Genomic DNA, 51,185 nt, shown 5'->3' on the forward strand with positions numbered 1-51,185 from the left:
AGGCGGCGCTGGACAGGTCTTTGATCAGATTGGCGGGGTCTGGGGCGGAGCCCCAGAAAGCAACCGGCACACCAGCACGCAACCCGACCACCTACGGACAACAAACCGGCACCCGCCAACGAAACAGGGAGACGGCCCACCAAACCGGCGCGACGACCCCAGACGAAACCAGCAAGACCCAGGTGCGGACCGTCACGCCCGCTCCGCACAGTTGGCTGATGCCATACCCACACCCAATCTGGCACGCTAGGTGACGTGCTGAGGCTGGCCGGAGCGCGCGTACTCGACGAGCGCGACCTGATCGACGTGCGCGGGGTGTTCGACAACGACCCCGTAGCCGCGTGCATGGTCGCGGCAAGGGTGGAAGTGGCCGGCCTGGATCCGTGGCGCCTGGGCGGCGAGATGTGGGGTTCGGACAACCGCCCCATCAGAGGCCGGGTGGACGGCCTTTGCTTCTCAGGCCCGAACCTGATCCCGCTCAAAGGCGGCACCACAGCCATGCGGATGTTCGCGGACCGAGCAAGGCGCAGGGGCCGGATGTGTTCCAGCCTCGTGGGCCCGGCCGAGCAGGTCTTAACCCTCTGGGACGAACTCCAGCCGGACTGGGGCCCAGCGAGGGAGGTCCGCGGCGACCAGCCCCTGATGGCGATCTCCAGCACCCCCAAGGTCACCCCGGACCCACTGGTGAGACAGGTCCGCCCGAGCGAGCTGAACCGCTACCTCCCCGCCGCCATCTCGATGTTCATCGAAGAGGTAGGCATCGACCCGTGCGCCGAGGACGGAGGCGCGGCCTATCGGGCACGGGTGTCGGAGTTGATCGCCGCAGGCAGGGCGTTCGCGAGGTTCGAACACGGCGAGGTCGTGTTCAAGGCCGAGATCGGCGCCATGTCGTCGAGGGTCGGCCAGATCCAGGGCGTGTGGGTCCGCCCGGACCGCCGCGGAGGCGGCATCGGCACGGCGGGCACCGCCGCCGTGGCGGACAGGCTCGTGCGCGTTCTCAACCGCACGGCGAGCCTCTACGTGAACGGGTACAACCACGTCGCACAGGCCGCGTACCGCCGAATCGGCTTCGAACAGGTCGGCCAATACGCGACTGTCCTGTTCTGAACCGGCATACTCGCGCGGGTGCGCCTTCTCGCGACGATCACGGTAGTGCTGGTGACGGTGAGCGGCTGTGGGCTGTTCAAGTCGGAACCGGGGGCACCGGAGATCACCAACGACTTCCTGGCGAAGCTCGCGTCCGGTGACGTGCAGGGTGCCGCCGGGCTGACCGACAACCCCAACGAGGCCAAGGACACCCTGGAGAAGTTCAGGGGCGCGCTGAAGCCGGAGGGGCTGACCAGCAAGGTCGACCAGATCCGCAAGAACGGGGAGACGGCGTCCGAAGCGAGCGTCAGCCTCGACTGGGACCTCGGCAAGAACCGGCACTGGACGTACTCCACCAAGTTCGACGTGCGCCAGGAGGGCGACACCTGGAAGGTGCACTGGGCGTCGTCCGTGGCGCACCCGAAGCTCGCCGCGCAGCAGTCCATCCGGCTCACCGAGCTCAAACCGGACCCGGCTCCGGTGCTGGACCGCGACGGAACGCCGTTGCTGGCCCCTGAACGCGTCGTGTCGGTGCTGCTCGTCGCGAAGGAGGCCGGTGACGTCGCGGCCGTCTCGAAGGCGTCGCGGACGCGCTGAACCCGCTCGACAAGGCCATCACGCAGCAGACGATCACCGAGGGCGTCGGCAAGACCCCTGAGGGTCAGGCCTACCAGGTGGCGGCGCTGCGTGACCCCGACTACCAGTCGGTGAAGCCGAAGATCTACGAACTGCCGGGCGTGCGGTTCAGCTCGCAGACGTCGTTGCTGGCGCCGAGCCGCAACTTCGGCAACCAGGTGCTGCCCGCGGTGCGCAAGCTGGTCGAGAACGACATCGCAGGCAACGCGGGCTTCCGCGTCGCCACCGTCGACGCGCAGGGCACCGAGATCGACGAGCTGCACTCGAAGGCGCCCGAGCCGGCCAAGGCCGTGAACGTCGCGCTGTCCCGCGCGATCCAGGCCGCCGCCGAGGACGCCGTCGAGCCCGTCGGGCAACCCACGATGCTGGTGGCGATCCAGCCGTCGACCGGCGACATCCTGGCCGTCGCGCAGAACGACCCCGCCGACGCCCAGGGCGCCATCTCGCTGACGGGCCGCTTCCCTCCAGGTTCGACGATGAAGGCGGTGAGCGCGCTCGCCGCGCTCCAGTCCGGCAAGGTCAACGCGGAGTCCCCGCTGCCGTGTCCCGGCAAGACCACCATCGACGGGCGGCGGATCGTGCCGAACTCCAGCGAGTTCGACAAGGGCACCATCCCGCTGCGGTCGGCGTTCGCGTTCTCCTGCAACACGACGTTCGCGCAGCTCGCCGTCGACATGCCGCCGGACTTGCTGACGAACTCCGCGCAGTCGCTGGGGCTGGGCGTCGACTTCGACGTTCCCGGACTGACGACGATCACCGGTTCCGTGCCGCCCGCGACCGACGTCGTGGAACGGGCGGAGGACGCGTTCGGCCAGGGCAAGGTGCTGGCGTCGCCGTTCGGCATGGCTCTGGTCTCGGCGTCCATCGCCAAGGGTTCGATGCCGGTGCCGCAACTGGTGCGCGGCAAGGAGAGCAAAGCGGACAAACAGCCCACCGCACCGCCGGCCGCCGCGCTCGACCCCGTGCGGCAGATGATGCGCGAGGTCGTCGACTACGGCACTGCACCACAGCTCAAGCCGTACGGAGATGTGAGGGGCAAGACAGGCACGGCGCAGTTCGGCGACGGCGTGCACTCACACGGCTGGTTCATGGGGTACCGAGGCGATCTCGCCTTCGCGACGCTGGTTCTCAGCGGCGAGACCTCGACACCGGCCCTGGAGGTGGCGGCGAGGTTCCTCAAGGCGGTGCCGTGATGAGCTGGTCGCGCGACCATGTGATACATTGTGAAACATGGAGCCCGAACTGGTTGGCCTTCGCGAGCTTCGGCACCACGCCGCCGACTATGTGCGGCGGGCTGAGGCGGGCGAGCGCATTGCGATCACGGACAGGGGTCGCGTCGTTGCAGAGATGGGGCCACCCAGTGATCCCGCGAACGTGCGGCTGATGCTGGCTGCCAACGGGCATCTCGTCCGTGGTCGAGGTCGGAGGCTTCCACGGCCGCTGCCGCCGCGCGATGGCGTCCAGCTGTCGGAGAAGGTCCAGCAGATGCGCGACGAGGAGCGCTGGTGATCTATCTCGACACCTCGGCGCTCGTGAAACTGGTGAGGGCTGAGGCGGAGACGGACGACCTCGTCGCGTGGCTCGGTGAGCGCGCTGACCTCGTCACGAGCTCACTGGCAAGAGTGGAACTCATGCGGGCTCTCCGAGAGGAAGGCGAGGCGGAGAAGCGGCAGGCCGCCACGATTCTCGTCGACATCGATCAGGTGCCGATGACGTTCGACCTGCTGGACGCCGCAGGCGCGCTGCCGCAACCGGTTCGTTCTCTGGACGCGATCCACCTGGCATCGGCGATCCGCCTGCGTGACGTGCTGGAGGCGTTCGTCGCCTACGACAAGCGCCTGCTCGCCGCCGCCGACGAGGTAGGACTCCTGACCGTGGCACCAGGTGCGGACGGCTAATGTGGAGAGCATGGCTGTTCGTGCTCCGCTGCAACCAGGTGTGCAATCTCCGCGTCGCCAGGTGCCCTCGCGCATCGTGCGTCCCGAGTACGTGGACAAGCCCGCGCCGCAGCGCGGCACCGACCCGTGGGTGCAGACGCCGGAGATCATCGACGCCATGCGGATCGCCGGCCGGCTGGCCGCGCAGGCGCTGCAGGAGGCCGGCAAGGTCGTCGTTCCCGGCGTCACGACGGACGAGATCGACGCGGTGGCGCACGAGTTCCTGTGCGACAACGGCGCGTACCCGTCCACGCTCGGCTACCGCGGCTTCCCGAAGTCGTGCTGCACCTCGCTGAACGAGGTCATCTGCCACGGCATCCCGGACAGCACGGTCGTCGAGGACGGCGACATCGTGAACATCGACGTCACCGCGTTCATCGGTGGCGTGCACGGCGACACGAACGCCACGTTCCTCGCGGGCAACGTCGCGGAGGAGAACCGGCTGCTGGTCGAGCGCACGCACGAGGCGACCATGCGCGCGATCAAGGCCGTGAAGCCCGGCCGTGAGATCAACGTCATCGGCCGCGTGATCGAGGCGTACGCGAACCGCTTCGGCTACGGCGTCGTGCGCGACTTCACCGGCCACGGCATCGGCCGCTCGTTCCACAGCGGGCTCGTGATCCTGCACTACGACGAGCCGTCGGTGAAGACGGTGCTCGAGCCGGGCATGACCTTCACGATCGAGCCGATGATCACGCTCGGCGAGTACGAGGGCGACATGTGGGACGACGGCTGGACCGTCACGACGAAGGACAAGAGCTGGACCGCTCAGTTCGAGCACACCATCGTCGTCACCGACACGGGCTCGGAGATCCTCACAGTCTGCTGACCACTGCTTTCAGCGCGGCCGCGACCGCCGAAGGCGACGTCGCGGCCGCCAGGTGGTGCGATTCGACGCGCTCGACGGCCCAGCCCAGCTTCTCGGCCTTGGCCGCCGCGTCCTCGTAGAACGACGACAGCAGCACGTACCCGCACGGCCCGGACCACTCGACGACCGGGCGCTGCTCCTTCAGGAACTCCCACGGCACCTCGGGTGCCTCGTCGCGCATCTCCTCGCGCAGCCCGGCGGGCACGAGCCGCAGGGGGTCGGAGTCGAACCACCGGTCCCAGCGCGGCAGCCTGCCGTCCCGCACCGACGCCTTGACCTGGCTGACCAGACCGGGGTCCACGGTGTCGCGCCACGATCTGCCCGGTGTCGGCAGGTCGGAGTCGAGGAACACCAGCCCGGCCACGTCCATTTCGAGAGCGTCGGCGAAGCCCGGCAGCAACGGCCCCGCGCCGCTGTGACCCACCAGAACCAGCGGCCCCGAGACACCGGAGTCGTCCACGGCGTCGGCGAAAGCGCCCATCAGCCGCTGGTGCACAGGGGCTTCGTTGACGGTCATCTGCAGGTCGACCAGCAGGACGGCCACCCCGTCGGAGGCGAGTTCGTCGGCGAGCGGGCGCATGCTCGACGGGCCGAGGAACGGGCTGTGCATGAGCACGACGGTGACCATGCTGGTGATGATGGCAGCATTGGCGTCCATGCGGGGCGCGATGTTGATCTGTGGGACGACCTCGGACGCGGGCAAGAGCGTCCTGGTCGCCGGTCTTTGCCGCTTTCTGGCACGCCAGGGCGTTGACGTCGTGCCGTTCAAGGCGCAGAACATGTCGAACAACTCGTTCGTCACGCTCGACGGCGGCGAGATCGGACGGGCCCAGGCGCTGCAGGCGCGGGCGGCTCGCAAGGAGCCCAGCGTCAGGTTCAACCCGGTGCTGCTGAAGCCGGGCAGCGACCGCACGTCCCAGGTCGTCGTGCTCGGCAAGGCGGTCGGTGAGGTCTCCGCCTTGAGCTACCGCGAACGCAAGCAGCACCTGCTCGACACCGTTCTGTCCACTTTGGATGGACTCAGGCGCGACCACGAGGTCGTCATCTGCGAGGGTGCTGGCTCACCGGCCGAAATCAACCTGCGCCCCAACGACATCGCGAACATGGGCCTGGCGACGCGCGCCGGCCTGCCGGTGCTCGTCATCGGTGACATCGACCGCGGTGGTGTGTTCGCCCACCTCTTCGGCACCGTGGCCGTGCTGGACGCGGCCGACCAGGCGTTGGTCTCGGGCTTCGTCATCAACAAGTTCCGCGGCGATGAGCGCCTGCTCGAACCGGGTCTGCACCAGCTTCGGGCGCTGACCGGACGACCCGTGCTCGGCGTGCTGCCGTGGCGCGAGGAACTCTGGCTCGACGCCGAGGACTCGTTGTCCTACAACGCGGACGGTGTGATCGGAAGGCCGCAGCCGCCGTTGAAGGACTGGCTGCGGGTCGCCGTGATCCGGTTGCCGCGCATCTCGAACGCCACCGACGCGGAGGCTCTGGCCTGCGAGCCCGGCGTCTCCGTGCGGTTCGTGACAGAGCCGTCACGGCTGGCGGACGCGGACCTGGTCGTGCTGCCCGGCTCCAAGGTCACCGTCTCCGATCTCGCCTGGTTGCGCGAAACCGGTCTGGCTCAAGCGATTCAGCGCTTCGATGGCCCGGTAGCCGGCATCTGCGGCGGCTTCCAGATGCTGTCGAAGCGCATTGAGGACGACGTGGAGTCCCAGTACGGGACGGTCGACGGGCTCGGCCTGCTCGACGTCGACATCCGCTTCCAGCCTCGGAAAACCCTTGCCACGCCATCAGGTACGGCGTGGGGCGAGCCCGTCATCGGCTATGAGATCCATCACGGTCAGGTCGTCCGCAGCACCGAACAGCCGTTGATCGGTGAGGAAGGTGCTCAGACCGAACGAGTTCTCGGCACCCACTGGCACGGCCTGCTGGAGAACGACACGTTCCGCCGCAAGTTCCTGCGCTGGGCCGCCGACCGCGCCGGCCGCGACTTCGAACCCGGCGAGGTGAGCTTCCAGGCCGCCCGCGAGGCCCAGCTGGACCTGCTGGGCGACCTGGTCGCGGACCACCTCGACACCAAGGCCGTCATCGACCTGCTGGAACGAGGGGCTCCCGCTGGGCTTCCGTTCGTGCCGCCCGGCGCCCCACCAGCTGCGGAATAGCGAGCCCCAGCAGCACGACCCCGCCGGCCGCCGCCCGCAGCACGGTCAAGTCCTCGCCGAGGAACGCCCACGCCGAGAACATCCCGAACACGGGCACCAGCAACGAGAACGGCGCCACCACCGACGACTCGTACCGGCGCAGCAGGAACCCCCACACACCGAAGCCGAGCAGCGTCGAGATCCACGCGACGTACCCGACCGCGCCCGCACCGGCCCAGCTCAGCCTGCCCAGCGCCGACATGTCCTCGGTCAGGAAGGCCAGCAGGAACAACGGCAGCACCGCCACCGCGCTCACCCACACCATGAAACGCAACGTGTCCGCCGGTCGCGCGTACCGCATCAGCACGTTCGACACGCCCCAGCACGCCGCCGCCGCGATCACCAGCAGGAACCCGAGCAGCGGCGACGAAAGCCCGTAGTCCCAGGCGATCAACCCGATTCCCGCGACGGCGAGCACGATTCCGGCGATCTGCACGGGCTTCGGCCGCTCGCGCAGGACGACGGTGGCGAACACCGCCGTGAAGATCACCTGGCTCTGCAGCACCAGCGAGCTGAGCCCTCCCGGCATGCCCGCGTCGAGGCCGATGAACAGGAAGCTGAACTTCGCGACTCCCAGCACCAGCCCGACCGAGATGACCCAGCGCCACGCCACCGACGGCCGTCCCACGAAGAAGATCGCGGGCACCGCCGCAGCGAGGAACCGCAGGGCCGAGAACAGGATCGGCGGGAACTCGTCGAGGCCCACCTTGAGGATGACGAAGTTGAAGCCCCAGATGGCGGCGACCAGCACGGCGAGCAGGACGTGGCGGGGACTCATGCAATCAATCTTGCAGGCGCCGACTATTAAGTACCAGTTCCGATTACTTAGGTTATGGGTTTAGCATCGCTACATGCTCGACCTGGGAAGACTGAAGGCTTTGCACGCCATCGCCACGCACGGCACGGTCGGCGCGGCGGCAGAGGTGCTCGGCTACACACCGTCCGCGGTCTCGCAGCAGATCGCCAAGCTGGAACGCGAAACCCGCACCACGCTGCTGGAACGCCGCGGCCGGGGCGTCCGGCTCACCGACGCGGCCTGGCTGCTGGCCGACACCGCGGGCCAGGTCCTGAAGCTCGTCGAAGAGGCCGAGGTGGCGTTGGAGGAACAACGCGGCGCCGCGATCGGCCGCCTCTGCATCGGCTCGTTCGCCACGGCCGCGCGAGGCCTTCTGCCGGACGTCCTGGCGAGGCTGGCCGAGCAGCACCCGGCTCTCGACGTGCGGCTGACGGAGATCGACCCGCCACAGGCGACCGAGGCCGTGGCACGCGGTGAGCTCGACATGGCGATCGTGCACGACTGGCAGAACACCCCGCTGCCGGTGCCGGATTCGCTGTCCCGCGTGGCGGTCTGCGACGACGTCGCCGAGGTGCTGATCCCCGTCACGAATCCCTTGTCGCGAAAGGACTTCCTCGAACCCGCTGATCTGGCCGGGCAGCGGTGGATGAGCCAGCCGGAGGGGTCGATCTGCTTCGACTGGCTCGTGCGGACGTTCCGAGGGGCGGGGATCGAGCCCGAGCTGGCCTACCGGGTCAACGAGTACCGGACGCAGATCGCGTTGCTGGACAAGGGGATCGGGGTCGCGCTGATCCCGAGGCTGGGCAGGGGAGAGGTGCCGGGCACCGTCAAGGCCGTGCCGTTGCGCCCGAACCCCACCCGGCGGCTGTACGCGGTGTGGCGGACGCAGGCCACGCGCCGGCCCGCCATCACCGCGGCTCTCGAAGTGATCAAGCAGGTCGCGGTCTAAGGGGCGGCGACCACGTGGGCCTTCTTCGGTGCGATCACCTTGAGCGCCGCCTTGGCCTCGCGGACCACTCCGCCCATGTCCTTCATCGTGGTCTTGAAGTACGGCTCGATCGTGAGCGTCGCGGTGTCCTTGGTCTCCACCACGTTCCAGGTGCCGCGCAGGAACCCGTCCACGAGGAACGTCGGCGGGAACACGCCGTTGCGCACGGCACCCCACCGCGACCGCGCGTCCTCGCTCATGATCCGCGTCCGGTCCGCGTGCCCCAGCAACACGTTGTCGAACGAGGGCAGCAACCGTGCGGGCGCGGGGGTGTCCTCCGGCACGATCACGCCGTCCGGCACGTCCAGCAGCACCTTGCCTGCCTCGTTCCGGTACTCCACGAGCTCCAAGCCGGCCGCGTGCGCTTTCAGCCCGGTCAACCGCGACCAGGCCTGCACGTCCGCGAGCGTCGCCGGTCCGAACGCGCGCAGGTACCGCGTGATCAGCTCGCCCACCGCGGCCTGCTCGGGGAGGTCGCGGCCGAGCCACGTGGCCATCGCGACGTTCTGCGGAATGCCGCCCACGCCCCAGATCCCGCGCGGCGGCACCTGCACCATGGGCACCAGCATCTGCGCCTGAGTCGACAGCTCGCGCGCCCTCGCCTCGGGGAAGTGCTCCTCCAGGTGCGCGCCGATCTCCGCGACCGTGCGCGGTTCGGTGTCGACGTACTCGCGCGTGATCCGCGCCAGCTTGTCCAGGTCGATCTCGACCCTGGTGGCAGGCGGCATCGCGGTGCGCGCCCACTTGTTCAGCTGCGGCTGCAACGCCGTGCGCATCAGGTACACGTCGTCGGCCGAGATCAGGTGCAACGTGCCGCGCCACAACGTCATGCGCACCAGCGACCGGTCGATGATCAGCTTGCTCAGCGCGTCGAACTCGAACGGCGTGAGCCGCGTCCACAGCGCGAGATAGGGCGGCGCCGGCGCCTGGGCCTGGAGGCCGCCGAGGTGCTCGACGGCCTCCACTATCGGCGTGGTGGTCCGCTCCAGGAGCATCTGCCGCGCCAGGAGCGTGCGGTTGAGAGTGCGGTTCGACAGAGTGATCACAGCGACCCGAAGAACTTCTTGATGTCCTGGACCAGCAGGTCCGGCTCCTCCATCGCGGCGAAGTGGCCGCCGCGGTCCAACTCCGTCCAGTGGACGATCGTCGGAATCATCTTGTCCGCCAACGATCGCACCGGTGCGCCGATGTCGTGCGGGAACACCGCGACGCCCGTCGGCACCGTGGTGGGTTGCTGCTGGCCCCACGATGCCGACTGCTCCTTGTAGAGCTGCGCCGAGGAGCCTGCCGTGGCGGTGAACCAGTACACGGACACGTTGGTCAGCATGTGGTCGCGGTCCACCGCGTCCTCGGGCACGCCCTCGTTGTCCGTCCAGTCGTGGAACTTCTCCACGATCCACGCCAACTGGCCGACCGGCGAGTCCGTCAGCCCGTACCCGAGCGTGCGCGGCCGGGTGCGCTGGATGTGCATGTAGCCGGAGAGCTCTTTCTGGTAGAGGTCCAGCGACTCCAGCGCCTTGAGCTCCTCCGGAGTCAGGTCGTTGACCCCCTGCGGCCGGAACGTCAGCAGCATGTTCACGTGCACGCCGACGACCTGTTCGGGGAACACCCGGCCGATCTCCTGCGCTATGCCCGAACCCCAGTCGCCGCCCTGCGTGCCGTAACGGTCGTAGCCGAGACCATCCATCAGCTTCGCGAACGCCCATGCGACGCGCAGCACGTTCCAGCCGGTCTTCTTCACCGGACCCGAGAAGCCGAAGCCGGGGATTGAGGGGATGACCAGGTGGAAGTCCTCGGACAGCGGCCCGATCACGTTCAGGAACTCGACGAACGAGCCGGGCCAGCCGTGGATCAGCAGCAGCGGCAGCGCGTCGGGATTCTTCGACCGCACGTGCAGGAAGTGGATGCGCTGACCGCTGATCTCGGTCGTGAACTGCGGGTAGGAGTTGAGCCGCGCCTCCTGCGCGCGCCAGTCGAACCCGGTGCCCCAGTACTCGGCGAGCGGGCGCAGGTAGCTCAGCGGGATGCCGTAGGACCAGCCGACGCCCGGCAGGTCCTCCTCCGGCCACCGCGCGTTGCCCAGGCGTGAGTGGAGATCGTCGACCTCGGCCTGCGGGATCTCGATGCGGAACGGCGTGATCTCCATGGCCCCCACGCTATGAGCTCATGCGGACGGTTTCCGTCCGCGTTCGATCAGCTTGCTAGCAGAACTTCTCGATCAGCTCCTCGAAGAACCCGCCCGCCTCGATCGCCGCCTTCTCCTGGTCTCCGTCACGGACCGCGTGCAACAGCCCGGTGTGCGAGACCTGGTCACGTCCAGGCTGGCTGGTGTCGACAGATGCCGCCACCGAAGCTTTGACCGCCTCGGTCAAGCCCTGGTAGAGCTCTGCCAGCAGGGTGTTGTGCGAGCACTGCACGAGCAGCACGTGGAACGCGGTGTCGTGCTCGATCACCTCGGCCCACTGCTCGGCCTCCATCGCCGCGTCGCGCTTGCGCAGCAGCTCGGTGAGGCGCGCCAGTTCGGCGTCGGTGCGGTGCTTGGCGGCCAGGCGCGCGCCCTCCATCTCGAGGGTGCGACGGACCTGGAGCACCTCCTTCAGCTCCGTTCCGCACATGCGGCGGACCGCGCCGGAGATCTCGCTGGTCGCGCGGACGAACGTGCCGTCGCCCTGCCGCACCTCCAGCAGGCCGGCGTGCGAGAGCGCCCGCACGGCCTCGCGAACCGTGTTCCGACCCACCCCGAGCGCGGTGACCAGCTCGGGCTCGGGCGGGATGCGCTGCCCGACGGGCCATTCGCCGGTGGTGATCGCGCCCCTCATCTGCTCGATCACCTGGTCGACGAGGCCCGCCCGTCGGGTAGTGGCCAACGGCACAGCGTCATCCTTTCATCCGAACATCCTACGTCTGCGATAGTGTGCGCGTGACGATTCAGCAGACGACCATTGCCGGACAGACTGCCACCGATCGAGGTCGCAGGGTCGCGGTCGTCAAGAATCGTCACGTTCCGCTGGTCGGATCCACGCTGCTCGCGATCGGGGTCGCCCTCGCGGCGGCGAATCTCCGCCCAGCGGTGACCAGTCTGGCCTCGGTGCTCGTCGATGTCCGCGCCGCCCTGGGGGTTTCGGCCGCTTGGACCAGTGCGCTGACCGCCGTTCCGGCGCTCTGCTTCGGCTTCGCGGCGTTCGCGGCGCCATGGCTCGGCCGCCGCCTCGGCATGGCCCGTGCGATCGGACTGTCATTGGGGGTGCTCACGCTCGGCCTGGTCCTGCGCGTGATCGACGGTCCGTGGGTCGTGCTGGGCGGCACCTTCATCGCGTGTGCCGGCATCGCCGTGTCCAACGTGCTGATCCCGGTGGTGGTGAAGGCTTCCTTCCCCACCAAGGTCGGTCTGATCACCGGTGTCTACACGGGAACGCTCGCGGCGGGTGCCGCGCTGGCCGCCGCTCTCACGCCTCCGCTGGAGGACTTCCTCGGCTCGTGGCGTCTCGCCGTCGGTGCGTGGGCGCTGCTGTCGGCCGGTGCGGTGATCGTGTGGTTCGCCGGTGCGCGGCACGGGGCCGAGTCGACCGTCGTCCGCTCGGCTGCCCCGGTGGCGAAGCGTTCGTTGCTGCGCAGCCCGCTCGCGTGGGTCATCACGGTGTTCTTCGGCCTGCAGTCGCTGTTCGCATACACCGTCATGGGCTGGCTGCCCGCGATGCTCGTCGACGCCGGTGTGGACCGGAACACCGCCGGCATGCTGCTCGCCGTCTCGATGCTGCTCGGCGTTCCGGTGAGCCTCTTCGTGCCGCCGATCGCGGCCCGGTTCTCCAGCCAGGGCCCGATGGTGCTGGCGCTCGGCCTGCTGTCGTTCGCCGGCATCTTCGGAATGCTCGTGGCGCCTGCCGCCGCTCCCGGCCTGTGGGTGGTGCTGATCGGGTTCGGCATGGGCATGTTCCCGCTGGCGCTGCTGGTCATGTCGCTGCGCACGAAGTCCACTTCGGACACCGCGAGGCTGTCCGCGATGGCGCAGAGCATCGGCTACCTGATCGCCGCCACCGGCCCGTTCGCGTTCGGCCTGCTGCGCGACACCACCGGCTCGTGGACGACGTCGCTCGTGCTGCAGCTGGTGCTGCTCGCCGCGTTGACCGCTTTGGGCATGATCGCCGGTCGTCCGCGCTACGTCTAGCCGGTCAGGAATCGAGAAGCGCGGCGTTCGCGCTGGTCCTAGCGTTGTCGCCATGGACATCAACATTCATGCGACGTTCCTCCCGCACACCGACCCCGACGCCTCGCTCGCGTTCTACCGCGACCTGCTCGGCTGGGAGGTTCGCGCCGACGTCGGCAAGGGCACGATGCGCTGGATCACGGTCGCTCCCGTGGGGTCGAGTTCTGCTGTCGTGCTGGAACCGCCGGCGATGGCCGAGGGCCTCACGGACGCGCAGAAGACCGCCATCGCCGAGATGATCGAGGGCGGCTCGTACGGGTACATCCAGCTGTCCACGCCTGACCTGGAGGGCGTGTTCGACAAGCTGCAGGCGGGTGGCGGCGACGTCGTGCAGGAGCCGACCGATCAGCCGTGGGGTGCGCGTGACTGCGTGTTCCGCGACCCGGCCGGCAACAACGTCCGCATCATCAAGGCCTAGTTGCTCTCGAACCCGCGGTGCAGCACCGTGAGCTGGTCGGCGAGGTAGCGGGCCCATGCCTTCGCCCGGTCCCAGTCCGGTGCCGCACCGCCGAAGCTGACCGGCCCGACGGCCCCGAGCTTCCGCACCATGCGCGCGACGTCGTTCGGCACGGGCGGAATGCCGCGGTGGAACAACCACATGGGCGTGTGTTTGAGGTAAACCTTGTGCCGTCGCACAAACCGATGCGCGTCACGCGTCGCGGCGTCACCCATGATCACGGCACCGAACCCATGCAGCGTTTCGGCCGCGGCCACCGAGAGCACCGTGACTCTCAGCCCGCAGCCGGCGAGCTCGGTGCCGATGATCTCGGCGATCTCGTCCGTGGCGGCGATTTTCGAGGTGTACGCGACAAGAACCCTGTCAGCCATCGCCGCATTGTTACCCGTTGTTCCGCTTTGCGGCAGCGGCGGAAGTCCCTGTCGTTCGGGGCCTTCAGTCCAACGGCAGGTTGAGAAGCGCGTTCTCGACCAGCTCGGGCATCGCAGGATGGATCCAGTACTGCCCATGTGCCATGGACTTCGCGTCCAGCCCGAAGCTCATCGCCTGGATCAGCGGCTGGATCACCGTCGACGCCTGCGGCCCGATGATGTGCGCGCCGATCAACTGGCCGGTGGCGGGGTCGGCGATCAGCTTCGCGAAGCCGGTCGTGTCCTCCATGGCCCAGCCGTACGCGATGGACGCGTAGGCCTGGCTCGCGGTGACGTACCGGATTCCCTTCGCCGTGGCCTCTTCCTCGGTGAGACCGACGCTCGCGATCTGCGGGCTGGAGAACACCGCGGCGGGCACGAAGCGGTGGTCGCTCTTGATCTGGTCGTCCGGGTTCAGCAGGTTGTGCTGCACGACGCGCGCCTCGTGGTTGGCGACGTGCTTGAGCTGGTAGTCAGAGCTGATGTCGCCCAGCGCGAGGATGTGCTGCTGGCTCGTGCGCTGGTACTCGTCGACCTTGATGCGGCCGTCCGCGTGGGTCTCGATGCCGGCCTTCTCCGCCTGGAGCAGATCCGTGTTCGGCTGGCGGCCGACGGCGACGAGGAGTTGGGCCGCCTCAACGGTTTCCTCGCCGTCGGGGCCTTCCAGGTGCAGACGGACGCCCGTTGCGGTCTTTTCGGCGCGGGTGGTCTTCCTCTGCAGGCGGACGTCCCACTTCGACTTCGCGATCTCGGTGAAGCGCTCGGCGATCTCCAGGTCCTCGTGGCGGAGCAGGAGGTTCGAGCGGGCGATCAAGGTGACCTTGACGCCGAAGCTGCTGAAGACGTGGGCGAACTCGGAGGCGATGAAGCCGCTGCCGACGATGATCAGGCTCTCGGGGAGTTCGTCGAGGCGCATGATGCTGTCGCTGGTGTGGAAGCCGGTGGTCTCGATGTCCGCGATGTCGGGGATCGTCGGCCGGCTGCCCGCCGCGATGACGATCCGGTCGGCGGTGATCGTCTCGCCGGTGCCCGTGTCGATGGTGTGGGCGTCCACGAACGTCGAGGTGCCCTCGTAGACGGTGACGTTGGCGTTCTCGTTGGCGCGCCAGTTCCGTCCGCCCTCGGCGATCGGGTCGATCCTGCCGAAGATGCGGTCCCTGATCTCGGGCCAGTGGACCGCGTCCAGGTGGGCGTCCACGCCCAGCTTCTTGGCGTTCGCCGGTGCGGCGGCCTGGTCCGCGGTGTGGACGAACATCTTGGTGGGGATGCAGCCCACGTTCAGGCAGGTGCCGCCGAAGGTCCCCTTTTCGAGGATGGCGATCTGCCAGCCCGCCATCGCCTCGTTCGGGATGGAGTTGCCGGAGCCGGTGCCGATGATGACCAGGTCGAAGTGCCTCACGTGTCGATCCAACCATTTCGGGGGAGGTGCTGTTCCCGGGTTGGGTGTTACGTGGGCCTTACGCGTCGGGGTTTGGTGGGCGTTGGCGTTGGTGGTCGGCTTTGGTGGTTGGGTTCCTGTTTCAAGCTTCGGGGCTCCGCCCCGGACCCCGCCAATCTGATCAAAGACCTGTCCAGCGCCGCGCGCGGGTTGATGGCACGCCTGTTGCTTTTGGCGGCTTGCTGCTGCGTAGGTGGTTGCGGTTGGTGTGGGGTGGTCCCGTCACGAGTCGCACTCGAAGGCAGCCACACCCGAGGAGGGGTGTCAAACGGACGAAAAGCGTGTCCGTTTGACACCCCTCCTCGGGCGCGGCAAAGGCATCGGCACGACTCGTGACGGGACCACCCCACCAGCGTTGTGTGTGAAAAGCGGTCGGCTCGGCTCCGCCTTCGCGTCGGCTCGCCTTCGGCCTCGCGGGAGTCGCGTCGCCTGTTGGTCAGTGCTGGTAGGTCGGGGTGATGATCGCTCGCGCCAGGGTGTGGAAGGCCAGGTTGAAGCTCACCACGGCCGGTGAGGCGTCGGCGTCCACGTCTAGCTTGTCCACGTCCACCGCGTGGACCACGAAGTAGTAGCGGTGCGGGTGGTCGCCCTTGGGTGGGGCGGCGCCGCCGAAGGCTCGGGTGCTGTAGTCGGAGCGCACGTGGAAGGCGTCACCCGGAAGTGTGGCGTCGGAGGCTCCTGCGCCGGTGTCCAATGAAGTGGTGGTGGCGGGGAGGTTCACGGCCACCCAGTGCCAGAAGCCGGAGGGGGTGGGGGCGTCGGGGTCGTAGCAGGTGACCACGAAACTGCGGGTCTCGGCCGGGAAGCCGGACCACGAGAGCTGGGGTGAGGTGTTGCCGCCTTCGAAGACCTGGGCGTCGGGGAGCTGTTCGCCGTCGCGCACGTCTGTCGAGGTGACGTTGAAGGTGCCGACCTGCGGGAGCAACTGGTAGGGGTCGGGAGCGACTGGACGCTCGAGGCTCATCGGAACTCCTCCTTCTTGTGATCAGTTCGAGCCTATCCCCGTGCAACCATGGAGGCCTGCGCGGCGTCTTCCGCGTGGAGGGGGATTTTCGATGTCCAGGTTGCGGCTGATTGCTGCATTTGCGCTGGTTGCCGGGCTCATTTCATGTGGACAGACGCCCGATGAGCAACCCAGTGGCCCCGTTCTCACGACGGCGCCCACCACGACGAGCACGCCTGAAGAGCCGAAGCGGATGTTCGAGCCGCCGTATCCGTACGGCACGGTGCAGGCGAAGGCTCCGGCGGTCGCGGACGGGATGGTGCCGGTCGTCACGCACATCCCGACTGACAAGCCGTACGTGTTCATCACGATCGACGACGGTGCTGTGCAGCATCCGAAGGCGCGCGAGCTGATGATCAACGCCGGCGTGTGGCCGTCGGTGTTCCTCAACACGAAGTACGCCGAGGGGCACAAGGACTACTTCAAGGAACTGCCCGCCACGGTCCACAGCCACACGACCAGCCACCCGAACCTGCTCGGCAAGCCGTTCGAGTTCCAGAAGAACGAGATCTGCGGCAACGCGGACTTCCTGACCACCGACTACGGCAAGCGGCCGACGTTGTTCCGGCCGCCGTTCGGCAACTACGACGCGACTACCCGGCATGCCGCCGCCAGCTGCGGGTTCAAGGCGCTGGTCAACTGGACCGCGGCGGTCAACGACGGACGTGTGCAGTTCCAGCAGGGCGACAAGCTCAAGCCAGGTGACATCGTGCTCATGCACTTCCGGACGACGTTCGTCGAGGACTTCACCGCGTTCCTGAACCGGGCGAAGCAGGACGGGCTGACTCCGGTGCCGCTGGAGGACTTTCTGGGGTGACCGACGTCTGAAAGAGGGGGAAAGAATGAAGCGAATCGCAGCAGCGCTCATCGCCGTGGGGATGGCGTTGAGCATCGTCCCGGCGGCGTCCGCGGCCGAGTACGCGCAGCTGACCGACGTCCGGACCGGCCATCACGCGACGTTCGACCGTGTGGTGTTCGACCTGACCGGCGGGCAGCCGCAGGACAGCGTCAGTTCGATCGCGGAGCCGGTGAGCTGCGGCTCCGGCAAGCCGATCTCGGCGCTGGGCAAGGAGTTCCTCGAGGTGCGGCTGCAGCCGGCTGACGCGCACTCCTACACCGGGTCGCGCAACATCACCACGGGCCTGGGGACCGCGCAGAGCGTCGTGTTCACGTGCGACTTCGAGGCGGACCTGTCGATCGCGATCGGCGTGGACCACGCGAACCCGACCTACCGGGCCTACTTCCTGACCAACCCGCTCCGGTACGTCGTCGACATCAACCACAGCTGATCTTTGCAGGGGGAGAAGACAAATGAAGAAGCGTCTGACCGCGGTGCTGCTCGCAGTGCTCGCGGTGTTCACGTTCGTCCCGGTGGCGTCGGCGAGTGGTCCGGCCCAGCTCAACGACATCCGGACCGGCAAGCACGACCGCTTCGAGCGGATCGTGCTCGACATGACCGGCCTGCCGAGCAACTTCCAGTCCCGCGAGGCCACCGAGGTGACGAACTGCGGTTCTGGTAACCCCGTCGCCGTGCCGGGCGCGGAGATCCTCGAGTCGGTGTTCCACTACGCCGCCACGTACGACGAGAACTTCAACCCGACGTACACCGGACCGCGGAACTTCGTGCCGCAGGGCCTGGTCAACGTGAAGGGCATCGCCATCACGTGCGACTTCGAGGCGACGCTCGGTATCGCGGTCGGGTACAACGACCCGAACTCGTGGCACAAGGTGTTCACGCTGACGAACCCCGACCGGGTCGTTATCGACGTCTACTCGTCCTGAGGCAACTGTGGCTCGAGTCACACGTCTTCAAGGCATCGAGAAAGCCCTGAGAGGGGGCCGAAGATGAACAGACGTCTTGCCGCGCTGGTGCTGGCGGCGACCACGGTCTTCACGTTCGTCCCGATGGCGTCGGCGCAGAGCACGCCCACGCTGTCGAACATCCGGACCGGGCAGCACGCCGGGTTCAACAGGGTGGTGCTCGACATGTCCGGCCTGCCGGCGGAGCACCGGGTCCGCGAGGTCGCCGGAGTCGCGAACTGCGGGTCGGGCGACCCGATCTCCATGCCCGGCAGCACCGAGATCCTCGAAGTCGTCCTGATCGGCGCCGCCGCGCACGACGACAACGGGAACCCGACCTACACCGGGTCGCGCAACCTCGCGCCGCCCGGCCTCGACAACGTCCGCAGGGTCGCCTTCACGTGCGATTTCGAAGCCACGCTCGGCATTGCGGTGGGCTACGGCAACGCCAGCTCGTGGCATCGGGTGTTCACGCTGACGAACCCGAACCGGGTCGTCATCGACATCGGTCAGTAGCAAGGGAAAAGCCTCGTGGGGGCAGTAGTCGCCGCTACTGCCCCCACGAGGGGTCCTAACCAGAAACCGTTACGCCGCAACGGTGGCGGCGGCCTCCTTCGACAACGCGTGCTCCAGCACCTCGGACACGTCCGAAACCAGGTGCACGGTCAGCTGCTCCCGCACCGACTCCGGGACGTCGTCCAGGTCCGGCTCGTTGCGCTGGGGCAGCAGCACGGTCGTGATGCCCGCACGGTGAGCGGCGAGCAGCTTCTGCTTCACGCCACCGATCGGCAACACCCGGCCGGTCAACGAGATCTCGCCCGTCATCGCCACGTCCGAGCGCACAGCGCGGCCGGACAGCAGCGACGCCAGCGCCGTCGTCATCGTGACACCCGCGGACGGCCCGTCCTTCGGCACCGCGCCCGCCGGGACGTGGATGTGCACACCCCGGTCGGCCAGCGCCGCGGCCTTGTCGTCGTGCGAACGCAGGTACGACAACGCGATCTGCGCGGACTCCTTCATCACGTCGCCCAGCTGGCCGGTCAGCGTGACCCCGGCCGAGCCCGTGTCCTTGGGCGCCAGCGAGGCCTCGATGAACAGCACGTCGCCACCGACGCCCGTGACGGCCAGACCCGTTGCCACGCCGGGAACTGACGTGCGCTCCGCCGACTCGGGCGTGTTCTTCGGGCTGCCGAGGTACGACTTCAGCGACGGCTGGTCGACCGTGATCGGCAGTTCCGAGTCACCCAGGGCCACCTTCGCGGTCACCTTGCGCAGGATCCGCGCGAGGGCCCGTTCCAGTTGCCGCACACCGGCTTCCCGCGTGTACTCGGTCGCCAGCTGGTGCAGCGCGGGCTTGGCGAACGTGACGTCCTCAGGCTCGAGGCCTGCGCGTTCGATCTGGCGCGGCAGCAGGTGGTCACTGGCGATCGTGACCTTCTCGTCCTCGGTGTAGCCGTCGAGCTGCACGAGCTCCATGCGGTCGAGCAACGGCGCAGGGATCGACTCCAGCACGTTCGCGGTCGCGAGGAACACCACGTCCGAGAGGTCCAGCTCAACCTCCAGGTAGTGGTCGCGGAACGTGTGGTTCTGCGCCGGGTCCAGCACCTCGAGCAACGCCGCCGTGGGGTCGCCGCGGTAGTCGGAGCCGACCTTGTCGATCTCGTCGAGCAGCACGACCGGGTTCATCGAACCGGCCTCGCTGATCGCGCGGACGATCCGGCCCGGCAGCGCGCCGACGTACGTGCGGCGGTGACCGCGGATCTCGGCCTCGTCGCGCACGCCACCCAAGGCCACGCGAACGAACTTGCGACCCATCGCACGTGCCACGGACTCGCCGAGCGACGTCTTGCCAACGCCGGGAGGGCCGACCAGGGCGAGCACAGCGCCAGAACGACGTCCACCAACAACACCCATGCCACGGTCAGCACGACGCTTGCGCACGGCCAGGTACTCGGTGATGCGCTGCTTCACGTCGTCCAAGCCGGCGTGGTCGGCGTCGAGAACCTCACGCGCGGCCTTGAGGTCGTACGACTCCTCGGTCCGCTCGTTCCACGGCATCTCCAGGACGGTGTCGAGCCACGTCCGGATCCAGCCCACCTCGGGTGACTGCTCGGAGGTGCGCTCCAGCTTGTCGACCTCGGTCAGTGCGGCCTTGAGGACCTTCTCCGGCAGCTCCGCCGCCTCGACGCGCGCCCGGTAGTCCTCCTCCTCGCTGGCCGGCTTGCCGTCGAGCTCGGCCAGCTCCTTGCGGATCGCGGCCATCTGCTGGCGCAGCAGGAACTCCCGCTGCTGCTTCTCGACGCCTTCCTTGACGTCCTTGGCGATCGTCTCGTTCACGTCCAGCTCGGTCAGGTGTGCCTTGCCCCACTCGACCAGCTTTTCCAGCCGCGTGGTGACGTCCGAGGTCTCCAGCAGCCAGATCTTCTGCTTCTCGTCGAGGTACGAGGCGTAGCCAGCGAGGTCGGCCAGCGCCGACGGGTCGCTGATCTGCTGGATCGAGTCGACCATCTGCCACGCACCGCGCGTCTGCAGGATGTTCGTCACGAGCGCGCGGTACTCCCTCGCGAGCTCCCGCGTCCGTTCGGTGATCGGCGACTCGTCCGCGACAGTGGCCTCGACCCACAGTGCCGCGCCCGGTCCCGTGGTGCCCGTGCCGATGCGAACGCGCTTCGTGCCGCGCACGACGGCGGCGCGCTCGCCGCCAGGCAGACGGCCCACCTGCTCGATCTCGGCGAGCGTGCCGACCGAGGCGTACTTCCCGTCCAGACGTGGAACGAGCAGCACTTGATGATTCGCTGCGGTCGTCGCGGCGTCGACGGCCGCGCGGGCCTCGGCGCTGGCGTCCGCACCGGAGATGCGGATCGGCACCACCATGCCGGGCAGCACCACAACGTCGTCGAGCGGCAGCACCGGCAGGGCCAACGTCTCGCCCATCACATCACCCTCCAAAGTTGAGTCTGTACCGCTCAACCAACTGGAGCGGGGTGGTGTTCCCTCCGGATGTTCGCTGTCAGCGAGCGGTCCCGACGTCCTGACGCGATCGTGGATCGCGCGGGTGGCGGTGGACACCCGTGTGGCGCACGGCAAGGATGCGCGCGTGATGGAAGAGCTGAAGTGGGTTCCGTCCACGGTCGACGTCACACGCCCGAGCGTGGCTCGGATGTACGACTACTACCTGGGCGGCTCGCACAACTTCGAAGCCGACCGCGCCGCCGCCAAGCAGGTGGAGCAGATCTACCCCGGCATCGTCCAGAGCGCGCAGGCGAACCGCTCGTTCCTGCGCAGGGTCGTCCGCCACCTCGTCGCCGAGGGCGTCGACCAGTTCCTCGACCTGGGCTCCGGCATCCCGACCGTGGGCAACGTCCACGAGATCGCCCAGCAGAACAACCCGTCCGCCCGCGTGCTCTACGTCGACTTCGAGCCGGTCGCCGTCTCGCACAGCAACGCCCTGCTGGCCGAGAACCCCAACGCCACGGCGCTGCTGGCCGACCTGCGCGCGACCTCGACGGTGCTGGCAGGCGTCCGCGAGACGCTCGACTTCTCCCGCCCGGTCGGCGTGCTGATCATCGCGGCGCTGCACTTCATCCCGGACTCCGACAACCCGTACGACACCGTCGCCGAGTACATGTCGGCTCTTCCTTCCGGCTCGTACCTGGCCATCACCCACGCCACCTGGGACAGCCTCACCGAGGAGGAGGGCGCGGAAGCCCGCAAGGTCGCGAAGATCTACAGCAACTCCGACAACACGCTCACCGTTCGCACTCACGCCGAGGTGACCAGGTTCTTCGACGGGCTCGAGCTGCTGGAGCCGGGCGTCGTCGCGGTGAACGACTGGCGCCCGGACTCCTACGAGGATCACACTGGCATCTACGGCGCCGTGGCTCGCAAGCCGTAGAGCAGCCGGTCCCGCATCTCGTTCGTCTCGCTGTCGGTGAGGGTGCGTTCCGGTGCCCTCATCGTCACGCGGAGGAGCACGTTCTTCTGACCTGGCTCGGCTTCCAGCCGTTGCCGGACGTGGTCGGGCAGGTCTTCTGTCCTGGTCTCGCCGAGGATCGTGATCTCCTCGATCACGTCCTCCGGCACGAGCGCGCGGATCCGGTCGCCCAGCGTTTCGACGTCCTCCTCGACGTTCGCCATGATCGAGATGTCCCTGATGGCAGCCGGGTGCCGTGAGATCGGCCGGTACTCGGTCAGGTCCAGCATCTGCGACTTGATGCGCGGATCCTCGTTGCGCAGCAGGCGGATGTCCGGGATTCCCTTGCGCAGCATGAGAAGCCGGTCCAGTCCCAGTCCCATCGCGAGGCCGTGCGGATGGTCTTTGAGGACGTGTCGCGCGGCCCTTCCGCACTCACCGATCTCCACCCACTGGCCGTCGTGCTCCACGTCGATCTGCTTGCCGTGCGTGGTGTATGGGTGTTGTGCATCGATCGTGCGATAGCGCTTGCCGGGCAACAGTGTTGTGACGACCGTGTCGATCAGATCGGCCAGCTCCTCCTGATTTCTGGAGATCCGCCAGACGTCGAGCTGGTGCGGCGTACCGGTGTGCAGACGGTCGACGGTGTCACGGCGGTAGACGAGGCCGGGACAGAGCAGCGTCACGTCTGGGACTGCTTCTTTGAGAGCCGGCGGGATCATCGCCGTGGTGTGGCTGCGCAACATGCACGTCTCGCTGACGTACCTGGTGTAGCGAGCTTCTCTGGTGATCGCGTCGGACGGATAACCGAGGTGCTCGTAGTTGTGCTCCACCGGAACCAGCGGGTGGTGGCGGACTTCCTGCGGATTGTCGAGCGCTGCCTTGAGATCGGCGATCAACAACTGCATCGCGTGCGGACCCCGCGCGGGATCGGTGAGGTCGCGGACGTTCAGGGCGCGGACGAGTTCATCGGTGCGGTACATGGGGTTTCCCGTTCTGCTCGGTCTGGTGGGATGCGGAGTCCCCCGACCAACGGGAAGGTTTTAGGCGCGCGCCACCGCCGCAGGTCGGGGGTGGCTAAATCGCGTCATGTACCCAGGTTAGCGCGCCTATTCGGGCGGCGTCAGCCGCAAATCGGGATCCACCGGCGGCACTCCGTCGAACGGCCCGTCGTCCTTCAACCGTCCGACGTGGTCCAGAGCGACCTCGATCCCGTCGCGGTACGGATCACCGTCCTGCGGGGGAGTGCGGAACCACTCGTGCAACGCCTCGGGAATCTGGAACCGCTCGAGCAGCTCCTCGTACATCGCGTCGCGGTCCGCGGCCTGCACGCCGAGCTCCTGGTACTCGCGCATCGCCATGCGCAGCCGGATCCAGCGGTAGCGGTCGGTGTTCTGCTGCTGCTCGAACCGTTCGCGCAGCAGGTCGCCGGCACGCTGGCCGCGCAACGCGAGGCGCCTGATCGTGGCAGGCGGCATGAACAGGTTCGTGCCGCCCTCGTGGTCGGCCTGCCGCACGTGCGCGATGCGGCCGCGGTAGCCGGGCAGCGCCGACTGCATCGTGTCGCGCCAGTCCAGGAACGTGTCCAAAATGGACACGAGGAACCGCGGCATCGAGTTCAGCGACGCGTAGTGCGTGCCGGACGTCGACGCGTCCTGCTCCGGCAGCCACACCTCCTCCGTGTCGCCGTTCGGGTAGGGCTGCAGGCTCAGACCGAACGTGGGCCAGCGCGGCAGCAGCGAGTCGAAGAAGTGGATGGGGAAGTTGCTGGTGATGCCGCCGTCGGAGAACCAGTGCACGCGCCCGTCCCTGCACAGCGGCACGGCGGCGATCAGGCCGGGGAACGACAGGCTCATCCGCACGGCCAGCACGACCGGCAGATCCTCGCGACCAGGCAAGGAACGCAGCGGCATGTGCTCGTGCAGCGGACACTTCTCACCGGTGACAGCGCCGTTCATCTGCTCGACCACCCGGCGCGGCAGCACGTACCCGAGACACTCCTCGCAGTACTGCCAGTCCTCCTTGAACGGCAACCGGTACGGCCGCCCCTGCGACAGGTCTGTCGTCATCAGCACGAGGTTGATGTCGCCGAGATCGCCGAACGTCAGCGCGTCCTCGGTACCGGCAAGGGAGTCGAGCTGGTCGGCGATCCAGTCGGCCAGCGGCGGCACGCCCGTCGACTTCGGCACACCGGCCAGCCGGTCGAGCCACGACGGCGTGAAGTCACCGGTGCCCGGCACGAGTCCGAAGTGGATGGACCTCGCGTTGTTCTTCAGATACCGCTGCATGGCATACCCGTACGTGACGGTCAGCGCGCTGACCGCCGCGAGCGTCAGCACCAGCCACACCAGCAGCACGACCGCCGCCGTCGCGTAGTGCCGTGAGAACGCCAGCCCGAGCACGAGCGGCACCGCGACGAAAACCCAAGCGGGCCACGGCAAACTCGACCGCAACGGCCACAGCACCATCACCACGCACGCCAAAGCGAGCACGACGACCAACGCCGCGAGCCAGCCCGGATACGACGACGGCGCCAGCCAGGCCGACCACAGCACCGGTCCGCCCAGCCACAGCGACGCCATCAGAGCCAGCACCGACTTCGCGCGCATCCCGACGGCGCCCAGCAACGCGAAGAACAGGCACGAGATCGCGCTGCGGCCCGTGGTCTCGCGCTTCTGCATGGTCGCGACGACGATCCGGTACAGCGCACGGGTTTTCCCGGTGGGCTGGAACAGCTGCGCCAGCCGCCAGCGGTCCGCGCCGGTGCCGGACGTGAACCAGTCGATCAACTGTGTCAGCTTTTCGAAGCCACCGGAAGCACGACCGCGTTCGGCGGCCGCCGTGAACCCCGCCGCGATCGCTCCCGCGGACGCGCCACCGATCTGCTTGAACTCGTAGTGGCGCGCCAGGGATGCGACAGCGAGCGGATACACGACACCGCTGGTCGTGCCTCCGCGCATGGTCAGGTCGCAGTAGCGGTCGTACTCCATGTGCTCATGGTCGCGCGATCAGCGCCGTCCGCCGGGAAAATTCACTCGGACGCCACCTGATCGATCTCCGACCGTTGGTTTCGTCGAACGCGGCTCCGAACTCGACGGAGGAGGGGGCCATGTAGCTTCTCGTTCCGTGCAAAGACAGCCTGATGTGCTGCTGGTCGGCGAGGGTGGGTTCGCCGACGTGGCGGCGGCGCTGCGGTCGGCTCGGCCAGGTGACGTGATCGAGCTCGCGCCAGGCGAGTACGACGGAGAAGTCGTCGTGGACGTGCCGGTCGAGCTGCGGCCGAAGAACGAGCGCGGCACGGTCACGCTCTCCTCAGGCACCGGGAACACGTTGATGCTCCTGGCTGACGCGACCGTGCGCGACCTGACCGTCGTCGGCTGTGCCTGGGGTGCTGCGGCAGTCGAGGTCTCTGGACCGGTGGCGCCGCGAATCCTGGACTGCGAGGTCCGTGCTCCCGGCCACACCGGGATCCGGGTCCGCTCAGGGGCACGGCCGGAGGTGTCGTCCTGCCGGATCGGTCCGGCTCTGCACGGGTTGAGGATCGAGTCCGCGGCAGGTGAGTACCGGAGGTGCGAGTTCGCCGACACCGCGCTGGAATCGGTGATCGCGACCGCCGGCGCCGAACCACGTGTCGTGGACAGCCGGTTCGTGCGTCAGGGTGGGCACGCGGCTGTCGCCGTCGACCGAGGGACCGTGCTCTCGTTGCACAGCAACGACTTCGAGGGCGGTCCGGTCGCATCGGTCCGGGCGAGTGACGGCGGGCGGATCGTGATCACGGACGCGACGTTCCACGACGGTGGTGGGCCCGCGCTGGAGGTGGACGACGATGGAGTGCTGCACGCCAACAGGATCAGGATCGCGGGCATCGGCTCGGAAGGTGTGCTCGTCAGTGGTGGCGAGGGCCGGTTCACGGCGTGCCGGTTCACCGGGACGCACGGGCCGGCTGTCTGGATGACGGGTGGCCGCGCCCGGTTCGAGGACTGCGAGGCGATCGACGCGGACCACGCCGGTTTCCTGGTGGTGGACGGAGCCGCCGAGTTCGTGCGGTGCGTGGCGCACAACAACGCCGGCCAGGGCTTCTCGTTGCTCAGCGAGGTGACACTCACCGAGTGCAGCTCGTTCGGCAACGGCCAGCCGGACGACGTCGGCCAGCGCCCGGTCCAACCGGCCGCCCTGTCACGCACGGGAACGGCGGTGCGCAGAGTCGGCCGCGACGGATACCGCACCATCGGTGCGGCCATCGACGACGCGGACGCCGGGGACGTCATCGAGATCGAGGCAGGCGAGTACGAAGAAGGACTCGTGCTGGACAAGCCGGTGGAGCTCCGCGCGGCCGGAAAACCGGGCAGCGTCCGGCTGACGTACGACTATGACGAGGTGTTGAGCCTGTGCGCTGACGTGACCGTGCGCGGCATCTCCCTCTCCGGCTCGACATGGGTCGCCAACGATGTCGCGGCGGTGTTCGAGCGATGCGAGTTCTCCGGAGACGGCGTCTCCGCCGGTAACGGCAGCTCCGTCACCCTGCGGGAATGCCATGTGCGCACAGTTGTGATAGTGAGCGGCGCGCTGACCATGGTCGGCTGCTCCGTGACTGAGGCCGGTGTGAAGGTGATGCACGAGGAGTGCGTCGTCGATCTCCGTGACTGCGTTTTCGATGGGGCCACCTACACGGCGATCGACATCGCCCGCGGCCGTGTCGTGATCACGGATGTGACGGTGAAACGGGCGCAGAACGGTCTGCAGTTGTACAACGGCACCGTCGTGGCCAGCGGACTCACCATCGCCGACTCCATCGATCTGGGTATCGACATGCACGGAGGCACCGGTAGCTTCACCTCCTGCGTGATCACCGGTGCCGGGAGTGAAGGCGTGCTGGTGTTCAGCGGCGAGGCCACCTTCGAACAATGCCAGGCCGTCGGTGGCGGGTCCGCGGGCTTCCAGGTCGTTCTGGGCACGGTGTGGCTCACCCGCTGCCTGGCCAAGGACAACCGGGGCAAGGGCTTCGACCTTCATGAGAAGGCGCGGGTGACGACCACCGAGTGCGACTCGACCGGCAACGGGATCCTGGATGGAATCCATGCCACGGCCCAGAATCCTGGCCGTCTGGTGCGTGTGGGCAACGTCGCGGAGTTGAAACAGGCGGTTGAGAAGGCGATCGCCGGGGACGTCATCGAGATCGCCCCCGGCAACTACCGCCGCATTGACGGCCTGCGCATCCGGCGGGCGGTGGAGGTGCGCGCCGCGGAAGGCCCTGGCACGGTGCAGCTGGCCGTCAGCCGCCCGGTTGTGGTGAGCGCGGCGGCAACGTTGCGCGGCATCAGGATCCGCGGGAACTTCATCCCGGGGTTGATCGTGAGGACGGCGGGCGGCACCGCGCTGATCGAGCGCTGCGAGATCATCACCAACGACGGCGCCACGGTCGAGATCGCCGACAGCGCGAGTCCGACGTTCCGCGACTGCGAGATCAAAGCAGGCAAGCGCGGTGTGGTCCTGCGTGCCGCCGGCGGCCGCTACGAGCGGTGCCGGTTCGTCGGCGGCCCGGAGCCGGTCGTGGTCGTCTCCTCGACCGGCGCGGTGTTCCTGGACTGCGAGATCAGGCAGGGCAGGAACGATGGAACACGGGTCGAGGTCGACGGCGCGCAACTGGATGTCGGCAGCGATCGCCTCCTGTCCGGATCCGTCCACCACGGAGAGAGCGCGACCGTGCGTCTGGTCGAGTGATGATCCTTCACGCCACCTCGGCCAGCTCCGCAGGCGTCCCAGCCATGATCAGGCGGACGTGCTCGGTGACCTTCTCCACCGGCCAGTCCCACCACGCGATCCGTTCCAGCAGCTCGATTTCCGGGTCGCTGTACCGCTTCTTCAGCACCTTGGCGGGGTTTCCGCCGACCACGCCGTACGCCGGCACGTCCGACACGACCACCGAACCGGAGGCGATGATCGCGCCGTTGCCGATGTGCACCCCGGGCATGATCAACGCTTGGTACCCGATCCAGACGTCGTTGCCCACCACCGTGTCCCCGCGAGAAGGCGCACCGAGAGCGATGTCGAGCGTCTTCTCGCCCCACAGCCCGCCGAAGATCGTGAACGGGAACGTCGACACGCCGTCGGTGCGGTGGTTGCCGCCGGACATGATGAACCTGACGCCCTCCGCCAGTGCGCAGTACCGGCCGATGACCAGCTTCTCCGCGCCGAAGTTGTAGAGCACGTTGCGCTGCTCGAACTCTTCAGCGTGATGCGGGTCGTCGTAGTAGGTGTACTCGCCGATCTCGATCTGCGGGTTCTTCACCAACGGCTTGAGCAGCACCGTGCGCGCGATGTCCGGCAGCGGGTAGAGGTTGTCAGGCGAGGGAATGCTCACGGCGCTCCGATCGGCTCTTCGCTGAACTGCGTGCGGTACAACTTGGCGTAGTGGCCTTCCAGCGCCAGCAACGCCTCATGCGTACCACGTTCGACGATCTGCCCCTTGTCGACGACCAGGATCTGGTCCGCAGCCCTGATCGTCGACAGCCGGTGCGCGATCACCAGCGACGTCCGGCCCGCGAGGGCCTCGACCAACGCCTCCTGCACCGCCGCCTCCGACCGCGAGTCCAGGTGCGCGGTCGCCTCGTCGAGGATCACCACGCGCGGCTTGGCCAGCAGCAACCGTGCGATGGTCAGACGCTGTCGTTCACCGCCGGACAATCGGTAGCCGCGCTCGCCCACCACGGTGTCGAGCTGATCCGGCAGCGACGACACCAGATCCGCCAGCCTGGCCCGCGTCAACGCGTCCCACAGTTCCTCGTCCGTGGCCGCGGGAGCCGCCAGGCGGAGGTTCGCGCCGATCGACTCGTGGAACAGGTGCCCGTCCTGCGTCACCATGCCCACGGTCTCGCGGATCGAGTCGAACGACAGGTCGCGAACGTCCACATCGGACAAACGCACCGACCCGGAATCCACGTCGTACAGACGTGGCACCAGCGACGCGATCGTTGACTTGCCCGCGCCCGACGCGCCGACCAGCGCGATCAGCGAACCCGGCTCGGCGACGAACGAGATCCCGCCGAGGATCTCATCTCCGCCACGGGTGTCGAGCGACGCGACTTCCTCCAGCGAGGCCAGCGACACCTTGTCCGCCGACGGGTAGGCGAACTTCACGTCCGAGAACTCGACGGAGACCGGCCCGTCCGGCACGGAGACGGGTGAGGCCTTCTCCTTGATCAACGGCGGCAGGTCCAGCACCTCGAAGACCCGCTCGAACGACACCAGCGCGGTCATCACGTCCACCCGTGCCCCGGCCAACGCCGTCAACGGCGCGTACAGCCTGGTCAGCAGCAGCGCCAGCGTCACGATCGTGCCCGGCGCCATCTTCCCGGCGAACGCGAAGTACCCGCCCAACCCGTAGACCAGCGCCAACGCCAGCGAGGACACCAGGGTCAACGCCACGAGGAACAGCCACTGCGCCACCGCGGTCCGCACGCCGATGTCGCGCACCCGCCGCGCCCGTGTCCCGAACTCGGCGCTTTCCAGGGAAGGCCGGCCGAACAGCTTGATCAACGTCGCGCCCGGCGCCGAGAACCGCTCGGTCATCTGGGTCGTCATCGCCGAGTCGAGGTTCGCCGCCTCGCGATGCATCGACGCGAGGCGCTTGCCCATGCGCCGCGCCGGGATCAGGAAGATCGGCAGCAGCACCATCGCCAGCACCGTGACCTGCCACGACAGCGTCAGCATCACGGCCAGGGTCAGGATCAGCGCGATCACGTTCGTGACGACACCGGAGATCGTCTCGGAGAACGCCCGCTGCGCCGCGATCACGTCGTTGTTCAGCCGCGACACCAGCGCGCCGGTGCGAGTTCGGGTGAAGAACGCGATCGGCATCCGTTGCACGTGGTCGAAGACGGCCTGCCGCAGCCGCAGGATGAGGTCCTCGCCGACCCGCGACGACTGCCACCGCTCTGCCAGCGAGAAACCGGCTTCCAGCACCGCCACACCGGCGATCGCGATCGCGAGCCACACGACCAGCCCGAAGTCACGGCCGCCGATGATGGTGTCGACGACGCGTCCTGCCAGCACCGGGCTGGCCACCCCGAGCACCGCCGCGACTGCACTGGTCGCGAGCAGCGCGTACACAGCACGCCGCTGCGGGCGTGCGAACCGGGCGACACGCTTCAACGTCGCCCGGCTCACGCGACGGTTTTTCTCGTCCTGCATCGCGCTTTCGAGCGCGTACCAGGCGTTGAAGTCGATGTTCATGACGACCAGTCTCGAACCTCGACCTCTGTCGAGGTCAAGCTGTTTTCAGGAACTCGTCCACCTCTGCGAGAGCCGCCGCACGCACTGGCTCAGGCGACAGGAACAGATCGTGCATTCCTGCCTTGATCTCCACGACCTTGACGGAAGGTCCGATCTTCGGACCCCACTTCCTCATTCCCTCGACGTCCAGCACCGCGTCCGCCTTGGAAACGTCCTCGCTCCACTCGCGGGCGTTCAGCATGCTCCTGTCGGAGTGCATGACCAGCACCGGCACGCGCACGTCGAGACCATTGTGGACCTTCTCCTGCGCCACGAGGATCGCCCGGATCCACCCGGCCAGCACGGGAAAGCCCGCGAGCGGCTTCCACTTCAGGTCGAAGTCCCACTCGCCGTTGCGCGAGCTGTGGATCGCCGCCCCGTACGCCTCACCGAGGTTCGCGCGGACCTTCACCTTCGGCGCGATCCGCCCGATCAGCTTCACCACCTGGCGCACGAACGGCGGCTCGACGACGTCCAGCCACGGGCTGTTCAGCACCAGCGCGTCGATCAACTCGCCGGCGCGCCGTTCGTGCGCCCACAGCGACGTGGTGAGCCCACCGGTCGAGTGACCCATGAGCACCACACGCGAATGCTCTTCGCGAATCTTGGCGATCGCCGCGTCGATCTCCTCGAAGTACACGGCCATGTCGGTCGTGTAGTTCGGCAGCTCGCCGTCGCGCAACGATCGGCCGTATCCGCGCAGGTCGACTGCGTAGAAGTCGTAGCCCTGGGCGGTGTAGTGATCGGCAACGTGCTCCTGGAAGAAGTAATCCGCGAAGCCGTGCACGTAGAGGATCGCGCCGCGGTCGTTGGCTGCGGCACGGCGGCGGACCAGGGTCGCTGAGGCCCCGCCGCGCAACGGCAGAACGGTGGTGTCTTCGTCGCTCACCGCGCCAGTTTGCAACCATCCGGCGCCGATTCCGTGCAGGCTTGTCCGGATCGTGTCTAACCTGGGGGTGTGACGGGGGATATTGAGCAGTCATCGAGGGTGCGTTTCATGGGCATCAGCCCGCGCGCCTATGAGCATCCTGCCGACCGAGGCGCCCTTGCGGTGCTGAGGGCGGTGCCCGCCGTGGCACCGATCCTCAAGGCGGTCGCGGCGGCCTTCTCCGAACGGGGTGAGCGCCTGCTGCAGGTGGCTTCCTCCGTGCGAGTCGGCCCGAAGCAGTACCCGCAGCTCGACCGCATCCGCAACGAGGTCGCCGCGACGTTCGACCTCGACACGGTGCCCGAGCTCTACGTGCAGCGGCACCCGGTCGAGGCGGCGTGGACGAGCGGCATCGACACGCCGTTCATCGTGCTGACCACCGGCCTGGTGGACCTGCTGGACAACGAGAGCCTCCGGTTCGTCATCGGCCACGAGATGGGCCACGTGATGTCGGGCCACGCGCTCTACAACACGCTGCTGCGGCGCCTCATCGGCATCCAGCAGTCGTTCGCGTGGGTGCCGGCCGGTGCGCTGGCCATGCGCGCGGTCATCGCGGCGTTGCGCGAGTGGCAGCGCAAGACCGAGTTGTCCTGCGACCGGGCCGGCCTGCTGGCTGCCAGGACCCGCAGGCCGCGTTGCGGGCGCACGTCGCGCTCGCGGGCGACCTCGGCGGCCAGGTCGACATCGCCGAGTTCCTCGCCCAGGCGAAGGAGTACGAGGAGGTCGAGGACATCCGCGACAGCATCCTCAAGCTCCTGCACACCGAGGAGCGCTCGCACCCGCTGGTCGTGGTGCGGGCAGCCGAGCTGCAGCGCTGGTCGGCGAGCGAGGAGTACCGCGAGATCCTGACCGGCACGTACGCCCGCCGCGAGGACGACCGTCCGGCGAACAACCTCACGGACGACGTGAAGTCCGCCGCCCGTTCCTACAAGGAGTCCATGAGCACCTCCGCCGACCCGTTGATCAAGACGATCAACGACATCGGCGAGGCCGTCATGGGTGCCGCGGGCAAGGTCTGGAGCAAGGTTGCTCCGAATGGAGCAGCGGAGTAGCTACCATCTGGAGTCATGAGGCGACTCCTGGTGTCGGCGGTGGCGATCGTGACGTGCTGCCTGCCTTGTACGACTGTGGCCGCCGCCGACGTGCAGGTCGTCGGCGGCGAGCGGGCCTCCATCGAGGCCAACCCGTGGGCAGTCCACCTCACCGACGCCCGCGGAGCTCAGTTCTGCGGTGGCACCATCGTCGCGCCGACGAAGGTGCTCACCGCGGCGCACTGCGCGCTCAGCCGCTCGCCAAGTGAGCTGCGGGTCGTCGCCGGTCGCGAGGACAAGCAGGACCGCGAGGCCGGGGTGTCGGTGACGCCGGCGGACATCTGGATCCACAAGCAGTACGTCGCCGCCGACGAGGGCGAGGACGTGGCGGTCCTGACCCTGAAGAAGGCGCTGCCGTACACGCCGCTGCCCTTCGCCGAACTGACCGATCGGGCGCTTTATCAACCCGGCACGCAGCTGCGTGCGCTCGGCTGGGGACGCACGAGTGAGAACGGCAAGACGTCGCGCTACCTCATGCAGGCCACCCTGCCGGTGCTGCCCGACGACTTCTGCGCCGAGACGTATCCGCAGTTCGTGAAGACGGACATGTTCTGCGCGGGCTACGAGGGCGGCAAGATCGACACCTGCCAGGGCGACTCCGGCGGCCCGATCGTCGTGGAGGGCAAGCTCGTCGGCGTCACGTCGTGGGGCGAGGGCTGCGCGCGCAAGGGCAAGCCAGGCGTGTACGTCCGGATCGCCCGGTACGCGAAGGACCTTCACCCGGTCGTGGATGCTTTGCCGACTGGAGTTGTCGACCCGTAGACCCCTGGCTTCAGTGGGTTCATGCGTCTGCTGGCAGCGCTCCTGGCTCTGATCGTGATCACGGTGACCCCGGCTCACGCCGAGCCCAGAATCGTTGGCGGTGTGGTGGTGGACAACCCCGACGAGGCACCGTGGATGGTCGCTCTGACGCTGTCGTCGGGCTACCAGTTCTGCGGTGGCGCGCTCGTCGGCTCCAAGCTGGTGGCCACCGCGGCGCACTGCGTCTACGGCCGTGCGCCCGGCTCGATCAGCGTCGTCGGTGGGCGGCTCGACCTGCGCACCGACGGCGGTTCCACGTCGGTCGTCGCGAAGTACCAGGTCGTGGAGGGGTACTCGACTCCATCACGCGGCAAGGACATCGCGTTGCTCACGCTCGCCGAGCCCATGCCGTACGCGCCGTTGCCGGTCGCCGCCACCGCCGGTGTGTACGCGGGTGGCAACGTCGGTGTCGTGTACGGCTGGGGGCGGCAGGCGGAGAACGACACGAACAAGAGTCCGTTGCTGCACAAGGCATCCATCCCGATCATGGCGGATGAGCAGTGCGCTGCGGCCTATGCGCGTTTCGATGCGCAGGCCATGTTCTGCGCGGGATATCCGGAGGGCGGCGTCGACTCGTGCGTCGACGACTCCGGTGGCCCGTTCGTGGTCGACGGCAGGCTCGCCGGGATCGTGTCGTGGGGCATCGGGTGTGCGCGGCCCAACACGCCTGGCGTCTACACGCGCGTCATGACGTACCTGACCTGAGTTCTTTGATCAGGTCGGCCCGGTAGCGAAGGCCCGCGCTTTCCGCGCGTTCGATCGCCTTGTCGTACAACGCTTCGTCCTGTACCAGCGCGGCTTTGCCCGCGAGTGCACGTACCTCGATGATGCGGAACTCGGCGTCGGCAGCGCGTCGCAGCACCTCGTCGTACTCGGCGACCGAGCGGTTCACTTCCGCGAGCACGAGGCAGGCGTCGACCTCGATGAACAGGTCGTCGTCTCCTGCCAGTTCGAGCGCGCGTTCCGCGTGTTCCCGTGCCTCCTCTCGCCTGCCGGCCGCGATGAGCAGCTCCGCGTACTCGACCCGCGCGGACATCTCGATCGGCCGCAGTCCGTGCTTGTTCGACAGCTCCAATGCGCCGCGGAACGCCTCCTCCGCGTCCTCGTGCCGGCGCTGTGCCGCCAGCACCACGCCGAGGTTGTTGAGGCCGTTCGCGAGGTGCTGCCAGTCGTCGATCTCCGCGGCCAGCCGCACGGACCGGCGCAGGGCGTCCTCCGCTGACGACAGCCGGCCGAGCTCCAGCTCCACCAGCCCGAGGTTGCCGAGGCCGCCGATGAGCTGCGACCGCATGTCGTTCGGCCCGTAGATCGCGATCGCCGAGGCGAGGTGGTCGCGGGCGAGGCCGAGCTCGCCGATGTCGTGGTAGATCCCGGCGAGGATGTTCAGCGCGGTGGCTTGCTGGGCCTGCGAGCCTGCGGCGCGGTACTCGGCGATCGCCTGGTGGCTTTGCTCGATCGCCGTCCGGTGCTCCCCGAAGCGCCAGTCGAGGTAGGCGAGGCACACCCGCATGGCCGCCGCCCGCTGCCCGGTCTCACCGCTGTCCAACGCGGCACGCGCGATCGTGCGCAGGTCGGCGTACTGGCCGGTGAGCAGCAGGTACGGCCGCATGGCCGTGACCAGGGCGGCGTCGGGGTGTTCCTCGGCGAGCGCGACGAGGTTGAGCCGTTCCGCCTCGAACCACGCCATCGCTTCTCCGCGGTCGGTGAACGGGACGCTGTCCGGCGCCGCCGGCAGCAGGCGGGTGAACCCGACCTTCAGCTCGGCCTCGGCGCCGTCCGCGCGCCTGAGGTACCACTCGAAGACCTCACGCCTGTCCTCGTCGGTCGCCCGTGCGTGGGCATACAGGCGTAGGAGGTCGTGCAACTGATAGCGGTCGTTGTTCTGCTGCACCAGGTTGGCCGCGACCAGCTCGTCGATCGCGTCTCCGGCCAAGTCCTGCGGGATGTCCGGGCCGGGCACGGCGCCCAGGAAGTCGAACGTCCGCCGCGCCCGCTGGGACAGCTTCCGGTACGAGAGGTCGAACGTCGCCTGCACGGCCGTGTCGTCGTCCTCGATCTCCAACGCTTCGAGCCGGTGTTCCCGCAGCTCCTCGACGTAGTCGGGCAGATGGCGCCCGGCGAGGTTCGCGCCGGCGATCCGCAACGCCAGCGGCAGCCGCCCGCACAGCCTGATCAGCTCGCTCGTGTCCCCGTCGACGCGCATGCCCTTGAGCAGCTCGTGTGCCTCCTGCTCTGCCAGCACGCCCAGCCTCACCTGCGCGAACTGCGGCAGGTCGTGGCGGCTCGTGATCAACGCGGCACAGCCGGGCGTGGCGGGCAGCAGCGGCGCGATCACCTCGGCCGTCGCGTTGTCGAGCACGACGAGCACCCGCCGGTGGCGCAGCAGTTCCCGGTAGTCGTCGTTCGGTCCGCCGCCGAGCGCCTTCACGAACCGCGCCAGCGTCTGCTCGACCGTCATCGACGGCCCGGTGGAGTAGCCGCGCAGGTTGACGTACAGCTGCCCGTCCGGGAACTGGTGCCGCAGCCGGTGAGCCTCCCTGATCGCGAGCACGGTCTTGCCCACGCCGGGGAGTCCCGTGATCGCCCGCACCGGCGCGTCGATCAGCTCAAGTCTGGCGATTTCTTCTTTTCTGCCAACGAAATCCGGCAGATCGGACGGCAGCTGGCACGGCGCCGGCGGTCGTGGCACGAGCCGGTACCCGGTCGGTTCGGTGATCACCTGCTCGGTGGCGCGCAGCCTGCTGACCAGCGTGCGCAACGCTCCGCGCGGATGCATCGGCGGCTCGCCAGGCCACACCTCGGCGACCAGCGCGTCGAACGGCACCGGCTCGCCGGGGTGAGCGGCCAGCGCGTCTCGCAGCAACTGCAGTCGATCCGCCACGAAGCCGATCGTAGATCCGTAGCGTGCAGAGGCATGACTGGAAGATCATTGGGTGTCGCCGCCGCCATCGCGGCCGCGGTCACCCTGGGGGCAATGACCACCGTTCCCGCGAGCGCGGAGCCCGCAGGGAACACGATCATCGAGCTGAAGAACGTGGCACGCGGCCAGTGCATGACGGCCGGCAAGAACGACTACTTCCAGGTCGAGATGGCCGACTGCACCGGCGCCGCGAACCAGCGGTGGGAGAAGGTCGGCCTGCCGAACGGGCAGTTCTTCCTGCGCAACATCGCTGACCGGTGGTGCGTCGACGGGGAGCACTCCCTGATCACCGACAGTTGCGACGAGACCGACAAGTACCAGCGCTGGGAACTGGCGCAGGACGCGTCAGGAGCGACGAAGCTGAAGCTGGCCGTCTCGTGGCCCGCGTACGCCGACACGTCGCTCTACGACATGCTCGACCTCAAGATCATCCCGAACGAGCCGCAGGACAGTGACCACCAGCGGTGGGTGGTGACCGAGATCGGCGGCGTGCCGCCGCTGCCGGACACCACCGGTGCTCTGGTGACGCTGGAGAACTCGAGGTGGTGGAGCGTCGACCTGACCGACACCTGTGTCAGTGGCGCAGGCATGGGCGCATGTCCCGGTTCGGTGTTCCAGCGGGTCGAGCTCGGCGGCGGTGCGTTCCAGTTGCGGGCGGCGGACGTCTGCCTGCGCCCCAAGCCGGGGTCGAGGCTCGACGCCGATCTGCTCGGGGACTGCGCCACGGCCGACCCGTCGCAGCAGTGGCGGCTTGAAGGGCCGGACCTGTTCGGCGGTCACCTGATCCGCAACGTGGGCAAGGGCACTTACCTCACGCCCGGCTCCCCCAGCGTGCAGTTGTTCGAGAAGGATCCCTTCGGCAAGGACCCGCAGTTGCAGAGGTGGTACCTCCACCTCGCGTGAGGCTCACACCACGAGCCCGACTGACATGGTGAGGAAGACGGCCGCGCAGACAGCGTCGAGCGCGGTCGTCACACCAGGCCGGCGCAGCCGCCCGGCCACGCGGGAAGCCGCCAGCACGATCATCAGCTCCCACACGGCGGCGAGTCCGAGGAACAGCACGGCCAGCATCGCGAGTTGCGGTGCCGGTTCACCCGATCCGATGAACTGTGGCAGGAACGCGAGCGAGAACAGGATCATCTTCGGGTTCGTGATGTTGGTCAGGAAGCCCTGGCGGAACGGCCGGTCGCTCATGACCTCCTCCGGCTCGCCGCCGGTGCGCCTGATGAGGCCGCGCGTGATGGAAACCGCGAGGTAGAGCAGGTAGGCGGCGCCGATCCAGCGCAGTGCCGTGAGCACCATCGGGTACTGCGCAAGCACCACACCGAGGCCCGAGATCACCAGCGCCACCTGGACCGCCGCGGCGGAGTGGATGCCCGTCAGCGCCAGCAGTCCGGCACGGGTGCCGGAGCGCAACGACGTGCGCAACAACAAGAACGCGTCAACACCGGGGGTCACGATGACGACCGCGCACGCGATGAGAAAGGCTGGAACCTGGCCGAAGTCGAACAACACCGTACATACCCCCGTGATCTGTGCCACTGACCGCAAAATCTCCGGTCTAACGGGACACTAACACGAGAATCTCCGGTTTTGACGCCGTCCTAGCGTCATCGCTACCGTTGGTGACCAATCGTCCACCTGGCGCAACGAGGAGTGGTCCGTGAGAGGTAAGCGGCTTGCCGTGCTCGTGGCGGTGATCGCGCTGGTCAGCGGTACGTCGACGGCCGATGCGATCGTTGGGGGGACACCCGCGCGGGTGTCGGACACGCCGTGGGTTGTGGCGATCACCACCACGGACGGCCAGCTGATCTGCGGTGGCGCGCTCGTCGCTCCGGACAAGGTCATGACGGCCGCGCACTGCGCGACGCTGAAGGGCGTGCTGGGCAAGAACCAGCGCCCTGCCGAGCAGTTGCGCGTGGTCGCCGGCCGCACGGACCTGCGGGTCAAGGGCGACGGCATCGAGTCGGCGGTGGCGAGCGTGTGGCGGCATCCCGAGTACCGCGAGGTCACCATGGGCGACGACGTGGCGGTCCTGACGCTGGCCGGTTCGCTGCCGTATCGGACGATCGCGCTCGGCGAGGTCGGCGACGACGGTGTCGTGCTCGGGTGGGGCCGCACCGCCGAGAACTTCCCGCCCGCCATGACGCTGCGCAAGGTGACGGTGCCGATCCTGTCCGACGACGAGTGCCGTGCGAAGGAACCGGACTTCCGGCCGGGCGCGATGCTGTGCGCCGGGCGCGGTGGCCGCGACGCGTGCACCGGCGATTCGGGCGGGCCGCTGGTCGTGCGGGGCAGGCTCGCGGGCGTCGTGTCGTTCGGACGCGGGTGCGCGCGGGCCGATGAACCTGGTGTCTACACCCGGCTGGCTCACTACCGGTCGACGCTGGGCTTCTGATATCCAAGGGCCGGTGCGAACCACACCGTATCCCGCCACCCTGCGCAGGCAGTGGGGACTCGACCTGTGTCCGGCCCAGCTCTACGCGATTCTGCGGCTGCGCCAGGACGTCTTCGTCGTCGAGCAGAACTCCGTGTACTCCGACCTGGACGGCCGCGATCTCGAACAGGGAACGCGGCACTTCTGGCTGGAAGCTGACGGATCGCACGACCCGCTCGCGTACCTGCGGCTCCTCGAGGAGCTCGACGGCACGTTCCGCATCGGACGCGTCGTCACCGCGCGCATGGCTCGTGGCCGTGGCTTCAGCCGCCGCCTCGTACAGGCGGCCTTGGTGGACGTCGGCAGCGCGCCGTGCGTGTTGGACGCACAGACGTACGTCGTGGATTTCTACGCGTCGTTCGGCTTCGTGCCGGAGGGTGCGGAGTTCATCGACGACGGGATTCCACACCTGCGGATGCGGCGCACTCCCTGATCACGCGCACCGCGCGCTCGATGTCGGCCTCGGACAGGTCGGCGCGCGCGGTGAGCCGCAGCCTGCTGATCTGGTCCGGTACCGACGGCGGCCGGAAGCAGCCGACGATCACGCCGTTCGTGCGACAGTTCTCCGCCCACTGGAACGCCTGTTCCGGACTGGGTGCACGCACGCTGACCACGGCGGCCGTCGGCGTGCTGGCCTGGAATCCGGCTTCCTTCAAGCGGTTGCTCAGGTCGTGGGCGACGGTCAGCGCGCGCTCGGGGCGGTCCGGCTCCTCGCGCAGGATCTTGATCGCCGCGAGGGCCGCCGCCGCGCTGCTCGGCGCGAGACCGGTGTCGAAGATGAACGTGCGGGCGGTGTCGATCAGGTGCTTGATCACCCGGCTGGGGCCGAGCACCGCGCCGCCCTGCGCGCCTAGCGACTTGCTCAGCGTCAGCGTGGTGATCACGTCCGGTGCCTTGATGATCCCCGCCTCGGCCACGGCTCCGCGGCCGCCGGGTCCGACGACACCGAGGCCGTGCGCGTCGTCGACGACCAGCGCGGCACCGGTCGCGCGGCAGGCCTCGTGCAGTTCGTTGAGCGGTGCGATGTCGCCGTCGACGCTGAAGACCGAGTCCGTGACGACGATCGCGCGCCGCTTGCCGCGGGTCTCCAGCGCGTGCCGGACCTTGCCGACGTCACAGTGGTCCGTGACGACGACGTCCGCCTTGGACAGGCGGGTGCCGTCGATCAGGCTCGCGTGGATGTGCTGGTCGGCCACGATCGCCGTGCCAGGACCGGTGAGCGCCGTGAGCGCGCCGAGGTTCGCCGCGTAACCGCTGCTGAACACCAGTGCCGACTGCGAACCGCAGAAGTTCGCGAGCTCGAACTCCAGCTCGGCGTGCAGCTCCGTCGAACCCGTGACCAGGCGCGACCCCGTGGAGCCTGCGCCCCACTTCAGCGTGGCGGCGGCCGCGGCACCCGCGACGCGCTTGTCCTTGGCGAGCCCGAGGTAGTCGTTGCTGGCGAGGTCGAGATCCGTCGAGTCCGCGGTGCGCGGCCTCACGCGCCGGGTCAGACCCGCCTTGGCGCGCGCTTGGGAGCGGACGTCGATCCAGTCGAACGTCGACTCACCACCAGTGGAAATCGCCTCAGTTGTGCTCACGGTCACCGCCAGAGTCTCCCATCCGCCGACTAGCGTGCCGCTCGTGGACCTGTTCACCTTCACGCGTGCCGAACTCACCTCGCCGGTGCAGTTCTGCGACGGCCGCTGGGTGGTGTCGGACTACGACGACGTGCGCGCCGTGCTGGCAGATCCGGTCACCTTCTTGCCTGACAACGCCCTGACCGCGGTCACCCCGGTCGCTCCCGCCGCGTTGCGCGCCCTGGTCAGGGCCCGCTTCTCGTTGCCGCCGACCTTGGCGAACAACGGGTCTGCGTCGCACGCCGGTCTGCGGCGCCTCGTCGCGTCGTTCTTCACGCCCGCCCGTGTCGCCGCCGCGGAGCCTCGCATCCGTTCACTCGTTTTGGAACGGCTTGGTGGCTCAGATCTCCTGCGCGACCTGGCGTGGGACCTGCCGGCGATCGTGCTGATGGAACTGCTCGGCCTGCAGAACGTCGACATCCCGACGCTGAAGCGGTGGAGCTCGGGATCGCTGGAGTTCTTCTGGGGCAACATCTCCCGCGAACGCCAGCTGGAGCTGGTCGACGACGTCGGCGACTTCCACCAGTGGCTGATCAAGCGCTATCACGCGCGGGACGGCGAGCTGTTCTGCGCCTTGATGGACGCCGGTGTGTCCGCTGAGGACTCCGCCGGTCTCTGCTACTTCCTGCTGATCGCCGGCCAGGAGACGACGACTCAGTTGTTGTCCACGGCGTTGCGTCGCGCGTTGCAGGACCGCGCGTTGTGGGCGCGTCTGGTCGAGCCCGGCGTGGCTGAGTCGTTCGTGGAGGACGTGCTGCGCGTTGCCACCCCGGTCGTGACGTGGCGGCGGCTGACTGCTCGTGAGGTCGTTCTGTCCGGCGTTCGGGTTCCTGCTGGTGCTGAGCTCGTGTTGTTGTTGAGCGGCAAGGAAAGCGACCCTCGGCATCTGGCCTTCGGTTATGGCCGCCATTTCTGCCTAGGCGCCGGGCTGGCCCGGCTGGAGGCCGCGGTGGTGCTGCGCACCGTTGCCGAGCACGAGCCCACGCTGCGGCTGGTGGGCGGGGAGCCCGAGTGGCTTCAGCTGCTGTCGTTCCGCGCGCCCCGATCGGTCACGGTCGCGCGATGAGCTTGCCCTTCGTGGTGCGGGCTTCGAGTGCTTTGTGCGCCTCGGCGATCTCGTCGAGCCGGTAGACCTCACCGAGCACCGGCTCGAGGTTCAGACCGAGCACTTCCTCCGGCGTGGTGTTGCGGGGGAGACCCATGACCGCGACGCCCTTGCGGAAGATGTCGCTCGCCGTAACGTCCAGCGGCTCGCCGCTGGCGTACCCGAACACGACCATGCGGCCCACGCCGTCCTTGAGCAGCTCGAACGCCCGTTTCCCGACCACGCCGCCGATGGACTCGAACACGACGTCCACCGGTTCCAGATCGTCCCAGTCGTAGCCGATGCCGCCCTTGCTGGACGCCGCGAGCACGGTCGCGCCCACTCGTTCCGCTAGCTGCACTAGCAGGGTGCCGACGCCGCCGGACGCCGCCTCGACCAGCACCCGGTCACCCGGCTGGATGCGGGCGGCCTTGGCCGCGGCGACCGCGGTGGTGCCTTGCAGGAGAAGGGCGAGCGCCTCGTGGTCGCTCGCACCGTCGGGCACGTCGATCGGGTTCTCGAGGACGGCCTTGGTGGCGTACGCGCCGTCGCGTGGCACGCCCATGACCCGGCGGCCGTCTCTCGTGGTGCCGACGACTTCCGAGCCGAGGATCGCGGGTAGCTCCGGACCCGGATACCACGGGAACAGCTCACGTCCCTTGCCCCGTCGGATGACCGTCTCGCCGTAGTTGAGGCCGATCGCGGTGACGTCGACGAGCGTGTCGCCGGCCGGGTCCGGCACCTCCTCGACCCTGAGCACCTCGGGCTCGCCGAACTCGTGGAACCGCACTGCCTTCATCATTGCCTCCCAGTAAGCGGACCGTCAGTCCGGCTGCTACTGTACGGACCGATGGTCCGCTTATGTCAAGGGAGAGCCACGTGGAACGCGCCGACGCCGCCCGCAACCGAGCCGCGATCCTGGCCGCCGCCACCGAGCTGATCCGCGAGCGGGGCATCGAGGCCGTCTCGATCGACGACGTCGCGGCCGCGGCAGGTGTCGGAAAGGGCACCGTGTTCCGGCGGTTCGGCGACAAGGCGGGCCTGATCCAGGCCGTCGTCGACGAGACGGCCGCGTCGTGGATCCAGGTGGCGTCGTTGGAGTGCCGCACCGCCGGTGAGTTCGCCGGCACGCTGTTCGACCACGTGCTGGCGTCGTTGCCGCTGGTCATAGCCATCGAGAGAACTTCTGTCCGCAGCTGCGAGGGCAACTTCCAGATCACTGTCGACCGGCTGGCCAGGCTGGTCGGCTCGACCTTCAAGGCGCACACCGTCCTGGCTGTGCTGAGGGGCGAGCACATCGCGTTCCTGCTCGACCAGGGCATGACCGCGGCCGACGTCCGGGAAGGTGTTATCTCGCTCGCGGACACGCTCGCGGCTGAGGTTTGATGCCCGGGTGATGAACCGTCAGCTCTCGGGCGTCCGGAAGAAGTCGCTGCTGGAGATGCTCGGCCCCATGCCGGACGTCGACCCCGACCGCTACGGCGACGGCGGCCCGGTGGGCGCGCTGGAGACGCGGGTGGCGCAGCTGCTCGGCACCGAGGCGGCGCTCTTCGTGCCGACCGGGACCATGGCGCAGCAGATCGCACTGAGGTGCTGGGCCGACCGCACGCACAACCCGATCGTGGCGATGCACCCGCAGGCGCACCCTTTGCATCACGAGGACGACGCGCTGACCGTGCTGTCCGGTCTCCGCCCGATCAAGGTTCGCAACTCGGAGGTCGCGTCCTGCCCGGAACCGTTCGGGACGCTGCTGCTGGAGGTGCCGGACCGCGAGGCCGGCTTCATCCTGCCGACCTGGGACGAGCTGACCTCGATCGTGGATCTGGCACGTGAACGGGACGCGGTCGTGCACCTCGACGGCGCACGCCTGTGGGAGAGCACTTTCGGCCTGGGCAAGCCTCTGGAGGAGATCGCGGGGCTCTTCGACTCGATCTACGTGTCGTTCTACAAGTCGCTGGAGGGCATCTCCGGCGCGGCGCTCGCCGGCACCCAGGACTTCGTCGACCAGGCACGGGTCTGGCGGCACCGGTACGGCGGCATGCTGTTCCAGCAGTGGCCCGCGGCGTTGTCGGCTCTGCACGGCTTGGACACCGTGCTGCCCCGGTTGGGCGCCTACGTCGAGCACGCCAAGGTCGTGGCGGCCGCGATGGGACTGCCGGAGCCGCACACCCACCAGTTCTCGCTGCACCTTCCGGGCGACCCGGCCAGGCTGACCGAGGTGAGCGGCAAGTTCCTCGGCTCGTTCTGGCGGGACGGTCAGCTCTCCAAGACCGAGGTCACGGTCGCCGAGCCTGCGCTGGAGTGGACGGCGGACGAGGTCGGGGAGGCCTGGGCGGAGCTACTCGGCTCGCTGGCGTGAACGCCGGATCTCGGCGAGGTTCGCGGCGTAGATCCGTTCGCCCGCGTAGTCCTGCCGCTCCTGGCACCGGGCCAGCGCCTGTTCCGTGCACCACTGCGCCGCGTTCAAGTCTCCCAGCTGGAAGTGGTTGAGCCCGAGCAACCCGTGGATCTTGCCGAGGTAGCGCGCGCCCTCCGTGCCGTCCACCGTGGCGAGCAGCTCGTGCAGAACCTCGTTGCTCGCCTGGTAAAGCCTGCTGTCGCTGAGGTCCTGGGCGAACGCGAGCCGGTCGCGCGTGTGCGCCAGGTCACGGCCCGACCGGGTGTTGCCGGCGATCTCAGTGGCGACGGACAGGGTCTCGGCGTTCTCGGTGTAGATCCAGACGCCTTCGAGGTCGCCGAGCTCCCGGCAGCGGCGCAGCGCGTCGAGGGTGTGGCCGAGCGCCTCGTCGAGCCGGCCGAGGCGCTGCGCGTTGGCGCCGAGCAGACCGGAGATCTTGGCCAGGATCTCGTCCACCCCCGGCCCCGTCGCGCCGTCCAGGTCAGCCAGCAGTGACCGCAGCTCCGCGGTGCTCGCCGCGTGCTCACCGGCTTCGTTGAGCTGTTGAGCTCGCCGGTAGGCGTAGTTCCAGGCGTTGATCGGGTTCGCCGCGCCCTGCGGGTTGAGCCGGTTCATCGGCTCAGGGTGACCGAGCGCCTCCAGCACCTGGGCCGCGCCCAGCAGGACGCGGGCGTAGGCGTCGACAGCCTGTGGATCGTGGCGGATCTCGACGGGGACGACCGCCCACCCCGAGAACTCGCGCACCGCGGTCGCGGCCCGCGTCCGGCACAGGTCGATGAACGTCCGCTCGTCGCCGGAGTGGTAGGCGGCGAACAGCCGGTCCCAGAGGTCGGTCACCCGTGGCCCCTTCCGCCGAGCTCGTCGAACAGCTGGGCGCGGAACAGGCCTCCCGGCCATTGCGTCGTTCTCGCGCTGCCACGGCGGACGAGCTCCGGGTCGCCGCGTCCAGGCGTCCGGCTCCTGACGTTGTTCTCCGGCTCGTCGACGGCGATGGTGACGTACGGCAGCTCGGCGCCGTTGATCATGTTGACGATCGCGGACGTGGTGGCGCACTGACTGAACCGCGTGCCGACCGCGACCAGCACCCACAGCGCGGTGTCGATCGGCGCGGTGCGCAGAGTGCCGTCGGCGAAGTGCCCGACCGGTGCGATGTCGCTGGCGAGCCAGGTGAGTGACCCGACCGGCGCGCCCACGACGTCCTCCAGCTCGGCCTGCCGGGTCAGCACCCAGTCCGCGAGTCAGGGCGGCTTCGCCCTCACAGGCACCGATCACCGCGACGTGGCAACGGTTCTTGCGGCCGGGCCAGCCTCGCTTCAGCTCCAGGTGGGAACCGGGGACGCGGTGCTCGCGTCGTTCGTCGAGCCGCGTCACCGCGGTCCAGTCCAGCGAGGCGGTGCTCGCCACCGGCGGGGTGTCCGCGGGTCGACCGCTGGAGGAGGGCAGTACGACGGCACGGCCGCCGTCGACCAGCGGCAACGGGAAGGTGCCCGTGAGGATCTCGCTGTCGTCGATGTGGATCTTGGTCGGCATGCCCAGCCTGCACAGCGCGCCGTAGACCGTCGGCAGGTCGGCGGGGTCCGTCGCGGCGAGCTCGAGCCGGCGCAGGCAGTCGCCGGGTGTCTGGACACCGAAGAACTCGGTGTCCAGCAGACCGCGCCAGACGACGTGCGGCCGGTCCTGGAGCAGCGTGGTCAGGTGGTGCTCGGTGCGCCCGGCGATCACCGTCGAGCGATCGGCGCCGACCAGCACGTCGAAGTTCTGCACGGAGTCCGCGGTCAGCGCTTCGAGCGTGCACCAGGCGCGGGTGAGGTAGTCGTCGGCGTCGTCGAGCAGGATCGCCGTGCGCCCGACGAGCTGGTGGGCGGCCAGGTGGGTCAGCCCCTCCTCGAACTCCGCCTGTTCCGCCGGGGTGCGCGGCGGCTGCGGCATGCAGCTGTAGTCGTACCAGAGGTGGACGCGGCCGAGCAGGGATCGCAATCGGGGATGCTCGGCGACCAGCGTGCGCAACCGGCTCAGATCGGTGTCGGCGTGGCTCGCTGGCACGCCGCGATCGGCGGTCTCCTGCTGCAGCGACGAGATCTCGGCGTGCGCCGCGTCGAGATCGGCGGCGTCCAGCGCGGGCCGCAGCACGTTGACGATGAGCGCCTCGGCGAGGTCTGAGCCGTGCGCCCCCACCGGCACCGGCGAGATCCTGCTGATCTTGCGCGGCGTGTGCAGGCCGCGTTCGTGCGCCACGTACACCGCCTCGCACAGCGCCGCGACCAGCTGCCACGCGATGAGCCGTGCCTGGGCGTTCTCCGGGTCGGGCGCGATGGGCGTGAGCCAGCGATGCGAGATGAAGCAGTAGTAGTTGCCAGGAGCCGTCGTCCCCACCAGGTCGGCGGTGATCTCCTGCATGCGCCGGAACCGGCCGGCCTCGATCAGCACGGGCAGCGGCAGCCAGTACGACCCCGGCAGCTCCACCCGCGCGTACTGGGAGAACAGCTGCCGCGCGTCGCTGTCCTCAGCCATGTCGAGGAAGGCCTTCGGCGGCGCGCCCAGCGGGTAGGACCACACGAGTCCGTCGTCCGGCTCGTCCTGCTCCGGCACCACGGTCAGGTTCAGCAGGTCGTCCTGGATCGTGTACCGCATCCGCCCGTCCGGGACGGTCAACGGCCGGTGCCGCAGCTTCCTCGTCTGCGTCAGCAGCAGGTCCACGTCGGCCGGTGAGCGTCTGCGCCGCTCCTTTTCGGCGTCGAGCCGCGCCTGGGCGAACGTCTGCAGCGGCCCGTACCCCACGAACGGGGTCGCCGCGAGCGAGCGGAACCCGACCTCGTCGTACGGCACCGAGCCCGCCGCCCTGGCGTACTTCAACGCCCGCGCCGCCGCGTCACGCGACGGCAGGCCCCTCACCAGGTCCGGCCGCATCCCCAGCTGGTCCGGCGAGAGTCGCTCCCACTCGCCGAGTTCGACGTCGTCCCACGGCACCGGCCCACCCTAAGGGCCGGTGATCACCTCGTCGAGGGTGCCCGATCAGGACGGTTCACCCCACCTCCGACGCGACATCGCTCACCTGGCTGTTGGACCCACGGGTGCGAAATGCGACGATGCCGGGGCTGTGAGGGGAGTGCGAGGAAGCCGGTGTGAATCCGGCGCCGTCCCGCGACTGTGACCGGTAGTGAGAGAACCGGGAGTCAGGAACTCGCCCCTCTCTTGATCACCGACCACGGGCGTGGACACCCGAGGAAGGACTTCGCTGAGCATGTTCCCCTTTTCGGCTGTCGTCGGACATGACGACCTCCGGCTCGCCCTGCTGCTGAACGCCGTTCATCCCGGCATCGGCGGCGTTCTCGTCCGCGGGGAGAAGGGGACCGCGAAGTCGACGATCGTGCGTGCCCTGGCCGCGCTGTTGCCGGAGCTCCAGGTCTCCCAGAACTGCCGCTTCGGGTGTCTGCCCGGCAGCACCGGCTGTCCGGACGCGCCGCACGACGGCAGTGAGCAGAGGCCGGCCAGGCTCGTCGAGCTGCCTGTCGGCGCCACCGAGGACCGGCTGGTCGGGTCGCTCGATCTGGAGAAGGCGCTGACCGAGGGTGTCAGGGCGTTCCAGCCGGGGCTGCTGGCCGCGGCCCACCGGGGCGTGCTCTACGTCGACGAGGTCAACCTGCTGCACGACCACCTGGTCGACCTGTTGCTCGACGCCGCCGCGATGGGACGGGCGCACGTTGAACGTGAAGGCGTGTCGATCTCCCACCCGTCGCAGTTCCTGCTGGTCGGCACCATGAACCCCGAGGAGGGCGAGCTGCGGCCGCAGCTGCTCGACCGGTTCGGCCTGACCGTGGCGGTGAAGGCGGCGCGGGACGTCGGCATCCGCACCGAGGTGATCAGGCGCCGGCTCGCCTACGAGGCCGACCCCGTCACGTTCGCTGCCACGTGGGCGGACGAGGACGCCAAGCTGAAGGAGCAGATCACCGACGCCAGGCGGAAGCTGCCCCGAGTGTCCCTTTCGGACAGTGAGCTCCGCAGGATCGCCGCCGTCTGCGCGGCCTTCGAGGTCGACGGCATGCGGGCCGACCTCGTCGTCGCCCGTGCCGCCACCGCCCATGCGGCGTGGCGAGGAGCTGAGAGCGTCGAGGAGACGGACGTCGAGGTCGCGGTGAGGCTCGCGCTGCCGCACCGGCGCCGCCGCGACCCGTTCGACGAGCCCGGCATCGAGGAGCAGCAGCTCGAGGACGCCATGCGCCAGGCGGCCGAGCACGCGGAAGAAGACCAGGGTCCTGACGACGACGGCCCCGGCGGCGGTGAGCTGCCCGAACCGCAGGAAGGCCCGGCTGGCAACGGAAACGCGCCCAACGACCGTCCGGCTCCGGAACCGGCGCCCGCGTTCAAGGCACGGCTGCTGGAGGTCCCTGGAGTCGGAGAAGGCGCGCCAGGCAAGCGTTCCAGGGCCCGTGCCCGCACCGGCAGGGTCGTCCGTTCGTCCAAAGTGGACGGAAATGGCCTGCATCTCGTCGACACGCTCACCAACGCGGCGCCGCACCAGCAAGCACGCGGCCGCAGTGGTCCTGGGCTCGTTCTGACCGGAAACGACCTGCGCAAGGCGGTCAGGGAGGGCAAGGAGTCCAACCTCGTCCTGTTCGTCGTCGACGCCTCGGGTTCGATGGCGGCACGGCAGCGCATGTCGGCCGTCAGCGGCGCGGTGATCTCCCTGCTGCGCGACGCCTACCAGCGCCGGGACAAGGTCGGCGTGGTGACGTTCCGCGGCAACCAGGCCGAGGTCGCCTTGCCGCCGACCACTTCCGTCGACGCGGCCGCCACGCGACTGAAGAAGATGCGCACCGGAGGCAGGACCCCGCTCGCGGACGGCCTGCTCAAGGCGCACCGCGTCCTGGAGATCGAACGGCTCAGGGACCCGCAGAAGCGCCCGCTCGTCGTCCTGCTGACCGACGGAAGGGCGACGTCGAGCGGACTCGGCGGCGACCCGACGAAGGACGCGCTCAAGGCTGCAGGCCTGCTCGAACAGATCGCTGTCGTGGTCGTGGACTGCGAACAGGGCCACGTCCGCCTCGGTCTCGCGCAGAAGATCGCCGAGGCGATGCAGGGCGCCTGCGTCCGTCTCGACCAGCTCAGCGCCGACCACCTCGCCGGCGTCGTCCGGGCCGCATAAGGAGAAACCAGTGCCTCAAGGACAACCCACCGAGGTGCCGAAGGACGGCCTGACCACCCGTCAGCGCCGCAACCGGCCGTTGCTGATGCTGCACACCGGCGAGATGAAGGGGAAGTCGACGTCGGCGTTCGGCATGGCGTTGCGCGGCTGGAACCAGGGCTGGGACATCGGCGTGTTCCAGTTCGTGAAGTCCGCCAAGTGGAAGGTGGGCGAGGAGTCCGCGTTCAAGGCGCTCGGCCGGCTGCACGAGGAGACCGGCGAGGGCGGCGCGGTCGAGTGGCACAAGATGGGCGAGGGCTGGTCCTGGTCCCGCAAGCAGGGCACCGAGGAAGATCACGCCAGTGCCGCGCTCGAGGGCTGGCACGAGATCCAGCGCCGCCTCAACACCGAACGGCACGGCTTCTACGTGCTCGACGAGTTCACGTACCCGCTGCACTGGGGCTGGATCGACGTCGACGAGGTCGTGGGCACGCTGGCCGATCGCCCCGGTCACCAGCACGTCGTGATCACCGGCAGGTACGCGCCGCAGAAGCTGATCGACGCCGCGGATCTCGTGGTGGAGATGACCAAGGTCAAGCACCCGATGGACGCGGGCCAGAAGGGCCAGCGGGGGATCGAGTGGTGAATCGGCTGGTCGTCGCGGCCCCGGCCTCGGGCAGCGGCAAGACCACGGTCGCCACCGGCCTGATGGCCGCGTTGCGCCGGGCCGGGTCGAGGGTCGCGCCGTTCAAGGTCGGGCCCGACTACATCGACCCCGGCTACCACTCGCTGGCGACGAACAGACCGGGCCGCAACCTCGACCCGGTCCTCGTCGGCGAGCACCGGATCCCCGGCTTGTTCGCGCACGGCTCGAATAACGCCGACATCGCGGTGGTCGAGGGCGTGATGGGCCTGTTCGACGGCCGCGTCGACACCGCGGGCGTCGGCTCGACCGCACACGTCGCCAAGCTGATCAACGCGCCTGTGCTGTTCGTCGTGGACGCGCGTGGGCAAAGCCGGTCACTCGCCGCGCTCCTGCACGGGTTCCGCGGCTACGACCCGACGATCCGGCTTGGCGGCGTGGTCCTCAACCAGGTCGGTTCGGAACGGCACGAGCAGGTTCTCCGTTCGGCCTGCGACGAGGTCGGTCTCGACGTGCTCGGCGTGCTGCCGCGCGACTCGCAGTTCTCCTTGCCCTCACGGCATTTGGGGCTCGTGACGGCGGCGGAGCACGGCTCGGAGGCGGTGGCAGCGGTGGACGCGATCGCCGCCGCGGTGGCCAAGTACGTCGATCTCGACGCGGTGCGAAGACTTGCGTCATCGGTGCCGTCGATGGCGGTCGCCGCGTGGGAGCCCCAGGTCGAACGCGTGGACGACGAACCGTTGATCGCGGTGGCGGGAGGAGCGGCTTTCACCTTCGGCTATGCCGAGCACGTCGAGGTGCTGAAGGCCGCGGGCGCGGCCGTGGCCGTCGTCGATCCGCTCAACGACGAAGATCTTCCGGAGGGAACCTCGGGTCTCGTGCTGCCAGGCGGATTCCCCGAGCAGCACGCGGAAGCCCTGTCCGCCAACGCGAAGTTGCGCGAGGCGGTGGCCAGGTTCGCTCGATCGGGTGCGCCGGTCCACGCCGAGTGCGGCGGGTTGCTGTACCTCGCGCGGTCGCTCGACGGCCACCCGATGTGCGGAGTGCTCGACGCGGACGGGTTCATGACACCGAAGTTGACCTTGGGTTATCGGGACGCCGTCGCGTCCACGAGCTCGCCGCTGCACCCACCTGGCAGCCGCGTGACCGGCCACGAGTTCCACCGGACCCAGCTGTCCACACCGCACTCGACTCCGCCCGCGTGGCACTGGCGCGGCGTCGATTCACGGCCTGTCGCAGAGGGTTTCGTGGCGGGTGGCGTGCACGCGTCGTACCTCCACACGCACCCCGCCGGTGACCCGGAAGCCGTAGCCCGTTTCGTGCGGGCCTGCCACCCGTTCGTGGCCGGAGCGGCAGACGGTACGGTCTTCGCTTAAGCCTCTCGCCGAAACCCCTGTGGAGCTGTCGTGACGACGACCGGTCGGGTCTCCTTCGTCGGCGCCGGTCCCGGTGCCGCCGACCTCATCACTCTCCGAGGCGCGCGTCGCATCGCGGAAGCCGACGTCGTCATCTGGGCTCCCAGCGTGGTGGACGCCGAGTGCGTCCGCGAGCACGCCCGCTCCGACGCCGATCTGGTCGACTTCTCTCGCGTGACGGCGGAGGAGATCACGGACGTGTACCGCCGTGCGGCAGCATCGCGTCAGACGGTCGTGCGCCTGCACGCAGGCGACGCCGCGACCGGTGGTGGTGTGCAGGAGCAGCACGACCTGTGCGTGCGTCTCGGCCTTGAGGTCGACGTCGTGCCGGGGGTGTCGGTGGTCGCCGCGGCCGCTGCCAAGATCGGCCGCGAGATCACGCTGACCGAGGCGTCGTCGACCGTGCTCATCTCGCCGGAGAGCAGCGAGCTCGTTCGCGAGTTCGCCGCGCTGCAGACGACGATGGCCGCGACGGTCTCGGGTGCGCGCACCGGCCAGTTCGTCGAGAAGCTGCTCCAGGGCGGCTACTCCGAGCAGACTCCGGTCGTCGTCGCGTACAAGGTGAGCCAGTCCGACGAGCTGGTCGTGCACACCACGGTCGGCGAGCTGGAGTCGGTGGTGAAGCAGCACAAGCTGTACCGCCCGACCCTGTTCCTGGTCGGCGCCGCGGTGAAGGCCCCCACGCGCCGTGTCTCGACCTCGGCCACCACCGCGGTGGACGAGCC

At 68.6% G+C, this 51,185-nt stretch carries 49 protein-coding genes and 1 riboswitch; of the genes, 30 read left to right on the top strand and 19 right to left on the bottom strand.

Annotation, left to right across the window (positions count from 1 at the left end; translation table 11 throughout):
- Positions 1 to 255 precede the first annotated feature (255 nt).
- The 6 genes from FXN61_RS14705 to map all read left to right on the top strand — a co-directional run bounded on the left by FXN61_RS14705 (position 256) and on the right by map (position 4,488).
- On the top strand, positions 256 to 1,107 hold the full coding sequence (locus tag FXN61_RS14705) for a GNAT family N-acetyltransferase (RefSeq protein ID WP_167974216.1): 852 nt from the start codon (positions 256 to 258) through the stop codon (positions 1,105 to 1,107).
- A gap of 18 nt (positions 1,108 to 1,125) precedes the next feature.
- Positions 1,126 to 1,683 carry an NTF2-like N-terminal transpeptidase domain-containing protein gene (locus tag FXN61_RS55315; RefSeq protein WP_312877734.1) on the top strand — a complete coding sequence of 186 codons (558 nt, stop codon included), beginning with the start codon at positions 1,126 to 1,128 and terminating at the stop codon, positions 1,681 to 1,683.
- A 77-nt stretch (positions 1,684 to 1,760) separates the two neighbouring features.
- A complete protein-coding gene (locus FXN61_RS14710; RefSeq protein WP_312877735.1) occupies positions 1,761 to 2,915 on the top strand; it encodes a penicillin-binding transpeptidase domain-containing protein in 1,155 nt (384 codons plus the stop codon).
- A 37-nt stretch (positions 2,916 to 2,952) separates the two neighbouring features.
- Positions 2,953 to 3,231 (top strand): type II toxin-antitoxin system Phd/YefM family antitoxin, encoded by a 279-nt coding sequence (locus tag FXN61_RS14715; RefSeq protein WP_167974218.1) that lies wholly within the window; start codon positions 2,953 to 2,955, stop codon positions 3,229 to 3,231.
- Complete coding sequence (locus tag FXN61_RS14720) at positions 3,228 to 3,620, top strand: type II toxin-antitoxin system VapC family toxin (RefSeq protein WP_167974220.1); 393 nt, start codon at positions 3,228 to 3,230, stop codon at positions 3,618 to 3,620. The genes FXN61_RS14715 and FXN61_RS14720 overlap by 4 nt, the downstream gene beginning before the upstream one ends.
- A gap of 10 nt (positions 3,621 to 3,630) precedes the next feature.
- Positions 3,631 to 4,488 (top strand): type I methionyl aminopeptidase, encoded by an 858-nt coding sequence (gene map / locus FXN61_RS14725; protein ID WP_167974222.1) that lies wholly within the window; start codon positions 3,631 to 3,633, stop codon positions 4,486 to 4,488.
- On the opposite strand, the gene FXN61_RS14730 is transcribed toward map, so the two are convergent.
- On the bottom strand, positions 4,475 to 5,155 hold the full coding sequence (locus FXN61_RS14730) for an alpha/beta fold hydrolase (RefSeq protein ID WP_246291525.1): 681 nt from the start codon (positions 5,153 to 5,155) through the stop codon (positions 4,475 to 4,477). The two genes, map and FXN61_RS14730, sit on opposite strands and share 14 nt — an antisense overlap.
- A gap of 28 nt (positions 5,156 to 5,183) precedes the next feature.
- Between FXN61_RS14730 and FXN61_RS14735 the strand changes: the two genes are divergently transcribed.
- Positions 5,184 to 6,683 (top strand): cobyric acid synthase, encoded by a 1,500-nt coding sequence (locus tag FXN61_RS14735; RefSeq protein WP_167974287.1) that lies wholly within the window; start codon positions 5,184 to 5,186, stop codon positions 6,681 to 6,683.
- Here FXN61_RS14735 and FXN61_RS14740 read toward each other — a convergent pair.
- Positions 6,607 to 7,500: an EamA family transporter gene (locus tag FXN61_RS14740; protein WP_167974225.1), complete on the bottom strand. Its 894-nt coding sequence runs from the start codon at positions 7,498 to 7,500 to the stop codon at positions 6,607 to 6,609. The genes FXN61_RS14735 and FXN61_RS14740 overlap by 77 nt on opposite strands.
- 73 nt (positions 7,501 to 7,573) lie before the next feature.
- On the opposite strand from FXN61_RS14740, the gene FXN61_RS14745 reads away from it, so the two are divergent.
- On the top strand, positions 7,574 to 8,467 hold the full coding sequence (locus FXN61_RS14745; protein WP_167974227.1) for a LysR family transcriptional regulator: 894 nt from the start codon (positions 7,574 to 7,576) through the stop codon (positions 8,465 to 8,467).
- Here the strand turns inward: FXN61_RS14745 and FXN61_RS14750 are convergent.
- From FXN61_RS14750 to FXN61_RS14760, 3 genes are read right to left on the bottom strand one after another with little or no spacing between them, the layout of a single operon-like run.
- Positions 8,464 to 9,552, bottom strand: a complete 1,089-nt coding sequence (locus FXN61_RS14750; protein ID WP_167974229.1) for a winged helix DNA-binding domain-containing protein — start codon at positions 9,550 to 9,552, stop codon at positions 8,464 to 8,466. The genes FXN61_RS14745 and FXN61_RS14750 overlap by 4 nt on opposite strands.
- Complete coding sequence (locus tag FXN61_RS14755; RefSeq protein WP_188135066.1) at positions 9,549 to 10,652, bottom strand: epoxide hydrolase family protein; 1,104 nt, start codon at positions 10,650 to 10,652, stop codon at positions 9,549 to 9,551. The genes FXN61_RS14750 and FXN61_RS14755 overlap by 4 nt, the downstream gene beginning before the upstream one ends.
- Before the next feature lie 55 nt (positions 10,653 to 10,707).
- Positions 10,708 to 11,379, bottom strand: coding sequence for a FadR/GntR family transcriptional regulator (locus tag FXN61_RS14760; RefSeq protein ID WP_167974231.1), 672 nt, complete (start codon positions 11,377 to 11,379; stop codon positions 10,708 to 10,710).
- Between the two features lie 47 nt (positions 11,380 to 11,426).
- Between FXN61_RS14760 and FXN61_RS14765 the strand changes: the two genes are divergently transcribed.
- Positions 11,427 to 12,671 carry a CynX/NimT family MFS transporter gene (locus FXN61_RS14765; RefSeq protein WP_312877736.1) on the top strand — a complete coding sequence of 415 codons (1,245 nt, stop codon included), beginning with the start codon at positions 11,427 to 11,429 and terminating at the stop codon, positions 12,669 to 12,671.
- Positions 12,672 to 12,723: 52 nt separating this feature from the next.
- On the top strand, positions 12,724 to 13,128 hold the full coding sequence (locus tag FXN61_RS14770; RefSeq protein WP_167974235.1) for a VOC family protein: 405 nt from the start codon (positions 12,724 to 12,726) through the stop codon (positions 13,126 to 13,128).
- On the opposite strand, the gene FXN61_RS14775 is transcribed toward FXN61_RS14770, so the two are convergent.
- The 3 genes from FXN61_RS14775 to FXN61_RS14785 all read right to left on the bottom strand — a co-directional run bounded on the left by FXN61_RS14775 (position 13,125) and on the right by FXN61_RS14785 (position 15,979).
- Positions 13,125 to 13,538, bottom strand: coding sequence for an NADPH-dependent FMN reductase family protein (locus FXN61_RS14775; protein WP_167974237.1), 414 nt, complete (start codon positions 13,536 to 13,538; stop codon positions 13,125 to 13,127). The two genes, FXN61_RS14770 and FXN61_RS14775, sit on opposite strands and share 4 nt — an antisense overlap.
- 64 nt (positions 13,539 to 13,602) lie before the next feature.
- A complete protein-coding gene (locus FXN61_RS14780; RefSeq protein ID WP_167974239.1) occupies positions 13,603 to 14,976 on the bottom strand; it encodes a mycothione reductase in 1,374 nt (457 codons plus the stop codon).
- A gap of 475 nt (positions 14,977 to 15,451) precedes the next feature.
- Complete coding sequence (locus FXN61_RS14785; protein WP_167974241.1) at positions 15,452 to 15,979, bottom strand: YbhB/YbcL family Raf kinase inhibitor-like protein; 528 nt, start codon at positions 15,977 to 15,979, stop codon at positions 15,452 to 15,454.
- 232 nt (positions 15,980 to 16,211) lie between these two features.
- Between FXN61_RS14785 and FXN61_RS14790 the strand changes: the two genes are divergently transcribed.
- The 4 genes from FXN61_RS14790 to FXN61_RS14805 all read left to right on the top strand — a co-directional run bounded on the left by FXN61_RS14790 (position 16,212) and on the right by FXN61_RS14805 (position 18,334).
- Positions 16,212 to 16,835 carry a polysaccharide deacetylase family protein gene (locus FXN61_RS14790; RefSeq protein ID WP_246291526.1) on the top strand — a complete coding sequence of 208 codons (624 nt, stop codon included), beginning with the start codon at positions 16,212 to 16,214 and terminating at the stop codon, positions 16,833 to 16,835.
- Positions 16,836 to 16,860: 25 nt separating this feature from the next.
- Positions 16,861 to 17,307 carry an AMIN-like domain-containing (lipo)protein gene (locus FXN61_RS14795; RefSeq protein WP_167974245.1) on the top strand — a complete coding sequence of 149 codons (447 nt, stop codon included), beginning with the start codon at positions 16,861 to 16,863 and terminating at the stop codon, positions 17,305 to 17,307.
- 22 nt (positions 17,308 to 17,329) lie between these two features.
- Positions 17,330 to 17,800: an AMIN-like domain-containing (lipo)protein gene (locus FXN61_RS14800; RefSeq protein WP_167974247.1), complete on the top strand. Its 471-nt coding sequence runs from the start codon at positions 17,330 to 17,332 to the stop codon at positions 17,798 to 17,800.
- Positions 17,801 to 17,863: 63 nt separating this feature from the next.
- On the top strand, positions 17,864 to 18,334 hold the full coding sequence (locus FXN61_RS14805) for an AMIN-like domain-containing (lipo)protein (protein ID WP_167974249.1): 471 nt from the start codon (positions 17,864 to 17,866) through the stop codon (positions 18,332 to 18,334).
- 69 nt (positions 18,335 to 18,403) lie between these two features.
- On the opposite strand, the gene lon is transcribed toward FXN61_RS14805, so the two are convergent.
- Positions 18,404 to 20,752, bottom strand: a complete 2,349-nt coding sequence (lon, locus tag FXN61_RS14810; RefSeq protein WP_167974251.1) for an endopeptidase La — start codon at positions 20,750 to 20,752, stop codon at positions 18,404 to 18,406.
- Positions 20,753 to 20,879: 127 nt separating this feature from the next.
- Between lon and FXN61_RS14815 the strand changes: the two genes are divergently transcribed.
- The gene (locus FXN61_RS14815) at positions 20,880 to 21,713 is read left to right on the top strand and encodes an SAM-dependent methyltransferase (RefSeq protein ID WP_312877737.1); all 834 of its coding nucleotides are present in this window, start codon (positions 20,880 to 20,882) and stop codon (positions 21,711 to 21,713) included.
- Here the strand turns inward: FXN61_RS14815 and srmL are convergent.
- Positions 21,686 to 22,714 (bottom strand): PheS-related mystery ligase SrmL, encoded by a 1,029-nt coding sequence (srmL, locus tag FXN61_RS14820; protein WP_167974253.1) that lies wholly within the window; start codon positions 22,712 to 22,714, stop codon positions 21,686 to 21,688. The genes FXN61_RS14815 and srmL overlap by 28 nt on opposite strands.
- 126 nt (positions 22,715 to 22,840) lie before the next feature.
- On the bottom strand, positions 22,841 to 24,721 hold the full coding sequence (locus FXN61_RS54300) for a patatin-like phospholipase domain-containing protein (RefSeq protein ID WP_167974255.1): 1,881 nt from the start codon (positions 24,719 to 24,721) through the stop codon (positions 22,841 to 22,843).
- Positions 24,722 to 24,857: 136 nt separating this feature from the next.
- Here FXN61_RS54300 and FXN61_RS14830 point away from each other — a divergent pair, with 136 nt between their 5' ends.
- Entirely contained in the window at positions 24,858 to 27,452 is a 2,595-nt protein-coding gene (locus tag FXN61_RS14830) for a right-handed parallel beta-helix repeat-containing protein (RefSeq protein WP_167974257.1), read from the top strand.
- A gap of 7 nt (positions 27,453 to 27,459) precedes the next feature.
- On the opposite strand, the gene FXN61_RS50110 is transcribed toward FXN61_RS14830, so the two are convergent.
- The 3 genes from FXN61_RS50110 to FXN61_RS14845 are packed head-to-tail and all read right to left on the bottom strand — an operon-like array spanning position 27,460 to position 30,891.
- Positions 27,460 to 28,092: a CatB-related O-acetyltransferase gene (locus FXN61_RS50110; RefSeq protein ID WP_167974259.1), complete on the bottom strand. Its 633-nt coding sequence runs from the start codon at positions 28,090 to 28,092 to the stop codon at positions 27,460 to 27,462.
- Positions 28,089 to 29,963, bottom strand: coding sequence for an ABC transporter ATP-binding protein (locus tag FXN61_RS14840; protein WP_167974261.1), 1,875 nt, complete (start codon positions 29,961 to 29,963; stop codon positions 28,089 to 28,091). The genes FXN61_RS50110 and FXN61_RS14840 overlap by 4 nt, the downstream gene beginning before the upstream one ends.
- A 34-nt stretch (positions 29,964 to 29,997) precedes the next feature.
- On the bottom strand, positions 29,998 to 30,891 hold the full coding sequence (locus FXN61_RS14845) for an alpha/beta hydrolase (RefSeq protein WP_312877738.1): 894 nt from the start codon (positions 30,889 to 30,891) through the stop codon (positions 29,998 to 30,000).
- Positions 30,892 to 30,999: 108 nt separating this feature from the next.
- On the opposite strand from FXN61_RS14845, the gene FXN61_RS14850 reads away from it, so the two are divergent.
- Genes FXN61_RS14850 through FXN61_RS14860 form a run of 4 tightly spaced genes read left to right on the top strand, consistent with a single transcriptional unit; the run spans position 31,000 to position 33,527 of the window.
- On the top strand, positions 31,000 to 31,779 hold the full coding sequence (locus FXN61_RS14850; RefSeq protein ID WP_376770648.1) for a M48 family metallopeptidase: 780 nt from the start codon (positions 31,000 to 31,002) through the stop codon (positions 31,777 to 31,779).
- The gene (locus FXN61_RS56320; RefSeq protein WP_376770649.1) at positions 31,719 to 31,982 is read left to right on the top strand and encodes a hypothetical protein; all 264 of its coding nucleotides are present in this window, start codon (positions 31,719 to 31,721) and stop codon (positions 31,980 to 31,982) included. The genes FXN61_RS14850 and FXN61_RS56320 overlap by 61 nt, the downstream gene beginning before the upstream one ends.
- A gap of 15 nt (positions 31,983 to 31,997) precedes the next feature.
- Positions 31,998 to 32,783, top strand: a complete 786-nt coding sequence (locus tag FXN61_RS14855; RefSeq protein WP_167974263.1) for a S1 family peptidase — start codon at positions 31,998 to 32,000, stop codon at positions 32,781 to 32,783.
- A 21-nt stretch (positions 32,784 to 32,804) separates the two neighbouring features.
- Positions 32,805 to 33,527 carry a S1 family serine peptidase gene (locus FXN61_RS14860; RefSeq protein WP_246291527.1) on the top strand — a complete coding sequence of 241 codons (723 nt, stop codon included), beginning with the start codon at positions 32,805 to 32,807 and terminating at the stop codon, positions 33,525 to 33,527.
- Here the strand turns inward: FXN61_RS14860 and FXN61_RS55320 are convergent.
- Positions 33,508 to 35,703, bottom strand: a complete 2,196-nt coding sequence (locus FXN61_RS55320; RefSeq protein WP_167974265.1) for a tetratricopeptide repeat protein — start codon at positions 35,701 to 35,703, stop codon at positions 33,508 to 33,510. The two genes, FXN61_RS14860 and FXN61_RS55320, sit on opposite strands and share 20 nt — an antisense overlap.
- 33 nt (positions 35,704 to 35,736) lie before the next feature.
- On the opposite strand from FXN61_RS55320, the gene FXN61_RS14870 reads away from it, so the two are divergent.
- Positions 35,737 to 36,645, top strand: coding sequence for a ricin-type beta-trefoil lectin domain protein (locus tag FXN61_RS14870; protein WP_167974267.1), 909 nt, complete (start codon positions 35,737 to 35,739; stop codon positions 36,643 to 36,645).
- 3 nt (positions 36,646 to 36,648) lie between these two features.
- On the opposite strand, the gene FXN61_RS14875 is transcribed toward FXN61_RS14870, so the two are convergent.
- Positions 36,649 to 37,284 carry a LysE family translocator gene (locus FXN61_RS14875; RefSeq protein ID WP_312877739.1) on the bottom strand — a complete coding sequence of 212 codons (636 nt, stop codon included), beginning with the start codon at positions 37,282 to 37,284 and terminating at the stop codon, positions 36,649 to 36,651.
- Between the two features lie 121 nt (positions 37,285 to 37,405).
- Here FXN61_RS14875 and FXN61_RS14880 point away from each other — a divergent pair, with 121 nt between their 5' ends.
- Complete coding sequence (locus FXN61_RS14880) at positions 37,406 to 38,140, top strand: serine protease (protein WP_167974269.1); 735 nt, start codon at positions 37,406 to 37,408, stop codon at positions 38,138 to 38,140.
- 13 nt (positions 38,141 to 38,153) lie between these two features.
- Complete coding sequence (locus FXN61_RS14885; RefSeq protein WP_312877740.1) at positions 38,154 to 38,612, top strand: GNAT family N-acetyltransferase; 459 nt, start codon at positions 38,154 to 38,156, stop codon at positions 38,610 to 38,612.
- Here the strand turns inward: FXN61_RS14885 and FXN61_RS14890 are convergent.
- On the bottom strand, positions 38,566 to 39,759 hold the full coding sequence (locus FXN61_RS14890) for an 8-amino-7-oxononanoate synthase (RefSeq protein ID WP_312877741.1): 1,194 nt from the start codon (positions 39,757 to 39,759) through the stop codon (positions 38,566 to 38,568). The genes FXN61_RS14885 and FXN61_RS14890 overlap by 47 nt on opposite strands.
- Before the next feature lie 43 nt (positions 39,760 to 39,802).
- On the opposite strand from FXN61_RS14890, the gene FXN61_RS14895 reads away from it, so the two are divergent.
- Positions 39,803 to 40,864, top strand: a complete 1,062-nt coding sequence (locus FXN61_RS14895) for a cytochrome P450 family protein (RefSeq protein ID WP_223165437.1) — start codon at positions 39,803 to 39,805, stop codon at positions 40,862 to 40,864.
- Here FXN61_RS14895 and FXN61_RS14900 read toward each other — a convergent pair.
- Positions 40,848 to 41,684 (bottom strand): quinone oxidoreductase family protein, encoded by an 837-nt coding sequence (locus FXN61_RS14900; protein ID WP_167974273.1) that lies wholly within the window; start codon positions 41,682 to 41,684, stop codon positions 40,848 to 40,850. The two genes, FXN61_RS14895 and FXN61_RS14900, sit on opposite strands and share 17 nt — an antisense overlap.
- Positions 41,685 to 41,761: 77 nt before the next feature.
- On the opposite strand from FXN61_RS14900, the gene FXN61_RS14905 reads away from it, so the two are divergent.
- Positions 41,762 to 42,268, top strand: a complete 507-nt coding sequence (locus FXN61_RS14905) for a helix-turn-helix domain-containing protein (protein WP_312877742.1) — start codon at positions 41,762 to 41,764, stop codon at positions 42,266 to 42,268.
- Between the two features lie 10 nt (positions 42,269 to 42,278).
- Complete coding sequence (locus FXN61_RS14910) at positions 42,279 to 43,241, top strand: threonine aldolase family protein (RefSeq protein ID WP_167974277.1); 963 nt, start codon at positions 42,279 to 42,281, stop codon at positions 43,239 to 43,241.
- Here FXN61_RS14910 and FXN61_RS14915 read toward each other — a convergent pair.
- Entirely contained in the window at positions 43,221 to 46,247 is a 3,027-nt protein-coding gene (locus tag FXN61_RS14915) for a hypothetical protein (protein WP_167974279.1), read from the bottom strand. The genes FXN61_RS14910 and FXN61_RS14915 overlap by 21 nt on opposite strands.
- A gap of 108 nt (positions 46,248 to 46,355) precedes the next feature.
- A riboswitch (cobalamin riboswitch) is annotated at positions 46,356 to 46,483 on the top strand.
- Between the two features lie 38 nt (positions 46,484 to 46,521).
- Here FXN61_RS14915 and FXN61_RS52100 point away from each other — a divergent pair.
- The 4 genes from FXN61_RS52100 to FXN61_RS14935 form a co-directional block, all read left to right on the top strand.
- Entirely contained in the window at positions 46,522 to 48,423 is a 1,902-nt protein-coding gene (locus FXN61_RS52100) for a putative cobaltochelatase (protein ID WP_167974281.1), read from the top strand.
- A 10-nt stretch (positions 48,424 to 48,433) separates the two neighbouring features.
- Positions 48,434 to 49,048, top strand: a complete 615-nt coding sequence (gene cobO, locus FXN61_RS14925) for a cob(I)yrinic acid a,c-diamide adenosyltransferase (protein ID WP_167974283.1) — start codon at positions 48,434 to 48,436, stop codon at positions 49,046 to 49,048.
- On the top strand, positions 49,045 to 50,421 hold the full coding sequence (locus FXN61_RS14930) for a cobyrinic acid a,c-diamide synthase CobB (protein ID WP_167974285.1): 1,377 nt from the start codon (positions 49,045 to 49,047) through the stop codon (positions 50,419 to 50,421). The genes cobO and FXN61_RS14930 overlap by 4 nt, the downstream gene beginning before the upstream one ends.
- A 30-nt stretch (positions 50,422 to 50,451) precedes the next feature.
- The coding region (locus FXN61_RS14935; protein WP_312877743.1) for a cobalt-precorrin-4/precorrin-4 C(11)-methyltransferase at positions 50,452 to 51,185 on the top strand (734 nt) is incomplete at its 3' end.

It is taken from the genome of Lentzea indica (genome assembly GCF_012184385.1).
Taxonomy (GTDB): domain Bacteria; phylum Actinomycetota; class Actinomycetes; order Mycobacteriales; family Pseudonocardiaceae; genus Lentzea; species Lentzea indica.

Bases quoted from the DNA above. Each gene is read 5' to 3' on its own strand.
- FXN61_RS14855 (WP_167974263.1), top strand. From the start codon at position 31,998: ATGAGGCGACTCCTGGTGTCGGCGGTGGCGATCGTGACGTGCTGCCTG.
- srmL (WP_167974253.1), bottom strand. From the start codon at position 22,714: ATGTACCGCACCGATGAACTCGTCCGCGCCCTGAACGTCCGCGACCTC.
- FXN61_RS54300 (WP_167974255.1), bottom strand. From the start codon at position 24,721: ATGGAGTACGACCGCTACTGCGACCTGACCATGCGCGGAGGCACGACC.
- FXN61_RS14870 (WP_167974267.1), top strand. From the start codon at position 35,737: ATGACTGGAAGATCATTGGGTGTCGCCGCCGCCATCGCGGCCGCGGTC.
- FXN61_RS14740 (WP_167974225.1), bottom strand. From the start codon at position 7,500: ATGAGTCCCCGCCACGTCCTGCTCGCCGTGCTGGTCGCCGCCATCTGG.
- FXN61_RS14805 (WP_167974249.1), top strand. From the start codon at position 17,864: ATGAACAGACGTCTTGCCGCGCTGGTGCTGGCGGCGACCACGGTCTTC.
- FXN61_RS14770 (WP_167974235.1), top strand. From the start codon at position 12,724: ATGGACATCAACATTCATGCGACGTTCCTCCCGCACACCGACCCCGAC.
- FXN61_RS14795 (WP_167974245.1), top strand. From the start codon at position 16,861: ATGAAGCGAATCGCAGCAGCGCTCATCGCCGTGGGGATGGCGTTGAGC.
- FXN61_RS14775 (WP_167974237.1), bottom strand. From the start codon at position 13,538: ATGGCTGACAGGGTTCTTGTCGCGTACACCTCGAAAATCGCCGCCACG.
- FXN61_RS14860 (WP_246291527.1), top strand. From the start codon at position 32,805: ATGCGTCTGCTGGCAGCGCTCCTGGCTCTGATCGTGATCACGGTGACC.
- FXN61_RS14840 (WP_167974261.1), bottom strand. From the start codon at position 29,963: ATGAACATCGACTTCAACGCCTGGTACGCGCTCGAAAGCGCGATGCAG.
- FXN61_RS14850 (WP_376770648.1), top strand. From the start codon at position 31,000: ATGGGCATCAGCCCGCGCGCCTATGAGCATCCTGCCGACCGAGGCGCC.
- map (WP_167974222.1), top strand. From the start codon at position 3,631: ATGGCTGTTCGTGCTCCGCTGCAACCAGGTGTGCAATCTCCGCGTCGC.
- FXN61_RS14785 (WP_167974241.1), bottom strand. From the start codon at position 15,979: ATGAGCCTCGAGCGTCCAGTCGCTCCCGACCCCTACCAGTTGCTCCCG.
- FXN61_RS14910 (WP_167974277.1), top strand. From the start codon at position 42,279: ATGAACCGTCAGCTCTCGGGCGTCCGGAAGAAGTCGCTGCTGGAGATG.
- FXN61_RS14715 (WP_167974218.1), top strand. From the start codon at position 2,953: ATGGAGCCCGAACTGGTTGGCCTTCGCGAGCTTCGGCACCACGCCGCC.
- FXN61_RS14790 (WP_246291526.1), top strand. From the start codon at position 16,212: ATGTTCGAGCCGCCGTATCCGTACGGCACGGTGCAGGCGAAGGCTCCG.
- FXN61_RS14800 (WP_167974247.1), top strand. From the start codon at position 17,330: ATGAAGAAGCGTCTGACCGCGGTGCTGCTCGCAGTGCTCGCGGTGTTC.
- FXN61_RS14730 (WP_246291525.1), bottom strand. From the start codon at position 5,155: ATGGTCACCGTCGTGCTCATGCACAGCCCGTTCCTCGGCCCGTCGAGC.
- FXN61_RS14735 (WP_167974287.1), top strand. From the start codon at position 5,184: ATGCGGGGCGCGATGTTGATCTGTGGGACGACCTCGGACGCGGGCAAG.
- lon (WP_167974251.1), bottom strand. From the start codon at position 20,752: ATGGGCGAGACGTTGGCCCTGCCGGTGCTGCCGCTCGACGACGTTGTG.
- FXN61_RS14745 (WP_167974227.1), top strand. From the start codon at position 7,574: ATGCTCGACCTGGGAAGACTGAAGGCTTTGCACGCCATCGCCACGCAC.
- FXN61_RS14900 (WP_167974273.1), bottom strand. From the start codon at position 41,684: ATGATGAAGGCAGTGCGGTTCCACGAGTTCGGCGAGCCCGAGGTGCTC.
- FXN61_RS14755 (WP_188135066.1), bottom strand. From the start codon at position 10,652: ATGGAGATCACGCCGTTCCGCATCGAGATCCCGCAGGCCGAGGTCGAC.
- FXN61_RS52100 (WP_167974281.1), top strand. From the start codon at position 46,522: ATGTTCCCCTTTTCGGCTGTCGTCGGACATGACGACCTCCGGCTCGCC.